This is a genomic window from Providencia sp. wls1914, from assembly GCF_009706645.1.
GTDB classification, from domain to species: Bacteria; Pseudomonadota; Gammaproteobacteria; order Enterobacterales; family Enterobacteriaceae; genus Providencia; species Providencia zhijiangensis.
Genome location: NZ_WLUN01000015.1, coordinates 173,014 through 230,684, shown reverse-complemented (window position 1 = coordinate 230,684; position 57,671 = coordinate 173,014). Strand labels below are relative to the sequence as shown.

55 protein-coding genes, 1 other RNA gene and 7 pseudogenes (2 of these 63 only partly in view) are annotated in these 57,671 nt (G+C 43.5%); 31 read left to right on the top strand and 32 right to left on the bottom strand.

Features of this window, described 5'->3' with window-relative positions; all coding sequences use genetic code 11:
- On the bottom strand, positions 1-812 hold the 5' portion of the coding sequence (gene acuI / locus GKR74_RS10140; RefSeq protein ID WP_154603469.1) for an acrylyl-CoA reductase (NADPH). 169 nt of this gene lie to the left of the window's left edge; the window shows 812 of its 981 coding nt (coding positions 1-812); it begins with the start codon at positions 810-812; its stop codon lies off the left edge, out of view.
- A 614-nt stretch (positions 813-1,426) separates the two neighbouring features.
- On the opposite strand from acuI, the gene GKR74_RS10135 reads away from it, so the two are divergent.
- The 11 genes and pseudogenes from GKR74_RS10135 (at position 1,427) to GKR74_RS10085 (ending at position 13,840) form a co-directional block, all read left to right on the top strand.
- Positions 1,427-2,470, top strand: a complete 1,044-nt coding sequence (locus tag GKR74_RS10135; protein WP_006662897.1) for a rod shape-determining protein — start codon at positions 1,427-1,429, stop codon at positions 2,468-2,470.
- 86 nt (positions 2,471-2,556) lie between these two features.
- Positions 2,557-3,534 carry a rod shape-determining protein MreC gene (mreC, locus tag GKR74_RS10130; RefSeq protein WP_154603468.1) on the top strand — a complete coding sequence of 326 codons (978 nt, stop codon included), beginning with the start codon at positions 2,557-2,559 and terminating at the stop codon, positions 3,532-3,534.
- 48 nt (positions 3,535-3,582) lie between these two features.
- Positions 3,583-4,071, top strand: coding sequence for a rod shape-determining protein MreD (mreD, locus tag GKR74_RS10125; RefSeq protein ID WP_154603467.1), 489 nt, complete (start codon positions 3,583-3,585; stop codon positions 4,069-4,071).
- A gap of 36 nt (positions 4,072-4,107) precedes the next feature.
- A pseudogene (locus GKR74_RS10120) lies at positions 4,108-4,710 on the top strand (Maf family protein).
- Positions 4,692-6,161 (top strand): ribonuclease G, encoded by a 1,470-nt coding sequence (rng, locus tag GKR74_RS10115; RefSeq protein ID WP_154603465.1) that lies wholly within the window; start codon positions 4,692-4,694, stop codon positions 6,159-6,161. The pseudogene GKR74_RS10120 and the gene rng overlap by 19 nt, the downstream one beginning before the upstream one ends.
- 23 nt (positions 6,162-6,184) lie before the next feature.
- Positions 6,185-9,982, top strand: coding sequence for an AsmA2 domain-containing protein YhdP (yhdP, locus tag GKR74_RS10110; protein WP_336431320.1), 3,798 nt, complete (start codon positions 6,185-6,187; stop codon positions 9,980-9,982).
- Complete coding sequence (nit1, locus tag GKR74_RS10105) at positions 9,982-10,821, top strand: deaminated glutathione amidase (protein ID WP_154603463.1); 840 nt, start codon at positions 9,982-9,984, stop codon at positions 10,819-10,821. Before yhdP ends, nit1 begins: the two co-directional genes overlap by 1 nt.
- A 20-nt stretch (positions 10,822-10,841) precedes the next feature.
- Positions 10,842-12,287, top strand: coding sequence for a metalloprotease TldD (gene tldD, locus GKR74_RS10100; RefSeq protein ID WP_154603462.1), 1,446 nt, complete (start codon positions 10,842-10,844; stop codon positions 12,285-12,287).
- Positions 12,288-12,380: 93 nt separating this feature from the next.
- Entirely contained in the window at positions 12,381-12,893 is a 513-nt protein-coding gene (locus tag GKR74_RS10095; RefSeq protein ID WP_154603461.1) for a ribonuclease domain-containing protein, read from the top strand.
- Between the two features lie 12 nt (positions 12,894-12,905).
- Entirely contained in the window at positions 12,906-13,214 is a 309-nt protein-coding gene (locus GKR74_RS10090) for a barstar family protein (protein ID WP_154603460.1), read from the top strand.
- 62 nt (positions 13,215-13,276) lie between these two features.
- Positions 13,277-13,840: an RBBP9/YdeN family alpha/beta hydrolase gene (locus GKR74_RS10085; protein ID WP_181477569.1), complete on the top strand. Its 564-nt coding sequence runs from the start codon at positions 13,277-13,279 to the stop codon at positions 13,838-13,840.
- Positions 13,841-13,910: 70 nt separating this feature from the next.
- Here the strand turns inward: GKR74_RS10085 and GKR74_RS10080 are convergent, their stop codons facing one another.
- The 3 genes from GKR74_RS10080 to yjgA form a co-directional block, all read right to left on the bottom strand.
- Entirely contained in the window at positions 13,911-14,231 is a 321-nt protein-coding gene (locus GKR74_RS10080; protein ID WP_154603459.1) for a low molecular weight protein tyrosine phosphatase family protein, read from the bottom strand.
- A complete protein-coding gene (locus tag GKR74_RS18185; protein ID WP_154603458.1) occupies positions 14,228-14,461 on the bottom strand; it encodes a hypothetical protein in 234 nt (77 codons plus the stop codon). The genes GKR74_RS10080 and GKR74_RS18185 overlap by 4 nt, the downstream gene beginning before the upstream one ends.
- A 156-nt stretch (positions 14,462-14,617) precedes the next feature.
- Positions 14,618-15,163, bottom strand: coding sequence for a ribosome biogenesis factor YjgA (gene yjgA / locus GKR74_RS10070; RefSeq protein WP_154603457.1), 546 nt, complete (start codon positions 15,161-15,163; stop codon positions 14,618-14,620).
- A 183-nt stretch (positions 15,164-15,346) separates the two neighbouring features.
- On the opposite strand from yjgA, the gene pmbA reads away from it, so the two are divergent.
- Positions 15,347-16,687 (top strand): metalloprotease PmbA, encoded by a 1,341-nt coding sequence (gene pmbA / locus GKR74_RS10065; RefSeq protein ID WP_154603456.1) that lies wholly within the window; start codon positions 15,347-15,349, stop codon positions 16,685-16,687.
- Between the two features lie 134 nt (positions 16,688-16,821).
- Here pmbA and rnk read toward each other — a convergent pair whose 3' ends face one another.
- The 11 genes and pseudogenes from rnk to kdsD all read right to left on the bottom strand — a co-directional run bounded on the left by rnk (position 16,822) and on the right by kdsD (position 24,587).
- Positions 16,822-17,232: a nucleoside diphosphate kinase regulator gene (gene rnk / locus GKR74_RS10060; RefSeq protein ID WP_006659086.1), complete on the bottom strand. Its 411-nt coding sequence runs from the start codon at positions 17,230-17,232 to the stop codon at positions 16,822-16,824.
- Between the two features lie 199 nt (positions 17,233-17,431).
- Positions 17,432-17,704 (bottom strand): PTS phosphocarrier protein NPr, encoded by a 273-nt coding sequence (npr, locus tag GKR74_RS10055; RefSeq protein WP_036956105.1) that lies wholly within the window; start codon positions 17,702-17,704, stop codon positions 17,432-17,434.
- Between the two features lie 2 nt (positions 17,705-17,706).
- Positions 17,707-18,555: pseudogene (rapZ, locus tag GKR74_RS10050) on the bottom strand (RNase adapter RapZ); the annotation flags it as partial.
- A 180-nt stretch (positions 18,556-18,735) separates the two neighbouring features.
- Positions 18,736-19,203, bottom strand: a complete 468-nt coding sequence (ptsN, locus tag GKR74_RS10045; protein WP_154603455.1) for a PTS IIA-like nitrogen regulatory protein PtsN — start codon at positions 19,201-19,203, stop codon at positions 18,736-18,738.
- Positions 19,204-19,306: 103 nt separating this feature from the next.
- Positions 19,307-19,594, bottom strand: a complete 288-nt coding sequence (hpf, locus tag GKR74_RS10040; RefSeq protein ID WP_006659090.1) for a ribosome hibernation promoting factor — start codon at positions 19,592-19,594, stop codon at positions 19,307-19,309.
- A gap of 23 nt (positions 19,595-19,617) precedes the next feature.
- Positions 19,618-21,063: an RNA polymerase factor sigma-54 gene (rpoN, locus tag GKR74_RS10035; RefSeq protein ID WP_154603454.1), complete on the bottom strand. Its 1,446-nt coding sequence runs from the start codon at positions 21,061-21,063 to the stop codon at positions 19,618-19,620.
- 84 nt (positions 21,064-21,147) lie between these two features.
- The gene (gene lptB / locus GKR74_RS10030) at positions 21,148-21,873 is read right to left on the bottom strand and encodes an LPS export ABC transporter ATP-binding protein (protein WP_036956110.1); all 726 of its coding nucleotides are present in this window, start codon (positions 21,871-21,873) and stop codon (positions 21,148-21,150) included.
- Between the two features lie 5 nt (positions 21,874-21,878).
- Positions 21,879-22,436 (bottom strand): lipopolysaccharide ABC transporter substrate-binding protein LptA, encoded by a 558-nt coding sequence (lptA, locus tag GKR74_RS10025; RefSeq protein WP_154603453.1) that lies wholly within the window; start codon positions 22,434-22,436, stop codon positions 21,879-21,881.
- Positions 22,420-23,013 (bottom strand): LPS export ABC transporter periplasmic protein LptC, encoded by a 594-nt coding sequence (lptC, locus tag GKR74_RS10020; RefSeq protein WP_154603452.1) that lies wholly within the window; start codon positions 23,011-23,013, stop codon positions 22,420-22,422. The genes lptA and lptC overlap by 17 nt, the downstream gene beginning before the upstream one ends.
- Before the next feature lie 16 nt (positions 23,014-23,029).
- Positions 23,030-23,590, bottom strand: coding sequence for a 3-deoxy-manno-octulosonate-8-phosphatase KdsC (gene kdsC, locus GKR74_RS10015; RefSeq protein ID WP_036956113.1), 561 nt, complete (start codon positions 23,588-23,590; stop codon positions 23,030-23,032).
- 28 nt (positions 23,591-23,618) lie between these two features.
- On the bottom strand, positions 23,619-24,587 hold the full coding sequence (kdsD, locus tag GKR74_RS10010; RefSeq protein ID WP_269749695.1) for an arabinose-5-phosphate isomerase KdsD: 969 nt from the start codon (positions 24,585-24,587) through the stop codon (positions 23,619-23,621).
- Between the two features lie 400 nt (positions 24,588-24,987).
- On the opposite strand from kdsD, the gene mlaF reads away from it, so the two are divergent.
- From mlaF to murA, 7 genes are all read left to right on the top strand, one after another.
- Positions 24,988-25,791: a phospholipid ABC transporter ATP-binding protein MlaF gene (gene mlaF, locus GKR74_RS10005; protein ID WP_006659099.1), complete on the top strand. Its 804-nt coding sequence runs from the start codon at positions 24,988-24,990 to the stop codon at positions 25,789-25,791.
- 6 nt (positions 25,792-25,797) lie between these two features.
- The gene (gene mlaE, locus GKR74_RS10000; protein WP_036956115.1) at positions 25,798-26,580 is read left to right on the top strand and encodes a lipid asymmetry maintenance ABC transporter permease subunit MlaE; all 783 of its coding nucleotides are present in this window, start codon (positions 25,798-25,800) and stop codon (positions 26,578-26,580) included.
- Positions 26,581-26,583: 3 nt separating this feature from the next.
- Positions 26,584-27,141, top strand: coding sequence for an outer membrane lipid asymmetry maintenance protein MlaD (mlaD, locus tag GKR74_RS09995; protein WP_154603450.1), 558 nt, complete (start codon positions 26,584-26,586; stop codon positions 27,139-27,141).
- Positions 27,142-27,176: 35 nt separating this feature from the next.
- On the top strand, positions 27,177-27,806 hold the full coding sequence (gene mlaC / locus GKR74_RS09990; protein ID WP_154603449.1) for a phospholipid-binding protein MlaC: 630 nt from the start codon (positions 27,177-27,179) through the stop codon (positions 27,804-27,806).
- Position 27,807: 1 nt separating this feature from the next.
- A complete protein-coding gene (gene mlaB / locus GKR74_RS09985) occupies positions 27,808-28,098 on the top strand; it encodes a lipid asymmetry maintenance protein MlaB (protein ID WP_154603448.1) in 291 nt (96 codons plus the stop codon).
- A 137-nt stretch (positions 28,099-28,235) separates the two neighbouring features.
- Positions 28,236-28,490, top strand: a complete 255-nt coding sequence (ibaG, locus tag GKR74_RS09980; protein ID WP_036956119.1) for a BolA family iron metabolism protein IbaG — start codon at positions 28,236-28,238, stop codon at positions 28,488-28,490.
- A 54-nt stretch (positions 28,491-28,544) separates the two neighbouring features.
- Positions 28,545-29,807, top strand: coding sequence for a UDP-N-acetylglucosamine 1-carboxyvinyltransferase (gene murA, locus GKR74_RS09975; RefSeq protein WP_154603447.1), 1,263 nt, complete (start codon positions 28,545-28,547; stop codon positions 29,805-29,807).
- 129 nt (positions 29,808-29,936) lie between these two features.
- On the opposite strand, the gene degS is transcribed toward murA, so the two are convergent.
- From degS to zapG, 3 genes are all read right to left on the bottom strand, one after another.
- Complete coding sequence (gene degS / locus GKR74_RS09970; protein WP_154603446.1) at positions 29,937-31,001, bottom strand: outer membrane-stress sensor serine endopeptidase DegS; 1,065 nt, start codon at positions 30,999-31,001, stop codon at positions 29,937-29,939.
- Between the two features lie 130 nt (positions 31,002-31,131).
- On the bottom strand, positions 31,132-32,526 hold the full coding sequence (locus tag GKR74_RS09965; protein ID WP_195848764.1) for a Do family serine endopeptidase: 1,395 nt from the start codon (positions 32,524-32,526) through the stop codon (positions 31,132-31,134).
- A 322-nt stretch (positions 32,527-32,848) separates the two neighbouring features.
- Entirely contained in the window at positions 32,849-33,247 is a 399-nt protein-coding gene (zapG, locus tag GKR74_RS09960; protein WP_036956122.1) for a Z-ring associated protein ZapG, read from the bottom strand.
- A 249-nt stretch (positions 33,248-33,496) separates the two neighbouring features.
- Between zapG and zapE the strand changes: the two genes are divergently transcribed.
- From zapE to sspB, 5 genes are all read left to right on the top strand, one after another.
- On the top strand, positions 33,497-34,627 hold the full coding sequence (gene zapE, locus GKR74_RS09955) for a cell division protein ZapE (RefSeq protein ID WP_154603444.1): 1,131 nt from the start codon (positions 33,497-33,499) through the stop codon (positions 34,625-34,627).
- Positions 34,628-34,942: 315 nt separating this feature from the next.
- Positions 34,943-35,371 (top strand): 50S ribosomal protein L13, encoded by a 429-nt coding sequence (rplM, locus tag GKR74_RS09950; protein WP_006659112.1) that lies wholly within the window; start codon positions 34,943-34,945, stop codon positions 35,369-35,371.
- Between the two features lie 14 nt (positions 35,372-35,385).
- Positions 35,386-35,778: a 30S ribosomal protein S9 gene (rpsI, locus tag GKR74_RS09945; RefSeq protein ID WP_004258235.1), complete on the top strand. Its 393-nt coding sequence runs from the start codon at positions 35,386-35,388 to the stop codon at positions 35,776-35,778.
- Between the two features lie 501 nt (positions 35,779-36,279).
- Positions 36,280-36,921, top strand: a complete 642-nt coding sequence (sspA, locus tag GKR74_RS09940; RefSeq protein WP_154603443.1) for a stringent starvation protein SspA — start codon at positions 36,280-36,282, stop codon at positions 36,919-36,921.
- 5 nt (positions 36,922-36,926) lie between these two features.
- Positions 36,927-37,421 carry a ClpXP protease specificity-enhancing factor gene (gene sspB, locus GKR74_RS09935; protein WP_154603442.1) on the top strand — a complete coding sequence of 165 codons (495 nt, stop codon included), beginning with the start codon at positions 36,927-36,929 and terminating at the stop codon, positions 37,419-37,421.
- A gap of 65 nt (positions 37,422-37,486) precedes the next feature.
- Here the strand turns inward: sspB and GKR74_RS09930 are convergent, their stop codons facing one another.
- Positions 37,487-38,863 carry an FAD-dependent oxidoreductase gene (locus GKR74_RS09930; RefSeq protein WP_154603441.1) on the bottom strand — a complete coding sequence of 459 codons (1,377 nt, stop codon included), beginning with the start codon at positions 38,861-38,863 and terminating at the stop codon, positions 37,487-37,489.
- A gap of 225 nt (positions 38,864-39,088) precedes the next feature.
- Here GKR74_RS09930 and arcB point away from each other — a divergent pair, with 225 nt between their 5' ends.
- The 3 genes from arcB to mtgA all read left to right on the top strand — a co-directional run bounded on the left by arcB (position 39,089) and on the right by mtgA (position 43,046).
- On the top strand, positions 39,089-41,434 hold the full coding sequence (arcB, locus tag GKR74_RS09925; RefSeq protein WP_154603440.1) for an aerobic respiration two-component sensor histidine kinase ArcB: 2,346 nt from the start codon (positions 39,089-39,091) through the stop codon (positions 41,432-41,434).
- 230 nt (positions 41,435-41,664) lie between these two features.
- A complete protein-coding gene (gene elbB, locus GKR74_RS09920; RefSeq protein ID WP_154603439.1) occupies positions 41,665-42,315 on the top strand; it encodes an isoprenoid biosynthesis glyoxalase ElbB in 651 nt (216 codons plus the stop codon).
- Positions 42,316-42,323: 8 nt separating this feature from the next.
- The gene (gene mtgA, locus GKR74_RS09915) at positions 42,324-43,046 is read left to right on the top strand and encodes a monofunctional biosynthetic peptidoglycan transglycosylase (protein ID WP_154603438.1); all 723 of its coding nucleotides are present in this window, start codon (positions 42,324-42,326) and stop codon (positions 43,044-43,046) included.
- Between the two features lie 57 nt (positions 43,047-43,103).
- Here mtgA and dolP read toward each other — a convergent pair.
- The 4 genes and pseudogenes from dolP to GKR74_RS09895 all read right to left on the bottom strand — a co-directional run bounded on the left by dolP (position 43,104) and on the right by GKR74_RS09895 (position 46,400).
- Positions 43,104-43,685, bottom strand: a pseudogene (dolP, locus tag GKR74_RS09910) (division/outer membrane stress-associated lipid-binding lipoprotein).
- A gap of 9 nt (positions 43,686-43,694) precedes the next feature.
- Positions 43,695-44,285, bottom strand: coding sequence for a DnaA initiator-associating protein DiaA (diaA, locus tag GKR74_RS09905; RefSeq protein ID WP_006659121.1), 591 nt, complete (start codon positions 44,283-44,285; stop codon positions 43,695-43,697).
- Complete coding sequence (locus GKR74_RS09900) at positions 44,286-44,672, bottom strand: YraN family protein (protein ID WP_154603437.1); 387 nt, start codon at positions 44,670-44,672, stop codon at positions 44,286-44,288.
- 48 nt (positions 44,673-44,720) lie between these two features.
- Positions 44,721-46,400 (bottom strand): penicillin-binding protein activator, encoded by a 1,680-nt coding sequence (locus tag GKR74_RS09895; RefSeq protein WP_154603436.1) that lies wholly within the window; start codon positions 46,398-46,400, stop codon positions 44,721-44,723.
- 61 nt (positions 46,401-46,461) lie between these two features.
- Between GKR74_RS09895 and rsmI the strand changes: the two are divergent.
- Together rsmI and rnpB are read left to right on the top strand one after the other, a co-directional pair.
- Positions 46,462-47,409: pseudogene (rsmI, locus tag GKR74_RS09890) on the top strand (16S rRNA (cytidine(1402)-2'-O)-methyltransferase).
- Positions 47,410-47,417: 8 nt separating this feature from the next.
- Positions 47,418-47,791: RNase P RNA component class A (rnpB, locus tag GKR74_RS09885), an RNA gene on the top strand.
- Between the two features lie 179 nt (positions 47,792-47,970).
- Here the strand turns inward: rnpB and GKR74_RS09880 are convergent.
- Positions 47,971-48,885 (bottom strand): hypothetical protein, encoded by a 915-nt coding sequence (locus tag GKR74_RS09880; protein ID WP_154603435.1) that lies wholly within the window; start codon positions 48,883-48,885, stop codon positions 47,971-47,973.
- A 77-nt stretch (positions 48,886-48,962) separates the two neighbouring features.
- A complete protein-coding gene (locus GKR74_RS09875) occupies positions 48,963-49,709 on the bottom strand; it encodes a hypothetical protein (RefSeq protein WP_154603434.1) in 747 nt (248 codons plus the stop codon).
- A gap of 490 nt (positions 49,710-50,199) precedes the next feature.
- Between GKR74_RS09875 and GKR74_RS09870 the strand changes: the two genes are divergently transcribed.
- The gene (locus tag GKR74_RS09870) at positions 50,200-51,102 is read left to right on the top strand and encodes a hypothetical protein (RefSeq protein ID WP_154603433.1); all 903 of its coding nucleotides are present in this window, start codon (positions 50,200-50,202) and stop codon (positions 51,100-51,102) included.
- 495 nt (positions 51,103-51,597) lie between these two features.
- Positions 51,598-52,686, top strand: a pseudogene (locus GKR74_RS09865) (4Fe-4S binding protein).
- Between the two features lie 85 nt (positions 52,687-52,771).
- Here GKR74_RS09865 and dagF read toward each other — a convergent pair.
- The 7 genes and pseudogenes from dagF to GKR74_RS09830 form a co-directional block, all read right to left on the bottom strand.
- Positions 52,772-53,542 (bottom strand): annotated as a pseudogene (dagF, locus tag GKR74_RS09860) (2-dehydro-3-deoxy-phosphogluconate aldolase).
- 1 nt (position 53,543) lies between these two features.
- The gene (locus GKR74_RS09855; protein WP_154603430.1) at positions 53,544-54,656 is read right to left on the bottom strand and encodes a DgaE family pyridoxal phosphate-dependent ammonia lyase; all 1,113 of its coding nucleotides are present in this window, start codon (positions 54,654-54,656) and stop codon (positions 53,544-53,546) included.
- Positions 54,613-55,779, bottom strand: a pseudogene (locus GKR74_RS09850) (amidohydrolase/deacetylase family metallohydrolase). The gene GKR74_RS09855 and the pseudogene GKR74_RS09850 overlap by 44 nt, the downstream one beginning before the upstream one ends.
- Before the next feature lie 52 nt (positions 55,780-55,831).
- A complete protein-coding gene (locus GKR74_RS09845) occupies positions 55,832-56,482 on the bottom strand; it encodes a DUF4310 family protein (protein WP_036956154.1) in 651 nt (216 codons plus the stop codon).
- Between the two features lie 2 nt (positions 56,483-56,484).
- Positions 56,485-57,276: a DUF4311 domain-containing protein gene (locus GKR74_RS09840; RefSeq protein ID WP_004258184.1), complete on the bottom strand. Its 792-nt coding sequence runs from the start codon at positions 57,274-57,276 to the stop codon at positions 56,485-56,487.
- Positions 57,277-57,302: 26 nt separating this feature from the next.
- A complete protein-coding gene (locus tag GKR74_RS09835; RefSeq protein ID WP_006659132.1) occupies positions 57,303-57,599 on the bottom strand; it encodes a DUF4312 family protein in 297 nt (98 codons plus the stop codon).
- Positions 57,599-57,671: the 3' end of an SFCGS family glycine-rich protein gene (locus GKR74_RS09830; protein ID WP_036956157.1), read on the bottom strand. The gene runs 293 nt beyond the window's last position; only the last 73 of its 366 coding nucleotides appear in the window; its start codon lies beyond the right edge, outside the window; it ends in the stop codon at positions 57,599-57,601. The genes GKR74_RS09835 and GKR74_RS09830 overlap by 1 nt, the downstream gene beginning before the upstream one ends.

The window sequence follows — 57,671 nt, the reverse complement described above, 5'->3', positions numbered from 1 at the left end:
TAGTAAACAGAATCGACCCCTTGTAGACGGATATTACGCAAAATAAATGGCATGACGGTTGTTGGCAGTGAGAACCCGCCAGCCAGTCCGCAGGCCGCAACCGCACCATTATAATTCACTTGCGCCAAGATATTGGCCAGCACGTCACCACCAACCGTGTCGATAGCGCCAGCCCAGCGTTGTTTATCAAGCGGTTTGGCTGGATGAGTAAACTCGCTGCGAGGTAGCACGCTTTTCGCGCCAATTTTCAGTAAATAATCGTGATTTTCTGCGCGACCTGAAATCGCCACAACGTGATAGCCTAATAAAGAAAGTAATTGGGTGGCGACACTACCGACACCGCCACTGGCACCACTTACTACAATTTCGCCACTTTCAGGGGTGATCCCCGCATCTTCAAGGGCATTTACGCATAACATGGCGGTAAATCCTGCGGTGCCGATGGTCATGGCATGCTTCAGTGATAATGCTTCAGGAAGAGGGGTTAAATAATCTGCGGGGACTTTTGCTTGTGTGGCGAGTCCACCCCAATGTGTTTCGCCAACTCCCCATCCTGTTAATAGTACGTGTTGGCCAATATGAAAGCGGGGATCTTCACTGTGATGAACGATGCCTGAGAAGTCAATTCCGGGCACCATTGGATATTGACGGACAACGCCTGCTTTTCCATTAATAGCTAGCGCATCTTTATAGTTAATTGTCGACCAATGAATATCGACGATGACATCGCCAGCGGGTAATGACTCAGTAGGTACATTGAGGATTTCTGGGACGATTTTATCGTCTTGTTGCTGTAGAACGAGCGCTTTCATGATCCACCCCTAATTTTATGATTAAATAAGTGTTTTTTTTAATTTACACACAGGTAAAATCGTTTTCATTGACGCCAGAATGGTATTCACGCTATTACTTATGTAATTAATTTGTAAAAATGCATTTTTTTCTGGCATAACTAGGCTTTTATCATGCAAAATGTCCTACTCTGACTAATACATCAGCGTGTCGACATGGTTATGGCTTAATTTTAAGTTGATAATAGAATTAGGTGAATTTAAGTTCACTTATTTTGTTGTTAAAAAGCTAGATGTATAGCAATAATTAAAATATAAAAATTTTATTTGAACTTGTAGACATAATCGCTTGTCACACTGGGAAGAACGCAAAGATGGAGTATATAACAACCAGAGGTTGTCTGTTTATTGTGCGCGAATGATGAGTTATTTTCGATGCATATGAATTAAGGGCAATTTTCGAGGTTTTTATCTGCTTCGTTTTGTTATAGAAGCATGTACGATTTTAGTATGTGAAAATAGATGAATTAACCATATTTATGAAGTGATTGATTTACGCCTTGAGGCAGCTTCAAGTGGTTGGTAGAGTAGACGGGTTTTTATTCGTCCCCAGCTTGCAGGATAATCCTTTCGTTATGTTTAAAAAATTTCGTGGCATGTTTTCTAATGACCTGTCAATTGACTTGGGTACGGCCAATACCCTCATTTATGTCAAAGGACAAGGCGTCAAATTAAATGAACCCTCTGTAGTTGCAATTCGTCAGGATCGCGCAGGCTCGCCAAAAAGCGTGGCAGCGGTTGGTGGCGAAGCGAAACAGATGCTGGGGCGTACACCGGGTAACATTTCTGCAATTCGACCAATGAAAGATGGCGTGATTGCTGACTTTTTCTTAACTGAAAAAATGTTACAACACTTTATCAAGCAAGTTCATAGCAACAGCTTCCTGCGTCCAAGCCCTCGTGTTTTAGTCTGTGTACCTGTTGGTGCAACTCAAGTTGAGCGTAAAGCTATCCGTGAATCTGCATTAAGTGCAGGTGCCCGCGAAGTATTCTTAATTGAAGAGCCAATGGCAGCGGCAATCGGTGCTGGTTTACCTGTTTCTGAAGCGACAGGTTCTATGGTTGTCGATATCGGTGGTGGTACCACTGAAGTGGCTGTTATCTCCCTGAACGGGGTGGTTTACTCTTCTTCTGTTCGCATTGGTGGTGACCGTTTTGACGAGTCAATCATCAACTATGTGCGTCGTAATTATGGTTCCTTAATTGGTGAAGCAACGGCTGAGCGTATCAAACACGGTATCGGTTCTGCTTTCCCAACTGATGAAGTTTATGAAATTGAAGTTCGCGGTCGTAACTTGGCGGAAGGTGTGCCACGCGGATTCAAAATGAACTCCAACGAAATTTTAGAAGCATTACAAGAGCCACTGACCGGTATCGTAAGTGCGGTAATGTTAGCGTTAGAACAGTGCCCACCAGAATTAGCGTCTGATATCTCAGAGCGCGGTATGGTATTAACGGGTGGTGGTGCTCTTCTGCGTAATTTAGATCGTTTATTAATGGAAGAGACTGGCATTCCGGTCATCGTTGCTGAAGATCCTTTAACCTGCGTGGCTCGTGGCGGCGGTAAAGCGTTAGAGATGATTGACATGCACGGCGGTGACCTGTTTAGCGAAGACTAAATCACGCCATAAGCAACTGGAGTTTTTAGCTTCAGTTGCTTTGACTATTTTTTTATTCTCCGACCATTAGCGAAACTTAGCCATACATGAAGCCAATTTTTAGGCGAGGTCCTTCCCTACAGTTACGCATTTTTATTGCAGTGATAATTGCATTGGTGCTGGTGGTGATTGACCATCGATTTGAGCCTTTCAATAAAATCCGTAATTATTTAGACACGGCGGTTAGCCCATTCTATTTTTTAGCTAACGGACCACGCCAATTCCTCGATAATATCTCTGACACCCTTTCAACGCGGGATCAACTCCAGTTTGAGAATAAAGCCCTGCGCCAAGAGCTATTATTAAAAAAAGCGGATAACTTGCTGCTTGAGCAACTCAAACAAGAAAATGCCCGTTTACGTGAATTGTTAGGTTCCCCATTACGCCAAGATGAACACATGATGGTGACGCAAGTCATTTCAGGTGCGAATACGCCTTATCGTGACCAAGTCGTGATCGATAAAGGCAGTAATGACGGTGTTTATGAAGGTCAGCCAGTTATCAGTGATAAAGGTGTGGTAGGCCAGGTCGTTGGTACCAGTAATTTTAATAGCCGCGTTTTATTAATTTGCGATACTGCCCATGCATTACCTGTGCAAGTCTTACGTAATGATATCCGTGTTATTGCTGCGGGTTCAGGTTGTGCGGATGATCTGCAATTAGAGCCACTTCCTGGAAATACGGATATTCGTGTTGGTGATGTGTTAGTGACTTCGGGGTTAGGTGGACGATTCCCTGAAGGGTATCCTGTCGCGGTTGTTTCAGCAGTGAAACATGATACTCAACGTGCCTATACCATTATTTCTGCAAGACCAAGCGCTGAGTTACAACGTCTACGTTATTTACTCCTGCTGTGGGGCAATGAAAGTGATCCGAAAACCCCATTACAGCCATCCGATGTTTACCGTGCTGCAAATGAGCGTTTAATGAAAGTGTTGCCGCAGGTGTTACCAACGCCGAGCGAAATTCAAGGGCCACCATTACCGCCGTCCATGCAACCTGCACAGCCTCAACCTCAACCATAAGATAGAGTGAGGGAAACGGTATGATGAAAGGATGGAGAGGAAATCATAATGGATGAGTATCGCGGCAATGGGCGCATCATTATCTGGCTATCTTTTTTTATTGCACTGATTTTGCAGGTAATGCCTTGGCCTGAACAATTGGCATTTTACCGACCATCGTGGTTACTGCTCATTTTAATATACTGGGTAATGGCATTACCGCATCGCGTCAGTGTGGGCACCAGCTTTATCTTAGGAATTATTGTCGATTCTATTCAAGGATCAGCGCTGGGCGTACATGCGCTCTCCTTCAGCATCATTTGTTATCTCGTGGCATACAAGCATCAGCTTTTACGTAACATGGCACTGTGGCAGCAAGCTTTGATTATTGTTGCATTAACGGTGGTGCAAGACCTTGCCGTTTTCTGGGGTGAATTTCTTTCATCACAAGTCTTATTCCACCCGCAAGTATTCTGGAATAGTTTGGTGAATGGTATTCTGTGGCCATGGTTATTTTTACTGTTACGAAAAATTCGCCGTCAATTTTCAGTATGTTAAGATTGTGGCCGTTGATGATAACTGGAATGACAATTTATGAGCTTAATTTATCTTGCATCAGGTTCACCGAGACGACGTGAATTAGTCCAACTGCTAGGTTATTCCTTTGAAATCTTGCGTCCCGAAGTGGAAGAAAAATGGCAAGAAGGGGAATCGCCTCAGGTGTATGTACAGCGCTTGGCTCGAGATAAATCCCGTGCAGGTGTAGCAATTGCCCCTGCGGATCATCCTGTTTTGGGTGCAGACACTATTGTGGTTCTTGACGGTAAAATATTAGAAAAACCGCGAGATGCGGCCGATGCTCAGCAAATCCTCAGTGACCTTTCCGGTAAAACACATCAGGTAATGACCGCCATTGCCGTATCAAACTCCCATGAGACGTTAACCTCATTGATTACGACAGATGTGACATTCCGCGAGTTATCTTTGCTGGAAATACAGGATTATATACAATCTGGCGAGCCAATGGATAAAGCCGGTGCTTACGGTATCCAAGGTCTCGGTGGACGTTTTATTCGATGCATTAATGGCAGCTATCATGCCGTGGTGGGCTTACCATTGGTCGAAACAGAAGAATTAATACAACGATTTTTAGCGTTAGGTGATGGGAAGGGGAATTCATGACTACGGAACTATTAGTAAACGTAACACCATCTGAAACGCGCGTAGCTTATATTGATGGTGGGATCTTACAAGAAATACATGTTGAAAGAGAGGCGAAAAGAGGGCTAGTAGGGAATATCTACAAAGGTCGTGTGAGCCGCGTTTTACCCGGTATGCAGGCGGCCTTTGTTGATATTGGTCTGGACAAAGCAGCCTTTTTACACGCCTCAGACATTATGCCTCACACTGAATGCATTGCAGGTGATGAGCAGAAAAACTTTCATGTCAGAGATATCGCTGAGTTGGTAAAGCAAGGGCAAGATTTAATTGTCCAAGTGGTTAAAGACCCACTAGGCACCAAAGGCGCAAGGCTCACCACAGACATTACACTGCCTTCTCGTTACTTGGTTTTCATGCCGGGGGCTTCCCATGTTGGCGTGTCTCAGCGTATTGATAGTGAAGAAGAAAGAGAGCGTTTAAAAGAGTGCGTCGCACAATATTGCGATGAAAACGGCGGGTTTATCATTCGTACTGCCGCAGAAGGTGTGGCTGAAGATGACGTCAAACAAGATGCCGCATTTTTAAAACGCTTATGGGCGAAAGTGATTGAACGTAAAAAACGTAATGTCACGCGCACTAAAATTTACGGTGAGCTTTCACTGGCATACCGCATTATTCGCGATTTTGCAGGCGCATCCCTCGACCGTATTCGTGTGGATTCTCGTTTAACCTACACGCAGTTGGAAGAGTTTATTGCGGAATATGTGCCGGAAATGACGGCGAAGCTTGAGCTTTACCAAGGCAATCAACCTATTTTTGACTTGTTCGATGTGGAAAATGAAATTCAACGTGCGATGGACAGAAAGGTTGAATTGAAGTCGGGCGGGTATCTGATCATTGACCAAACTGAAGCGATGACCACCATCGATATCAACACGGGCGCATTTGTTGGTCACCGTAATTTAGAAGAAACTATCTTTAATACCAACGTTGAAGCGACTCAAGCCATTGCGCGCCAATTACGATTAAGAAATCTCGGTGGTATTATTATCATCGACTTTATCGATATGTCTGATGTTGAACATCGCCGCCGTGTGTTAGCCTCACTTGAACAAGCTTTAAGTAAAGATAAGGTAAAAACCACCATTAATGGGTTCTCTCAACTAGGATTAGTTGAGATGACACGTAAAAGAACCCGTGAAAGTTTGGAGCATGTGCTGTGTGATACCTGCCCAACTTGCCAAGGTCGTGGTACGGTGAAATCAGTTGAAACTGTGTGCTATGAAATTTTGCGTGAAATCGTGAGAGTTCACCGCACAATCGATGCTGATAGATTCTTAGTTTACGCATCAAAAGCGGTAGTGGATGTGTTGACTGGAGATGAATCTCACGCATTAGCGGAAGTTGAAATCTTTGTAGGGAAACAAGTTAAAGTGCAGATTGAGCCGTTATATAGCCAAGAACGCTTTGATGTTGTCATGATGTAGCATTCTGCTTGAAGGAGAAACTGGTGAAACGACTGCCACGTATCGTACTCGTGACAACCGCTGCTGTATTGTTGCTGTGTGCGTTGGTACTCACCAGTTTGCGTTTTCTATTACCCAATATCGATAATTATCGCAAAGAAATTATCACTTACGTTGAAAGTCACAGTGATATCTCACTAGATATTGGTCAGATTGAAGGAGCTTGGCGCTATTATGGCCCCGAGCTTATCATCTCCGATGTTGCTATCAAAAACCCAATCACCGATATACAAGTCAACAAAGTCACCATCGAATTAGATATTTGGAATTCGCTATTATCTTTGCGTTGGCGTTTTCGTGATTTGACGTTTTATCAACTGAATGTGGATTATAAAGTCCCACTTAGTTTTGATGGGACGGAAGATGAAACGACGAACTATGATGGCGTGGATGACCTGTTTTTAAGGCAGTTTGACCATTTTATTTTAAAAGATAGCCAAGTGACATTTTTGACGCCATCAGACCAAAAGATGACGTTACTGCTGCCAGAACTTTCATGGCTTAACCAAGATGCCCGTCACCGCGCCCAAGGTTTCGTTAGCCTTGAAACGCTAAATAAGCAAAATAGTTATCTGCAAGTGAAGCTGGATGTGTCGGATAAAAATGGCGTACTCAGTGACGGCATGTTCTATTTGCAGGCCGATAACATTGATATGCAGCCTTGGCTCAGCAAGTGGCTACGCGATAATACGGGGTTACGGGACGCCAACTTCAGTTTATCATCGTGGATCACCCTCAAGAATAATCGTATAGATAATGGTCTGATCCAGCTACGCCAAGGTGAAGCGAACTGGGGGGAAGAGCCTCTCACGCAAAATCTTCAAGTGAATGATTTACTGGTGCGAATGAAGCGCCAAGGCAACGGTTGGCTGTTTAATATTCCTGAGCTAGATACTCTGAAAACCAATGAATACATCTGGCCGCAAGGGAGTGTCTCCGTTCTGTATTTGCCTTCATCGGCAAAATATCAAAATAAAGATCACTGGCGCATTCGTGCTAAAAATATTGAGCTAGAACGTTTAAGTGAAGTGTTGCCGACATTCTCGTTTATTACGCCAGAATTAGTGCAAGATTGGCAGCATCGTCAGCCGACGGGATTAGTCTCGGAATTTGCCCTCGATCTAACGCAAGACACTGAAGATCATACGCAAATCAGCATGGATTGGCAGGATGTTAGCTGGAAAAAATGGAAAGAGCTTCCTTCTGTAAACCATTTCTCCGGGGTACTTATTGGCGGAGCTCAACAAGGCGTTCTCTCATTTTCGCTTAAAGATAGTATCGTGGATTATCGCGATGAGTTTAAAGCACCTTTTGAGATTAGTAACGCCAGCGGCAAATTAAACTGGATCAATAACAGCAGCGAATTCAAATTGTGGAGTTCTGGTGTGAATTTGCAAGCTAAGGCCGTCAAAGCCAATGGTGATTTTAGCTACGCAAAAGCGAAACAGCATGATATTGCCGATTTGGCTATTTTAGCGGGGATCAGCACCGATGATGCAGGAGAAGCTTGGCGCTATTTCCCGCAAAAACTCATGGGGCAGGAGCTCGCGGATTATCTGACCAAAGCGATTATTGCCGGACATGTAGAAAATGCGACGTTGGTATATAAAGGTGACCCCGCTCATTACCCTTACTATAAAAATGATGGGCAGTTCCAAGTGTATGTGCCGCTGCGTGATGGTACATTCGAATACGATGACCAATGGCCTGCATTATTGGATTTAAACCTCGATTTAGACTTTAGCCGTGCAAGTTTAGCGATGCATACGGACTCGGTGAAATTAGGGGATGCAACGGCAGAAAATCTCGATGCGGTGATCCATGATTACTTCGATGAAATGTTATATATCGATGCGGGAGTGAGTGGAACGGGCAAACAGATCCAACAATATTTCACCCATACACCACTCAAACATTCCCTTGGCGACACGCTGGATGAGCTACAAATCGATGGTACCGTAACCGGTAAGCTTAATCTCGCTATTCCATTATCGGCTGGAAAAGACGTTGTCGCGAAAGGGCAAGTTAATCTTAATAAAAATGATGTGTTTGTACGCCCAATCGATAGCACATTGCACGGATTGACAGGCAGCTTCAAGTTTACCAATGGGGATTTAGTCAGTGATAACATCACGGGGCAATGGTTAGAACAGCCAGTTTCTTTGGATTTCACGACGTCTACACGGCCGAAAGATTATTTGGTGGATATTAACCTTGGTGGAAATTGGGAGCTGAATAAAGTTCCTATGCTGCCAAGTGATATCAAAGGGAAAGTCTCTGGTGTGAGTGATTGGAAAAGCCAAATTCATATCACGTTACCAGAATCATCCAAGCAAGCGACAGGCTTACAGATTGAGATTACGGCTGGATTAAATAAGCTAAAAAGCCAGTTACCTGCGCTGAATACTGAACTACTGCAACAGCTTGGCAAGATGAATGTTCAAGCGAAAGGCACGACGGAGCAATTAACGGTAGGTGGTGATATTGGTCAACGCCTTGGTTTTAACTCTCAGTGGTCGCTCACCAGCTCGCCATTGAAACTACAGAAAGCGCACATTGCCCCATGGAATAATCAGGTTCCTGCGTTACCAAACAGCTCGACCATCTTGGTGGATTTACCTGCCGTAGAAGATGTCAATTGGGAGAAATTAGCGAGTGGCTTTTTATCGTCTTCAGCCAGTGAGCATGTGGGGCAAATTGGCTACCCAGATACCCTTGAAGTTAAAGCGCCATCCGTTTATTTGGCGGGACAGCGTTGGAAAGATTTGAGCTTCTCTTACGATTTATACCGTGATGAACAACAAATCAACGTAGAAAGCGCAAACCTAAAAGGACAGCTACAGATTTGGAAGCAGCAGCCATGGGCGTTGAATATTGAGTATCTGTATTACAATCCTGAAGGCTCGCTAGTTTCAAGTGAAAAGACCACGTCATCGGAAGTATTCAACTTTAGCCAGTGGCCTAAAGTGAATATCCATTGCGCCGAATGTTGGGTGAGTGGGCAAAAACTTGGCGAAATCACGGCGAAAGTCACGCCGGTGGGACAGCACACCTTAAAATTAACCGCAGGTTCACTGAAAAATAGTGCTAGTGAGTTAAAGCTGGATGCTCTATGGCGCAGTAATGATGGTAATAAGACGGAGATTGCAGGCTCGCTTACCGGCGAGGCGTTCGATGAAACCGCTGCATATTTTGGTGTCTTGGTGCCGATCATCGACTCCCCATATTCGATTGAATTTGATCTGAATTGGGCGCAGGTTCCTTGGGAACCGGATGTCGCCACACTGAATGGGAAAATGTCAGCAAAATTAGGGAAAGGTGCGATTGCCCATATGGGAGGGGGTCGTGCTGGACAGTTACTACGTTTAGTTAGTTTTGATGCATTATTGCGCAAACTTCAGTTAGATTTCCGGGATACGTTCAGTAATGACTTTGACTTTGATTCGATTAAAGGCAATGCGGTCATCAATCAAGGTATTCTAACCTCGAAGGATCTTTATATTGATGGATTAGTCGCGGATATTGCCTTGAATGGCGATATTGACCTGGTTAAGCGTCAAATTAATGCTGAAGCGGTCATTACCCCTGAAATTTCTGCTACAGTAGGTGTAGCCACCGCATTTGTGATTAACCCGTTTGCGGGCGCGGCAGTATTTGCGGCATCGAAAGTCCTTGGTCCGTTGTGGAGTAAAATTTCGGTTATTCGCTATCGCGTAAGCGGTAGTCTGGATGAACCTAAAATTGATGAAGTACTACGTCAGCTTAAGGAGACTCAAGAGTAATGAAAACGGGTAATGTTGCACTTTTGCAGTTATGTAGTGGTAAGAATACAAAACACAACTTGGCACAGATAGAGCAGCAAATTAAACAGTTGCCTGATACCGTGCAGTTAGTTCTTACTCCTGAAAATGCATTGCTATTTGCTGATGCTGCAACCTATCGTAAACAGGCTGAAACAGAAGGTCGTGGCCCATTACAAGACGCTATCCGCGCGATGGCTATCCGTTACAATGTGTGGATCCTGATTGGGTCAATGCCATTGATTAGCCGTGAAGATCCTGAACGTATTACCAGCAGTAGCTTACTGTTTGATGCGAAAGGAAATATCACTGCGCGTTACGATAAAATTCATATGTTTGATGTGAATATCGAAGATGAACAAGGCGAGTATAACGAATCGGTTATTTATCAACGTGGTGAGCACCTCACTGTGGTGGATACACCAGTAGGTCGCTTAGGTTTGACCATTTGTTATGATTTACGTTTCCCTGGTTTATTTCAGGCTTTACGTGAACAAGGCGCAGAGATTATTTCCGTCCCTGCGGCGTTTACTCGTTATACTGGACAAGCTCACTGGGAGCCACTGTTAAGAGCCCGTGCGATAGAAAATCAGTGCTATGTTTTAGCACCAGCGCAAGTTGGGGTGCATGGTACGCGTCGTACATGGGGACACACTCTCGCCGTAGATGGCTGGGGTAAAGTGATGAAAAAGAATGTGGATGCTGTTTCTGCGTTGGTTGTGAATGTCCAGCCAGACAGCTTAAAAGTGATGCGTGAACAGATCCGAGTGGTGAAACATAACCGCTTTAGACCACAATTAACATCATTGATTAAAAAATAAACTAAATAAGAGTAACGAATATGAGTTTAGCTTCTGTCAGCGAACATTTGCTGGCTGCCAACGGTCTTGGTCAAGATAATCTGTATGATATTTTAGGGCTGCTATCTGAGCGCCGTGTTGATTATGGGGATCTGTTTTTTCAGTCTAGCTACCATGAATCATGGGTTTTAGAAGACCGAATTATTAAAGATGGCTCCTACAATATTGACCAAGGTGTTGGGGTTCGAGCGATTACGGGTGAAAAAACAGGTTTTGCCTATGCAGACCAAATTTCACTACTGGCACTTACCCAAAGTGCCACAGCTGCCCGTAGTATCGTCACTGAACAAGGCGCTGGAAAGTCGCAGATTTTAACCAACGTAGACTACAAAAAACTCTATTCTGAAGCGGATCCTTTGCGTAGCTTACCGCGTGAGCAGAAAATTGAATTGCTGCATCGCGTTGACCAAGTGGCGCGCGCTGAAGATCCTCGCGTGATTGAAGTGAATGCCAGCTTAACTGGTGTGTACGAACAAGTGTTAGTTGCTGCAACCGATGGCACATTAGCGGCAGATATTCGCCCTTTGGTACGTTTATCGGTGAGTGTACTGGTGGAACATGATGGCAAACGTGAACGCGGAGCAAGCGGTGGCGGCGGTCGTTATGGTTATGAATATTTCCTCGAAATCCATCAAGGGCAAGTAGTCGCGGAGCAGTATGCCCGTGAAGCGGTACGCATGGCGTTAGTGAATTTATCGGCAGTTGCCGCTCCCGCAGGCATGATGCCTGTAGTATTAGGTGCCGGTTGGCCGGGAGTTCTGCTCCACGAAGCGGTGGGCCATGGTTTAGAAGGTGACTTTAACCGTCGTGGTACCTCCGTTTTCTCAGGAAAAATGGGCGAACAAGTCGCATCTTCCCTGTGTACGGTGGTGGATGATGGAACCATTGCGGGGCGTCGCGGTTCATTAGCCATTGATGATGAAGGGGTTCCGGGCCAATACAATGTGTTGATTGAGAATGGAATTCTACGTAATTACATTCAAGATAAGCATAATGCGCGTTTAATGGGTGTGGCGCCAACTGGGAATGCGCGTCGTGAATCTTACGCTCATTTACCAATGCCTCGCATGACAAATACTTATATGTTAGCGGGTGAGTCAACACCGGAAGAGATTATTGCCAGTGTTGAAAAAGGGTTGTATGCACCGAATTTTGGTGGTGGTCAGGTGGATATCACATCGGGTAAATTTGTGTTTTCAACCTCTGAAGCTTACTTAATTGAAAATGGTAAAATTACCTCACCAGTGAAAGGCGCGACCTTAATTGGTTCTGGTGTTGAAGCTATGCAGCAGATTTCCATGGTAGGTAATGACCTTGCGCTGGATAAAGGCGTGGGCGTTTGTGGTAAAGAAGGGCAAAGCGTGCCAGTGGGTGTGGGGCAACCAACACTGAAACTCGATAAAATGACCGTGGGTGGCACCGCGTAATCACACGTTAAGATAGTCTTTTATTTATTCGCCCTAGTTACGAATGTGACTGGGGCGATTATTTATCTGCACAGTAAAAATAATTGAGGCGTTATGAATAAACGTATTATTTCCTTAGTGTTAATGGCAATTTTGATTGCGATTAGCCTGTACTTTAAAGGTGGTGAGCAGGGCGCACCGGAACCATCTTCTGGTACATCATCAACCACGCAAACTATATCAAGTACACCGCCTTCCCGCGAAGCGATAACTCCGCATGAAACGCCAAAAACTATTGACCAACTGACCGCTCAGAACAATGTGGTCAGTTTTATGGAAAAATATCAAAAGCTTCCGGCATTTTATATGACGAAAAAACAGGCAAGAGAAGCGGGTTGGGATGCTAAAAAAGGGAATTTATGTGAAGTTTTACCCGGTAGAGCCATCGGTGGCGACCGCTTTTCTAACCGTGAAAAAGGTTTACCTATTGCACAGGGGCGTCAGTGGTTTGAAGCTGATATAAATTATCGTTGTGGGCACCGTGGTGCAGACCGTCTACTCTATTCCTCTGACGGGATGATCTTCGTCAGTACAGACCATTATAAAACGTTCCAACAAGTTAAATAATTGGGGGCAGCGATGAGCAAGACCGTCGTTTTTGATTTTCGTGAAATAGATAGCCTTGAGGCATTTTATCAGCAATTTCAGCAAAAATTCTCGCTTCCTAAATGGTTTGGACATAATCTCGATGGGTTATGGGATGTGATTACTGGGGAAATAGAGTTACCCGTGACGCTGATTTTTAGCCATTTAAAGGCTGCCCAGCGTACGCAATTTTCATCGGTGATTGAATTGATGAATGAAGCAGAAGAAGAGCTGGATGAAGCATTTATTTTTCTTATAGATATCACGAATAATGATAATGAAGCTTCTCAAACCCCATGCTAAATTTGCGCAATGACTCTGCGTTTAGCCATATTTTTATGGCAATTAATATTGAGGGCGATTAAGTGGACGGTAAAAAAGTTGTCATTGTTCATGGTTATACAGCATCACCGAATGATAATTGGTTTAACTGGTTAAAAGATGAATTAGAAGCGGTAGGGGCGACGGTTGATGTGCCTGCATTACCGGAATCCAACTCTCCTGATCCGCAAAAATGGCAGCAATGTTTACTTGATGCCAATATTCAGTTTGATGAAAATACTATTTTAGTTGGGCACAGTTTAGGGTGTATTACGGCATTACGTTTTCTGGAAAATAATGCGCCGGAAGGGGCTAAAATTGGTGGCTATGTGCTGGTTTCTGGGTTTGACCGCTCGCTGGATTCGTTGTCTGAGTTGACTGATCATACTCAGTTTTCATTGGATTATAATAAATTGATTGGCATAACAGATAAGCGAGCTTCGATTATCTCTTCCAATGATTGGGTCGTGGATCCTGATGCTTCAATTGAGTTAGCAAAAGCATTAAAAACCTCTGTCACGATGGTAGAAAGTGCGGGACATTTTCTTGATAGAGAAGGCTATACTCGACTTCCTGCGTTACTCAATCTTTTACGATTTTGGTATTAAAATATTCCCCCTTATGTTTGAACTAGCTTGAGTTTTACCGCATAGGGGGATGTGAATATTTTGAATTTACTTACTTTAGATAACTCGGTACAGAGGATTCAAATAGTTGAATCAGCTCAGGATCCATATATAGGTAGTCATCGGGAATATCCAATACATGGATGGGTTTATATTCGAGCAAACGTGAAAAGTCGGCCATCAGCCGATTTTTGTGTTTCTGCTCCATCACAAAAATAACATCCGCCCAGCGAATGAGATCGACATTGATGGGGCGTTTGGCATTACGGCTAGTTCCCGCTGAACGGGTGACCCAGCGCGGGTGATTGCGCCAGATCTGTTCAGCGGTAGGGCTACGCCATTGATTTCGACTGCAGATGAATAAAAGGTTCATTTGTCATTTTGCATATCTTCAAGGCTACGTCGCGCAAGTAGTGCGTTACTCACTTGAGGATAATCAATGCCTAGTTGTGCGGCACGAGCCAATTTTTCACTTCGAAGGTACAAATGCTTCCAGTTTTTTTCTGGAGTAAAACATTGGATTTCTTGTGAATTTAAATTGTCGCGTGATTTATTAATACGATCTTTGGCTCGACGCCAAGCTCTATTTCGGGTGTTATCCATATTTGCCTCATTAATTTATCGTGGTTCAGCAGCCGCGATAATACGGGTCAAAATATGACGTTGAAGATGATAGTGCGATTTGGTATCGCAAGCAACAATGCGGTGGGTTTTTAAGAATACTCCCCTAAACCACTGTGGGTATAGGGGAATCGATGATTAGTTGCTATCAGAAAGCTCTTTCAGATATTGGAAAATCTGGCGGAATGCTTTTGGTGGCTTATTTCCATCACGCTCTTTCTTCGCATTACGGACTAATGCACGCAGTTGCTGGCGATCAGTTTGTGGGAACAGCGCAACGACTTCTTCAATGACTTCATCGCCATCAGCCAATAAACGGTTACGTAAATCTTCCAGCTTGTGCATAATGACAACTTGCTGGTTATGGCGGTTTTTCAGCTTATCGAGGGCGTCAGTGATTGGTTCAACCTCACGGGAACGTAGCAGTTTACCAATAAGCTGCAATTGACGACGACGGCCTTCACGCTTAATTTTTTGCGCTAATTCGATAGCCTCAAGTAATTGAGTGTCTAATGGGATGCGCTCAAGCTCGCTTTTACTTAAATCAACAAGTTCAGCCCCCAGTTTTTTGAGGATCTCGGCATCGCGTTTAATTTCGCTTTTGCTGACCCAAATAATCTCATCGTCCTCATCATCTTGGGGCGCTGGGATATCATCCAGCCAATCTTCAGGCTGTTTGGCCATAGGGATTTTCCTTTTTACTAAACGCCGCCGTGTAATTACGAGTAATTAGCATGATTTACGGCGTTGTGAGTGTTAACATTTATAGATTAACTCTATTGTAACTGGGAAAACCCCCTTATGACTACCTGACAATGACGAGTCTAGGTAGAAAATCACTTTTCCCCTCTTTATTGGACAAAATGCATGAGTGTTACTGAACAAGTTGCCGAACAACGTAAACAATTAGAACAAGCCGTCGCCCACGCATTGGAATTCGCCAAAAGCCGTTGTGATGGCGCTGAAGTTGCAGTCAATAAAAGCACTGGCATTAGCGTGAGCACTCGCCAAGGTGACGTGGAGAATGTGGAATTTAACAGTGATGGGGCGCTCGGGATCACGGTTTACCATAAACAACGCAAAGGTAGTGCATCTTCAACGGATTTAAGCGAAGAAGCCATTGAGCGTACAGTTCAAGCCGCGATTGATATTGCGAATTATACCTCTGAAGACCCATGCGCAGGTCCTGCTGAAAAATCATTACTGGCATTCGATGCACCGGATTTAAACTTGTTCCAAGCTACAGAGCTTTCCCCCGAGGAAGCCATTAAGCTGGCCTCGATTGCGGAAATGACCGCATTAAATGCAGATTCACGCATTGTGAATACGGAAGGCGGTAGCTTCAATGGGCACTATGGTATCCGTGTCTTTGGTAACTCTCTTGGCTTATTAAAGAGTTACAGTTCTAGCCGTTATTCGATGTCGAGCTGCGTAATCGCCGAGCAAAATGGCGAAATGGAGCGCGATTATGCGTATACCATCGCACGCAGCATGCAGGCATTGAAATCCCCTGAGTGGGTAGGGCAAGAGTGTGCTCGTCGTACATTATCTCGCTTATCGCCGCGTAAATTGCCAACCATGAAAGCCCCAGTGATTTTTGCCTCAGAAGTGGCGACGGGGTTATTTGGTCATTTAGTCGGTGCTATCAGCGGCAGCAGCATTTATCGTAAATCATCATTCTTAATGGATAGCCTTGGCAAACAAATTTTACCAAGTTGGTTAACTATCAATGAGCAGCCACATTTAATGGGCGGATTAGCCTCATCCCCATTTGACAGTGAAGGTGTGCGTACCACTGAGCGCAATATTGTGGAAAATGGCGTTCTGCAAACCTGGCTGATGACCAGTTATTCTGCGCGTAAACTGGGTCTGCAAAGCACGGGTCATGCGGGGGGGATCCATAACTGGCGCATTGAGGGACAAGGCTTATCATTTGACGCTTTGTTGAAGCAAATGGGTACTGGCTTAGTGGTCACTGAGCTGATGGGACAGGGTGTGAGTGGAATTACGGGGGATTATTCCCGTGGTGCATCCGGTTTTTGGGTAGAAAATGGCGAAATTCAGTATCCGGTGAGCGAAATTACTATTGCGGGTAATTTAAAGGATATGTGGATGAATATGGTGACTATTGCCGATGATATCGAAACGCGCAGTAATATTCAGTGTGGCTCTGTGTTGATCCCTGAAATGAGTATTGCAGGGCAGTAAGTTATCATTGTTCAATAAGCGCTAAATAGCAAAAAGGCACTCAATGAGTGCCTGAATACCGCCTGAAGACTAACGACAGTTTCTTGATGGAAACTTTTTTCGGCTAGTCTTCTTTCTCTTGTTGAGCATCGCCACTAGCGATGGAACTCGCCAGCCGCTTCAGGTTGATAAACAATCTCTAACACACGAACACGGGTTTCTACGCCGTTTGGCAGTGCCCAGCTAATTTCGTCGTTAACATGCAAACCTAATAACGCTGCACCGATTGGCGCCATTACGGACAGTTGTTCTGCACTATCTTTAAGAGAGGCAGGGTAAACCAATGTGCGTGTGCGCTCTTCGTTACTGATTAAATCTAAGAAACGAACAGTACTGTTCATCGTGACCACATCCGCAGGGATCTCTTGTGGAGAGACGATATCTGCGCGGTCTAATTCGTCGTTTAGTGCTTCAGCAACAGGCGTACCCGCATAAGCGGCTTGCTCCATCAGGGCATCTAAGCGTTCTGCATCTAAATCATTGATAATAATTGTTGGCTTTGTCATACCACACTCCAATAGGGACGTACAAAGCAAACACCCCCCACCCAGAAGGCAGGGGGTGTTTGCTAGAAAATAGATTATGTAAAATATTAGGCGCTATAGGCGTTAAAGGGAAGAGATCGGGATCACGAACTCGGTGCCTATGCGTGTAAAACCGTGTATATCGCTCTGTTCGCTAAGATGTAAGACGCAATGAGTTGGGCTACTCTTCGTCAAATCCACTTTCAAACAGTTTAATGATTGCGGATAACGCCAAATCTTCATCGGGTCCGCTAACCTCGATATCAATTTTACTGCCTTGTTCCGAGTCTAACATCAACATCGCAATAACGCTATCCGCCTCGGCCTCAATTTGACTGTCATTTTTTAAAATGACTCTAGAGTTAAATTGTTTAACTAAATCATAGAGAAGCATTGCTGGTCTGGCATGCATACCAAGACGGTTTTTCAGCGTAATCGTCGCTTTGACGGTCATTGCTTGCGTTTTTCCAACGTTCTGTGGCGTGACTGGACGTTTTTCCCACGGGAGCGGAAATAATCAGCCAGCTGTTCTGCCACATACACCGAACGGTGTTTTCCTCCCGTACAGCCGATGGCGACGGTGAGATAGCTGCGGTTATTGGTTTCTAACATTGGCAACCATAACTCTAAGTAACTGCGAGTCTGGTAAATGAAGTTATGAACCTCTGTGTGTCTGTCCAAGAAGGCCGCAACAGGACGATCTAAACCGGTCATTGGACGCAGTTTAGGATCCCAGTGTGGGTTTGGTAAAAAGCGCACATCGAAAACGTAGTCAGCATCAATAGGGATGCCGTGTTTGAAACCGAAGGACTCAAACACCATCGTCAGTTCACGCTCGCGTTTGCCCATTAAGCGAGTTCTGAGCATTTCCGCTAATTCGTGCACTGACATTTCTGAGGTATCAATGACCAAGTCAGCGCGGGAGCGCAGCGGCTCTAATAGCTCGTTTTCTTCATCGATGGCACTTTCTAAGGACAAGTTTTTACTTGAAAGCGGGTGTAATCGACGGGTATCACTATAACGGCGAATTAATGTGTTGCGATCCGCATCCAGAAATAGCAGTTGTGGTGAGAAGGTTGATGGCAGTTTATCAATCGCTTCTTCGAACACTTCTGGATTGTCGGGCATATTACGCACGTCAATGCTCACGGCCGCAGAAATATTGCGATCGGCAAGTGAATTAGCTAATTCCGGCAGTAAGACTACCGGAAGGTTATCCACACAATAGAAACCCATATCTTCCAGCGCGCGTAGGGCAACGGATTTTCCCGAACCGGAACGGCCGCTGACAATCATCAGCACCATGAGCTAACTCCCTTCTGTCTCTTAAGGATTTATATCTTAATGATCGATTTCTGACTGATCACACATTTCTAATTGATCAAACACGTCTGACTATTTTGCATTTTGCGGTGTTTTACGATGCCGAATGAAAGAAATCATAACAATATCATTAGGCTGGCATCAACACATATTAGTTATTACTTACTCAATGATGATCTGATATAACTCTTCGTCACTTTGCGCACTGCGTAGACGCTTACAGAATGCTTTATCCGCTAATTTTTTAGCGATAAGAGATAAAGTATGTAAGTGAGTTTTACATTGATCCGATGGAACAAGTAATGCAAAAAGCAGATCAACAGGTTGGTTATCAATCGCATCAAACGCAATGGGCTCTTCTAAATGCAAAAACACGCCAGCGGCGCGTGCACTTTCGCCTTCACTAAGTTTGCCATGAGGGATTGCAATTCCACCACCAATACCCGTGGTACCCACTTTTTCTCTGGTTAGTAACGCTTCAAATACCGTATTTTCCGGTAATCCCAACTCGGCGGCCGCTAACTCACTAATAATTTCTAATGCTCTCTTCTTACTGGTGCAAACTAAATTATTACGTGTGCAACTGGCAGATAAAACATCGCTTAATTGGATTTCTATATCACTATTCATTTTATTATTCACTTAGGACTACAAAACCAGATGATGTATGCCACCATCTGGTTCAGAACATTCATCAGCCAAAGACTAATCAGTCAACGACTGGCTAAATGTATTAGTGTTGTCTCAGTTTTTCTTTATGTTTGGTTAATTGGCGTGACAGCTTATCAAGGAGTAAATCAAGTGCCGCGTACATATCGTCGTCTTCCGCTGATGCGTGAAGTTCTGCGCCGTTGAGTTGCAGGGTGGCTTCAGCAATTTGCTGAACTTTTTCCACTTTCAGAACAACTTGGATACTGTTAATACGATCAAACAATTGCTCTAATTTTTTGAGTTTTTTCTCAACCGTTTCGCGCAATGCCGGTGTAACTTCAATATTGTGTCCAGTAATCTGAAATTCCATACAATCTTCCTTATATTATTGGGTTAAACCAACTGTTTACGTTGATTTGATGGCGGAATAGATAATGACTCACGATACTTAGCAACAGTTCGACGAGCAACTTGTATACCTTGCTCTGCCAGCATACTCGTCAATTTACTGTCACTCAATGGTTTTGCTGGGTTTTCCGCAGCAACCAGCTTCTTCACCAGTGCACGAATCGCAGTGGAGGAGGCTTCTCCTCCGGTGTCCGTACTGACGTGACTGGAGAAAAAATACTTCAATTCAAAAATGCCTCGTGGACTATGCAGGAATTTTTGGGTTGTCACACGGGAGATAGTCGATTCATGCATGTCCACCTGATAGGCAATGTCTGCCAAAATCATCGGTTTCATATACTCTTCGCCTAACTCAAAAAATTCTTGTTGTTGCTCAACAATACAGGTCGCCACTTTCAGTAATGTTTCATGGCGGCTTTCTAAGCTTTTAATCAGCCATTTCGCATCCTGCAAGTGACTGCGAATATATTGCGTGTCACTTTCGCTGGCTGAATTATTTGCCATTGAAGCATAATGATTATTGATGCTTAACTTAGGGATGCTATCTGTATTTAACTCAACTTGCCAGTGTCCACCGACTTTTTTCACCAGCACATCGGGAATAACATATTCCGATTCACCCGTATTGATTGACTGCCCTGGCTTGGGATTCAGCGTAAGGATCAGGTCAATTGCTGTTTTCAGCGCATCTTCTTTTAAACGGGTCAGTTTACTCAGTTGACGAAAGTCACGATTTGCCAGTAAATCAATATGATTGCTAATAATCAGTCTAGCTTCTTGCAGGCCAATTGTCTCTTTGGGGTATAAAGAGAGCTGGATCAGTAAACACTCTTTGAGATCCTGCGCCGCCACCCCTAATGGGTCGAAATGCTGAATGCGTTTTAAAACGGCAACCACTTCTTCTAAAGTGATATCGGGGTCATCAATCCCTTCGTGGATCTCACTGATTGAACTTGTGAGATAGCCTGAATCATCAATCGAATCGATAATCGAGGTTGCAATCGCGCGGTCGGTATCGGTAAACGGGGTGAGATCCGCTTGCCAGATTAGATAATCTTGCAGTGTTTGGGTGGTTTCCCCTTGGTAAACAGGAAGTTCATCGAAGCTATAGTCGTTGCTCGTTCCTGACGGGGTGCCTGCCGTATAGATTTCATCCCAATCAGCATCTAGCGGAAGCTCATCGGGCATATCTGCTTTTTCGAGGGCATCTTTAGTATCGATTTCGCTGCTGTCAGTGTCGTTGCTTAGACTATCTAAATTTTCTTGCTCAGAGGATGATTCTTCTTGTTCGAGCAGAGGGTTGGTTTCAAGGGCGAGTTGAATTTCTTGTTGAAGCTCAAGTGTGGATAATTGCAACAGGCGGATGGCCTGTTGCAATTGAGGCGTCATTGCAAGTTGTTGACTGATTCTGAGCTGCAAACTTTGCTTCATGAATGTGCTTTATTCTCCATTACCACTTACACAACCAATGCCATGACAACCAACAAGGCAAAACTACAGTCTACAATTTACAAACTACAGTCTAAAGCCTTCACCCAAATAAACGCGTTTCACTTGCTCGTTTTCAAGGATCATCTCTGGCGAGCCGTGAGCAATCAAGTGCCCTTGACTAACAATGTAAGCACGTTCGCAAACATCGAGAGTTTCACGGACGTTATGGTCAGTGATTAATACGCCAAGCCCATAGTCACGCAAGTGTTGGATGATTTTTTTGATATCCAAAACGGAAATCGGGTCAACCCCAGCAAACGGCTCATCTAACAGGATAAATTTTGGATTAGCAGCGAGGGCGCGTGCAATTTCCACACGACGACGCTCACCACCAGACAGTGACTGGCCTACGCTATCACGCAAGTGAGTAATACTGAACTCTTCCATCAGCTCTTCAGCGCGCTCTTTGCGCTGTTCTGAGGTTAAGTCTGGGCGAATTTCTAACACCGCCATCAGGTTGTCATACACACTGAGACGGCGGAAAATAGACGCTTCTTGAGGAAGGTAGCCAATGCCACGACGAGCGCGCTCATGCAGAGGCAGTAAGCTAATATCTTCCCCATCAATTAAAATTTTACCAGCATCCCGCTGAACAATGCCGACTACCATATAAAAAGTGGTCGTTTTACCCGCACCGTTAGGGCCTAAGAGACCAACGATTTCCCCTGATTTCACTTCAAGGCTGACGTCAGTGACTACGCTGCGTTTTTTATAGGATTTCGCCAGATTCTCTGCGGTTAGTGTTGCCATAACAATTATTTACTCTTACTTGTTGATGAACCCTGCGCTGCTGGGCCTTTCTCTTGTAACTGGGCTGGTAATAAGACAGTCGTTACGCGCTTGCCTTTATCACTGAACGCTTCCATTTTTTGCGTTGGAACGACGTAAGTAATCTTATCGCCTTTGATATTGCTATCGAGCTGTTCAAGGTAGGCATCACCAGTTAATGTAACCAGCTGCTGATCAACTTCATAACGTGCTTTGGATGCGTGACCTTTAATTGGTTTGCCATCGTCTTGTAACTGGAAGAAAGTCACTGGCGTACCAAATGCTTCAATGACGATTTTATCGGAATCGCTGCTTGGACGTGTCACAACAACTTTGTTGGCACGAATATCAATGGAACCTTGTTTGATAACAACGTCATCAGTAAATGTGGTGATATTTTTTTCTAAATCAAGAGATTGCTTAACCGAGTTAATGGTCATCGGCTGTTGAGTATCTGTTTTCAGTGCCATTGCCGGCAGGCTAAGAGCCAAAATTGCACTTGCAACAGCCCCTTGAATAAAACTTTTCTTAGTTACTTGATTCATTGTGTTGCTCTTTTGGTTGTAACTCATAGTGAGTTTTAACATCTTCAATTAATTCAGCGGTTCTTGTACGAAGGTTCCCCTTCATTTTTAAGCCCGTTGAATTTAGCCCGTGTCCGATAATGGTAACTTTATCGTCAGATGAAACATCTTGTGTGACTAGATTGACCACCGCATTATCTGTGGTAATACGCTGGATTTGAGGCTCTGGGGTCAAACTGTCAACTTGAACATCGCTATACAGATAGAGCACGCGTTCTTTGGTTAATCTTGCTTTAATGGATTTCACCGTCCAAGTCGGCGTACCCGCATCGTTATAAGTGGTTAATACCGGATTGGTAAACCATGTGATTTTTCCATCGGTATAATTATCAACTTTGCTCGCGGCGAGTTTATAGGCTAAATCGCCCGCAGGATTATAGACGAAAGTTACCGAATCATCAGTTTGATAATTAGGTTTCCCATCATTGATTTCTGTTGTTAATGGTTTGGAGTCGTCGTAAACCGAAAAGTTCCAACCAATTAGCCCCAGTACAATGAGGGATAAAACAATGATTAACCACTTTTTTGCGTTGCTCATGAATGATATCTGTTCTTTAAATCGACAAGCCTTTAGCTTCTTCCAGTTTATTTTGGGATAACAGAATAAGGTCGCAGAGTTCACGTACTGCACCTTTTCCGCCACCAATATGCGTTACATAGTCTGCTTTAGGTAATAACAATGGGTGTGCATCAGCCACCGCAACAGATAACCCAACTTTTGCCATCACAGGCCAGTCAATGAGGTCATCACCAATGTAAGCCGTTTGCTCTTCTGTTAGTTGTAGTTTATCTAACAGTTCGCGATACGCCAAAAGCTTATCGCTTTGTCCTTGGTAAAGATATGTAATACCTAACGTTTGGGCTCTGTCTTCCAGCAATTTAGCTTTGCGCCCGGTGATAATAGCGACTTCAATTCCTGAGGTTAATAGGCAGCGAATGCCATACCCATCGCGGACATTAAAGGCTTTTAATTCTTCGCCGTTATTCCCCATGTAAATTAAACCGTCGGACATCACGCCATCGACATCACAGATAAGCAGTTTAATTTTGGTCGCTTTTTCTATCACAGAATTCGCTACAGACCCATAGCAAGTATTCTGATAATTAGGGTTCATTCTATTTCCTTTATGTATACTTTTCGACTTATACCACACCCGCTTGCAGTAGGTCGTGCATATGGAGAACACCCACTAATTGGTCGCCATCTGCCACTAATAACGACGTGACATGGCGAGATTGCATCAGGTTCAGCGCTTCAACCGCTAGCATGCCCGGTGCGACTCGAATACCGCCCGGCGTCATTAAATCGGCGATTTTGGCATTGTTGAGGTCGATGCCCATATCAAAAATGCGGCGTAAATCTCCATCCGTGAAAATCCCTTGAATATTCATGTCGTCATCACAAATGACGGTCATACCCAGTTTTTTACGGGTTATTTCCACAAGGGCTTCCCGTAACGTGGCACTTTTCGGAATATGAGGGACATCGTCACCGGTACTCATTAAATCACGAACTAAGAGTAAAAGTTTGCGCCCAAGTGCGCCCCCGGGATGAGACAGCGCAAAATCATCTGCTGTGAAGCCGCGGGCGGTTAACAATGCAATGGCTAACGCATCTCCCATCACTAATGTTGCTGTGGTACTTGTTGTTGGTGCCAAACCAAGCGGGCAGGCTTCTTGCGGTACTTTTATGCATAAGTGTATATCTGCATATTTGCCCATATTGCTGTCTGGATTATTGGTCATGCAGATCAGTGGGACTTTGATACGCTTTAATACGGGCAGTAGGGCTAAAATTTCCCCCGATTCACCCGAATTCGAAATCGCTAATACAACGTCTTTATTGGAGATCATCCCTAAATCGCCATGGCTGGCTTCTCCGGGGTGCACGAAAAATGAAGGCGTTCCTGTGCTGGCAAGCGTCGCCGCAATTTTCCGTCCAATATGCCCTGATTTCCCCATTCCCATAACGACCACTTTTCCCTGACAAGAAAAGATTTGCTGACAAGCAAGGTCAAAGTCATGATTAATATATTGTTCTAGGTTTTTCAGACCTTCGCGTTCGATATGGAGAACTTCTTTACCTACTTTCTGAAAATCGATATTTGACATGTCTAATTCCATGGATGTTTTCGGGTGAATCAAAAGTGTCGGTTGGTTCAAAGTTTCGGTTAGATCAAAAAAGAGAAATCGGATTGTATAACGAATACTTAGTATCAGTAAGTATTTTGTCTCTAAGCTTTTATGAATGTCATGGTTATTATGAATGTGATAGTTATGAGTCTCTATTAGCGATTTGAGCTCAAAAGCGCCTTTTAGGGTTTAACCGCACCGATGCCCAAAAAAAATTTTTTTAATTCTCTTAACCTTATGGTTGGATATATAAATTTCTAAGAGCTATCTTCTATTAATTAGGTAAAATATTAGTTAATACTATTTGGTTTATGTTTCTGTAAAACCCTGAATTTATTTAGGTAGAATCATAGTTTGACCTATAACGAGCTATTAAACGATGCAAGCACAGACAGAGAACTTAATCGAAGTCAAAAACATGTCATTTACACGGGGAAATAGGAAAATATTTGAAAATATTAACCTAACTGTGCCTCGTGGTAAAATTACTGCGATTATGGGGCCTTCAGGGATTGGTAAAACTACATTACTCAGACTGATTGGCGGACAACTGCGCCCAGAAGAAGGAGAAATCTGGTTTGATGGCGATAATATTCCTGCGCTGTCTCGTTCTAAGTTATACCAATCGCGTAAAAAAATGAGCATGTTATTCCAATCCGGTGCCTTGTTTACCGATATGGACGTTTTTAATAATGTAGCTTTCCCTTTGCGTGAGCACACAAATTTACCGGAGTCATTGATTCATACGACGGTGATGATGAAATTAGAGGCGGTGGGGTTACGCGGAGCCGCAAAATTAATGCCATCAGAACTTTCAGGGGGAATGGCACGCCGTGCGGCGTTAGCAAGGGCTATCGCTCTGGATCCTGACCTGATTATGTTTGATGAGCCTTTCGTGGGGCAAGACCCAATCACGATGGGCGTTTTGGTCAAACTGATTGATGAACTCAACCAAGCGTTAGGGGTGACCTGCGTAGTGGTTTCCCATGACGTTCCAGAAGTGCTAAGTATTGCCGATAAAGCGTATATTGTGGCGCAGCAACATGTTATCGCGAAAGGAACTGGGGAAGAGTTACGCGAAAACCAAGATCCGCGCGTCAGACAGTTTATGGATGGTATTGCCGATGGTCCTGTGCCATTCCGCTTTCCGGCCAATGACTATTCGGCTGATTTATTAGGGTAAATGAACATGATAATTAAGGCGATTGCTGCCTTCGGACGTCGATGGATTGAAACATTTGCGGCTTTTGGTCGAGCAGGCTACTTATTATTTGGTGCACTATTTGGCAAACCTGAGTTTGGCAAACAGTGGCCACTGTTAGTTAAACAGCTTTATTCGGTAGGGGTTCAGTCTCTACTTATCGTGGCGGTGTCTGGTCTGTTTATCGGCATGGTGCTCGGTTTGCAAGGTTATTTGGTACTGACGACGTTCAGTGCAGAAGCTAGCCTTGGCATGATGGTCGCGCTTTCTCTATTGCGTGAACTGGGGCCAGTGGTCACTGCGCTGTTGTTTGCGGGACGAGCAGGCTCGGCATTAACTGCAGAAATTGGTTTGATGAAAGCCACTGAGCAGATTTCGAGTTTAGAGATGATGGCGGTGGATCCTCTGCGCCGTGTTGTCGCCCCAAGATTTTGGGCTGGATTCATTAGCATGCCGCTGTTATCACTGATTTTTGTCGCCGTCGGTATTATTGGTGGGGCCATTGTCGGTGTGGATTGGAAAGGGATTGACCCAGGTTTCTTCTGGTCATCCATGCAGTCCTCTGTCGAGTGGCGACTCGATTTAGTGAACTGTTTTATCAAAAGTTTAGTCTTTGCAATTACAGTAACGTGGATTGCACTATTTAATGGTTATGATGCGATTCCAACCTCGGAAGGAATTAGCCGTGCAACGACGAAAACTGTTGTGCATGCATCATTATCGGTTCTAGGGTTAGATTTCGTACTGACAGCACTGATGTTTGGGAACTAAGTCATGCAAAGTAAAAAAAGTGAAATATGGGTGGGTTGTTTTATGTTGCTGGCGATCGCCGCAATTGTGTTCCTCTGCTTAAAAGTAGCGGATTTACAATCGATTGGTAGTCAGTCAACTTACCGAGTTTCCGCCTCTTTTGAAAACGTGGGTGGCTTAAAAGTTGGCTCTCCAATCAAAGTCGGTGGCGTTGTCGTGGGACGGGTTGCGAATATTTCTTTAGATAAAAAGAACTATATTCCTGACGTTCAAATCGATTTGCTCAGTGAATATGACAATATTCCTGATTCCAGCTCGCTATCAATTCGGACTTCAGGCCTGCTTGGTGAACAGTATATCGCCATGAATATCGGTCCTTATGACGAAGATATGGGGATTGCGATGTTAAAAGATGGCGGTCGTTTAGAAGACACCAAACCGGCTATGGTGCTGGAAGATTTAATCGGTCAATTCTTGTATAAGAGTGGTGATAGCCAAGGTACTGAAGCAGCCGCACCTGCAGCACCGGCATCCGCGCCAGAGACTCATGTGGCAGCACCGTCAGAGCCTGTTGCTCACTAAGTTGTAATTCCCTGTGAACTTAAAAGGAATGAATTATGTTTAAACGTTTAATAATGATAGCTATGTTAGTGGTTGCGCCATTTGCGATGGCGATTGACCAAACTAACCCGTATAAGCTTATGGAAGAAGCCGCAGCGAAAACCTTCGATCGCTTAAAAGCGGAACAACCTCAAATCAAACAAAACCCAGATTACTTACGTACTATCGTGCGTGAAGAGTTACTGCCATATGTGCAAATTAAGTATGCGGGTGCGTTGGTATTAGGCACTTACTATAAAGATGCCACTCCAGCGCAGCGCGATGCCTATTTTAAAGCATTTGAGTCCTATCTTGAGCAAGTTTATGGCCAAGCGCTGGCGATGTATCACGGTCAAACGTACACCATCGCTCCTGAACAGCCGATTGGTGACAAGAATATTGTCGCTATCCGAGTGACCATCAATGACACTAATGGCCGCCCTCCAGTACGTTTGGATTTCCAATGGCGTAAAAACAGTAAAACAGGTTACTGGCAGGCGTATGACATGATTGCTGAAGGCGTTAGCATGATCACCACCAAGCAAAATGAGTGGGGTGATATTCTGCGTAAGCAAGGTATTGATGGATTGACAGCTCAATTACAACGTAGTGCTCAGGTGCCGATTACGTTAGAAGAGAGCAAGTAAGATGAGTAGTTTGTTATCTTGGACGAAAAATAACAAAACATTGGCGTTTTCCGGTATTTTAAATCGCGATTCTCTGGTTGAATTTTGGGATAAGCGCCAAGCCTTGTTGACCCAAGTTGAGCAAATTGATGTTTCTGATTTAACCCATGTGGATTCTACCGGACTCGCCATGCTAGTGCGTCTGAAAGGGGAGTATCAATCCCAGCAACGTCATTTTGGTCTTGTTGGTGTGAGCGATAATCTCAATACCTTGATGGAATTGTACGGGGTAAAGCCTCTGCTGATGGATTAAGTCAAGTTATGTAAAAAATAGCGCTTCTGAGTGTTTTTATACGCCAGAAGCGTTTTCTTTAGTTTAAGTGTTAAGCTGAATCCTTTAGGATAGATGGCTATATTTATTATCATAATTAATTACAAAATTGAGTCATTATGGATACCAACGAAATTAAACAAGTCTTAATGGAAAAGCTGTCACTGGATGAAGTGATAGTGAATGGCGATGGCAGTCATTTTCAAGTTATCGCTGTTGGCAGCCTTTTTGACGGCATGAGCCGTGTTAAACAGCAGCAAGCAGTCTATGCGCCGCTAATGGAATATATTGCGGACAACCGAATTCATGCGCTTTCAATTAAAGCTTATACCCCAGCGCAGTGGGAGCGTGATCGTAAGCTGAGCGGCCTATAAGTTTGAATATGTAAGCGGACAGTTTGTAAAAATCTGACACACGAGAATACCAGAATGGATAAATTTTTAGTTAAAGGGCCAACCCGCTTAGAGGGTGAAGTCTCTATTTCAGGCGCTAAAAACGCCGCACTGCCAATCCTGTTCGCTGCTTTACTGGCTGAAAAGCCAGTTGAATTACAGAATGTCCCTAAGCTGAAAGACATCGACACCACAATTAAGTTACTGAGCCAACTTGGCGTCAAAATCGAGCGTAATGGTTCGATTTTTGTTGATGCTAGCAATGTGACTGAATATTGTGCGCCGTATGATCTGGTGAAAACCATGCGTGCCTCTATTTGGGCATTAGCGCCGCTGGTTGCACGTTTTGGTCACGGTGAAGTTTCTCTACCAGGTGGTTGTGCCATTGGTGCTCGTCCAGTGGATTTACATATCAGCGGTTTAGAAAAACTAGGCGCGAAAATTGTCCTTGAAGATGGTTATGTTAAGGCTACGGTGAATGGGCGTCTGAAGGGCGCTGACATCGTGATGGACAAAGTGAGCGTGGGTGCCACTATCAGCATCATGACTGCCGCAGCGCTTGCTGAAGGAACAACCTCCATCGAGAACGCCGCTCGTGAACCCGAAATTGAAGATACCGCTAATTTCTTAAATGCGTTAGGTGCGAAAATCACTGGTGCAGGAACTGACCGTATTGTCATTGAAGGTGTGGCTCGCTTAGGTGGCGGTGTGTATCGCGTTCTGCCAGACCGTATTGAAACAGGCACATTCTTAATCGCGGCTGCGGTTTCTCGCGGTAAAGTGGTTTGCCGTAATGCACGTCTAGATACGCTGGATGCGGTGCTGGCAAAATTACGAGAAGCTGGGGCTGATGTTCAAACGGGTGAAGATTGGATTAGTCTAGATATGCACGGTAAACGTCCAAAGGCGGTTACATTGCGTACTGCTCCACATCCTGGTTTCCCTACTGATATGCAAGCACAATTTAGCTTATTAAACCTGGTGGCTGAAGGTACGGGTGTTATCACTGAAACTATTTTCGAAAACCGTTTTATGCATATTCCAGAGTTAATTCGTATGGGTGCTCATGCGGATATCGAAAGTAATACAGTCGTGTGCCATGGCGTTGAAAAACTGACTGGTGCGCAAGTGATGGCAACAGATTTACGTGCTTCCGCAAGCTTAGTGATTGCTGGTTGTATCGCGGGTGGAACAACGACAGTTGACCGTATCTATCATATCGATCGTGGATATGAAAATATCGAAGCGAAATTAAATGCGTTAGGCGCTAATATTCAACGCGTTAAATCTGAAGACTAATTCCAGATTGCGTTGATATCATCGCAAAAGCGAAATTTCAAAAAAAACAAAAAGGTTGTTCTTCATGGGAACAACCTTTTTTTTCGGACTTATTTTGAGTGGAAGATTTGACTGGGCGGAATTGAGGATTTAGTTCGCTTGCCCTTCAGGAAGTTCTTCAATCACGATATCGATGTTTTGCACATTACCATCACGTAAAATTTGAACGGGGATTTTTGTACCGGGGCGAATTTCGGCAACATAATCCATCGTTTCTGCGGCAGAAACGGCAGGTTTTCCATCTAAGGATAAAATAATATCTCCTTGCTCAATGCCTGATTTTGCAGCGGGCCCATTGGCTGAGACTTGGAAAATCCTTAATCCTTGAATTTGATTGATATTATTTGTATTTGTGCGAATTTGCGGTAACTCACGAGCCGTAATGCCGATGTAGCCTCGAACAACACGACCATCACGGATCAATTTTTCCATGATTTTGGTTGCTAGAGCCGTAGGGATAGCAAAACTCAGCCCTTCAGAACTCACGCCTTGCCCTGCACTGAATGAAAGGGTGTTTATACCAACCAATTCCCCTTCAGTATTGATGAGGGCACCACCGGAGTTACCGGAGTTAATCGAGGCATCGGTTTGTAGGAAATTTTGGCGGCGTGTGGAGCTTAACCCGACACGACCTGTCGCGCTGATAATTCCTTGGGTGACTGTTTGTCCAAGGTTATAAGGGTTTCCAATGGCTAAAACGACATCTCCAACATGGGTGATGCGCTTGGTATTAATGGGGATAACGGGGAGATTTTCAGCGTCTATCTTTAAGACGGCGAGGTCGGTGAGAGGGTCTGAGCCGACTAAAAGCGCATCGAAAATGGCACCATCTTGTAAAGCAACAAGGATTTGATCTGGGTTATCCACCACATGTTTGTTGGTCACTATGTAGCCATTAGCGCTTAATATCACCCCTGATCCAAGAGATTGTAATTCCCGACCCGATTGGGAAAAACTCCCTTTAGAGCTGCTATAGACATACACCACCGCAGGCGCGGCACGGCGTACGGCCTTGTTATAGCTTACAGGCTCGCTATTGGTTTTCCCATACAGTAAATCAGCCAGTCCCTGTGGGCGCAATGAGGGGACAGCCACAATAATGATTGAGGCAGTGACCAATCCAAGCAGGACAGACACAAGCAGCTTTTTGACCATGTTAAAGGTTACCAAGTTCGCTATGATGGAAATGACAGACAGAGAGATGCTTGAGCATAACATAAAAAAACGGGTACAGCAGAGTGATACTGTACCCGTTTTATTGATTTATGTGCGGTAACTTAATGAATTAGTTTTTCATTAATAAGTAGAGTGTTTCACCGCCACGCAGCACTTTCATCGCTAATACTGGCGGTTTGCTATCGATGATTTTGCGGAATTGGTCGATACTTTCTACGCGAGTGTCATTCACGCCAAAGATTAGGTCGCCTTTCGCTAAACCAACCGCAGCAGCCGGAGACTTAGGTGCTACGCTGTCAACTTGTACCCCTTTGGTATTGCTAACAACCGCATTGGAAATGGTGGCGCCTAATAAGGATTCACTCAGTTTTTCCGCGTTGGTCGCTGAACCTTCATCGCTTTCTAGCACCACTTTCACTTCCATTGGTTTGCCTGAACGGATCAGGCCAAGGGTGATTTCTTTACCTAACTGGCTTGTACCAATTTTCGCTCTTAATTCCGCGAAGCTATTAATACGTTTACCATCTACAGACACTAAAACGTCACCCGATTTGATGCCCGCTTTTGCCGCTGATGATTTTGGAATGACTTCACTGACGAAGGCACCACGTTGTGCATCGATATTGAAGGCTTTAGCGATATCAGAGTTCATCTCTGTGCCTTTAATACCTAAAATTCCGCGTTTAACTTCACCGTGTTTAATCAGCTGCTCGCTCAGGCTTTTCGCCATATTGCTTGGGATAGCAAAGCCGATACCAATATTTCCGCCACCAGGCGCTAAAATTGCGGTGTTAATCCCAATCAGCTCACCGTTTAAGTTAACCAGCGCACCACCGGAGTTACCACGGTTGATTGAGGCATCGGTCTGGATAAAGTTTTCTAAGCCTTCCAGATTTAATCCGCTACGACCTAACGCAGAAATAATCCCGGATGTGGCAGTTTGTCCTAAACCGAATGGGTTACCCACGGCAACGGCAAAATCACCAACACGTAGTTTGTCGGAGTCTGCAATAGAAACCGCGGTGAGGTTTTTGATATCTTTCGCATTGCTGATTTTTAATAGAGCAATGTCAGTTTGTGGATCTTTACCAATCAGTTTGACGTCAATTTCGCGACCGTCATTCAGCTGAATTTGGATTTTATCAGCACCATCAATAACGTGATTGTTGGTTAAAACATAACCTTGTGTCGCATCAATGATGACACCAGAACCTAAACCTTCAAATGGGCGCACGCTTTGTTGTTGTGTAGGTGCATTTGGACCAAAGAAGAATTTCAGTTCTTCAGGAATCTGTTGATTTTGTACACGGGTGCCTGAAACATGGATATTCACGACGGCAGGCAGCACTTTTTCCAGCATTGGCGCTAAACTTGGCATGTTTTGGCTTTGTGCGGTTGCTGGTAATGTGGCCGGTAATGCGGCGCTGCTGATTGCTGGGATCGTGGACAGGGTTAAACCTAAACTCATTGCAACTGCTGTCAGAAAGAAATTTTTTCTTTTCATCATTCCGTAGATTCTCTCAATAGAAAATATCAGCTCATATGAATGGCACCCATTAACGGTACCCTAAGGTCATATAAGCGGAGGTATTTTGGGGTATCAAATAATATTTTACTGATGACTATGACCACGGATTATGCGGAAAAGTTCCCTATGCCGATAGTACTTATCCACAATTTTACATCCATTTACATGATGTTTAGGTGAAACGCTAACTTCTATACAGTAGCTAAACTAACTATAAGATTTTATTCGGAATTGGAATGATACGGCGGGGTAAATAACACCACCAGTAACAGGCGCTACTGGTGGCATAATCAAAAAATTACTTCTCTTTTTCATCGAGAGGGCGGAACAGCCCTGAAGCACCTTCAGAGTAATCTCTAGGTGGCATTTTAACCGGTGCTTGGTCATTATCGGCTTCAGATTCAGTCAAACGATAATGGAATGGGTTATCTTGCATATCCGGCATTAACTCGGAAGAGCTTTGCGCCATGTGTTGATACAGTTGGCGATAGTCGCGTGCCATTTTATCCAATAACTCTGCACTGCGAGCAAAATGGCTAACGAGTTCTTTACGATACTCTTCCAGCTCAGTGCTTTTTTTGTCTAATTCAGCCTGTGCTGTTTTTTGTTGACGAAGTTTTGGATTGCCATAACGCACAACCAATGCGCCGATGATAAAGCCAACAACTAATCCTATTAGTGCATACTCCCAAGTCATGCTAACTCCTTCGTTTACTTCAATCAAAATTCACAGAAAATGGTCGCCAAAATTTAGCTCGATTACCCTAACTATACCTGCTAATAGCAAATCTGTTAATGCTAAAGAGTGGAATAATAAAGCGAAATTCCTTACTCTATGCCGAATAGTTAATCGAAAGTTAAATGCTAACAGAATCTGGTTATAATAAAGGCAGTGTATATCATATAACGGTAAAAAAAACCGAAAATTTTAAGGATCACTGAGTTGATGTCACCGATGACCCCTACTATGCGTTACCAACAAGCTCTTGAACAAGGCAATTACCAGCCTGACGACGTACAAAAACAAACCGTAGAGCGATTAGACAAGATTTATCAGCAACTTTGCAGTGCTACGCCTTGCATCCCAAATGAAAAAACAAACGGTCTAAAACAGCGCTTTGGACGCTTGTTAGGGAAATCATCCACAAAAACCTGCGAGCCAGTTCAGGGGTTATATATGTGGGGGGGCGTAGGTCGCGGTAAAACGTGGTTGATGGACATGTTCTACGACAGTTTACCGGGCGAGCGCAAATTGCGTTTACACTTTCATCGCTTTATGAAGAAAGTGCAGGAAGACTTAATGGCGCTGCAAGGACAGGAAAATCCGCTCGACATTATTGCTGATGAATTCAAAAAACAGACAGATATTTTGTGTTTCGATGAGTTTTTTGTCTCGGACATTACCGACGCGATGATTCTAGGAACCCTATTAGAAGGGCTCTTTGCGCGGGGTATCACGTTAGTCGCGACATCCAACATTATTCCTGACAACCTTTATCGCAACGGTTTGCAACGCGCTCGCTTTTTGCCTGCTATCGAACAGATAAAAAAATATTGCGATGTAATGAATGTGGATGCGGGGATTGACTATCGCTTGCGTACTCTGACTCAAGCTCATCTATTTTTATCGCCAATTAATGAACAAAATCGCCATCATTTAGATGAAGTGTTTGTAAAACTGGCGGGTAAAGAAGGGCAGCAAAATCCTGTATTAGAAGTTAACCACCGGAAAATGCAGGCAATTCGTTCCGCTGAAGGGGTATTGGCAATCAACTTTAAGGTTTTGTGTGAAGAGCCTCGCAGCCAAAACGACTATATCTACCTCTCAAATTGTTATCATACGGTATTGCTGTATGACGTTCCTGTAATGGGAATGAAGGATGAAAATCCGGCCAGACGTTTTCTCGCACTTATTGATGAGTTCTATGAACGTAAGGTAAAATTGATGATCAATGCACAGGTGCCGATGGATTCACTTTATCAAGGGCAACTTTTGGCGTTTGAATATCAGCGCTGCCTTTCTCGCTTGCAAGAAATGCAAAGTGAAGAATATTTGAAAATCCCGCATTTATCATAGAAGCCAAAGAGGAAATGAGTCTCAAGGACGTCGTTTCCTCTCCAGATTTATGCGCGCTTTTTGAACATGCGGTACTAATTGTTTATTTGAACGTAAAAAAAATGCATTTGGGGTCGATTTTTGTTGCTGACTTCTCTATAATCTTGCGACCCCACGTTACGGCGTTGTTTTTTATTTCCCAAAAAATAACGCATTAATGCCAGCTAGGCTGCTCGAAGGGGTGGGTTTGCTGGACAATGAGTCGCGTGAACCTCGCTATATTTTACGAACATGAGTGTTCACACAACGTGTAACTTCAATATTGGGTAAGTTTTAATGAAAACTTTTACAGCTAAACCAGAGACCGTAAAACGCGACTGGTATGTTGTTGATGCAGATGGCAAAACTTTAGGCCGTCTTGCAACTGAAATTGCTAGCCGTCTGCGCGGTAAGCATAAAGCGGAATATACTCCGCACGTGGATACTGGTGATTACATCATCGTTCTGAATGCAGAAAAAATTGCTGTTACCGGCAAAAAACGCGAAGACAAAATCTACTATCGCCACACTGGCCATATTGGTGGAATCAAGCAAGCAACTTTCGAAGAGATGATTGCTCGTAGTCCTGAGCGTGTGCTTGAAATCGCGGTTAAAGGCATGTTGCCAAAAGGACCTCTGGGTCGTGCAATGTACCGTAAACTGAAAGTTTACGCAGGTAATGAGCACAACCACGCGGCACAACAACCGCAAGTTCTTGACATTTAATCGGGATTATAGCAATGGCTGAAAATCAATACTACGGCACTGGTCGCCGCAAAAGCTCATCTGCTCGTGTCTTTATTAAGCCGGGTAGCGGTAACATCACAATCAATCAACGTACACTGGAACAATACTTTGGTCGCGAAACTGCGCGCATGGTAGTTCGTCAGCCGTTAGAACTGGTTGAAATGTTAGAAAAACTGGACCTGTACATCACTGTTAAAGGTGGTGGTATCTCTGGTCAGGCAGGCGCAATCCGTCACGGTATTACACGTGCACTGATGGCTTATGACGAGACTCTTCGTTCTGATCTGCGTAAAGCTGGTTTCGTTACCCGTGATGCGCGTTCTGTTGAACGTAAGAAAGTGGGTCTGCGTAAAGCACGTCGTCGTCCACAGTTCTCCAAACGTTAATTTATTGCCTTCTGGGCATAAAATTGATGAAAAAGCCCGTCTTTATGGCGGGTTTTTTATTGCCTAAAATAAATCAAATATTGAGCCATCATGATTTAATTAAAATAAAGACAGGCAGAAAATATTATTCTATTATTCCACTCTCATTTTGCGTCATATCTCAAATACAGTAAAAATATAACTCATTAACCATGGAGTTGGCTTTAAGGTTTTAATTTTTAATTATCAAAAACCAAAAGCTGATAATGCTGATTTTAATGTGGATATTCTCCTCTAATAAAATTAACTGATGATTTTCTCTAGGTTAGCCCCCTAAGCTGTACAAAATCTGTTAGACTATGCCCCAGTTTTTTATTTGATTATTTCTCGCTTCCATGAAGCGAGAGGGTTGTGCTGACTTTCAAAATGGATCTTGAAGGTTAAGTACATGGGATTTTAAAAATGGAAATAATGAATTAATCCTTATTTAAGGATCATTATTTTTATCATTTGGAGGTTTTAATGGCTGTTGCTCCTAATAAACGTTCGGTAATGACATTGTTTTCAGGCCCTACTGATATTTTTAGCCATCAAGTACGCATCGTACTCGCTGAAAAAGGTGTTAGTGTTGAGATTGAACATGTCGAGCCTGGTCACCTGCCTCAAGACCTTATTGATCTTAACCCGTATCAAAGCGTACCAACGCTGGTGGATCGCGATCTGACTCTGTATGACCCACATATCATCATGGAATACCTTGATGAGCGCTTCCCTCATCCACCATTAATGCCAGTTTATCCCGTTGCACGTGGTATTAGCCGTCAGCTGATGCACCGTATCCAAAAAGACTGGTATTCACTGATGACAAAAATCGAGAAAGGAACTGCACAAGAAGCTGAAAGTGCGCGTCGTCAATTAGCTGAAGAGCTGATCGCAGTCTCTCCGACATTTGAACACATGCAATACTTTATGAGTGATGAATTCAGCTTAGCCGATTGCTATTTAGCACCGCTGTTATGGCGCTTACCTGTGTTAGGGATCGAATTAAAGCCTGCAATCAGCAAACATTTACAGATGTACATGCAGCGTGTATTTGAACGCGATTCATTTTTAGCATCATTAACTGAATTAGAGCGTGAAATGCGCCAGTCAGCACGAGGCTAAGTCGGATGATGGAAATGGCACCAATGACACCACGTCGCCCTTATCTGCTGCGCGCCCACTATGAGTGGTTGCTGGATAACGATATGACTCCGCATTTGGTGGTTGATGTCACTCTTCCCATGGTGAATGTTCCAATGGAATTTGCGCGTGATGGGCAAATTGTTTTAAATGTTGCTCCACGTGCAGTTGGTAACTTTGAAATTACCAACGAAGAAGTGCGGTTTAATGCGAGATTCGGTGGTGTACCTCGTCAGGTTTATGTACCAATGGCGGCTATCATGGCGGTATATGCGCGTGAAAATGGCGCTGGTATGATGTTTGAACCGGAAGCAGCTTATGATGAGCACTTTGATGGGGAAGAGAACACAACTGATGAAGCACTGTCTGACAACATCGTATTGGTTCATGATGAAGCCACTCAAACTGAAGAGCCTTCATTCCCAGATGATGAGCCACCAAGACCACCGAAAGGTCGTCCAGCGTTACGGGTTGTGAAATAAACACAAATCGTGGCAATGAAGATTGATATAGTCAATGCTGAAAAGAGGAAGAAATTCCTCTTTTTTTATACCTGAAGAAAACTCATTATTCCTTCTGCGGCTCCACGCCCTTCGGCAATTGCTGTTACCACTAAATCAGAACCGTGTACCACATCCCCCCCTGCAAAAATTTTAGGGTGTGAAGTCTGGTAAGCATAATGATGATGACGAGGGGCAATTATTCTACCGCTCGTATCGCGCTGTATGGAATGTGTGCTAATCCACGGCATATCGTCAGATTCAAAACCAAACGCAATAATGACCACATCAGCAGAGTGTGTAATTTCTTCCAATTTAGTGGAATTCGATAGTGTGCTGGTGAAATGAACACCGATAAGTTGCCCCTCGGAGTTAGTGTTAACCCCAATGGGTTGTAAGTGAAAATGAAACTGTACGCCTTCCTCTTGGGCGTGTAGGACTTCTCGCGGTGTTGCTGGCATTTCTGAAGAGTCACCTCGATAGACACAACTGACCTGGTTGGCTCCTTGGCGAATAGCGCTACGGACACAATCCATCGCGGTATCTCCAGCGCCCATCACAATCACATTCTTATTTTCCAGTGATACGTAAGGATATCGGGGATCGTCAGCGTAACCTAATAAATGACGTGCATTGCCCACTAAATAAGGAAGTGCTTGATAAACACCTATAACGTCTTCGTTGAGGAGATTGCCTGAAACTGGGTGATGGGTGCCGGTTCCAATAAAAACCGCATCAAATTCATTGAGTAACGTTTCTAACGGGATATGTTGCCCAATCTCGGTGTTGAGTTTGAAGATAATCCCCATTTCTTCAAAAATGCGTCGACGATGCTGCATTATTGACTTTTCTAACTTAAAGGCAGGTATACCAAAAGTGAGTAACCCGCCGATTTCAGGATGTTTATCAAACACCGTTGCTTGAACGCCGTGGCGAGCCAACACATCGGCACAGGAAAGACCTGCGGGGCCCGCACCGATAATCGCGACTCGTTTATTGGTTTCCCTAACATGGGAAAGGTCAGGGCGCCAACCTTGTTCAAACGCAGTATCGGTAATATAGCGCTCCAAATGCCCAATCGTGACAGAACCAAAGGTTTCATTCAGGACACAAGCGGCTTCACACAACCGTTCTTGCGGGCAAATTCGACCGCAAATTTCTGGCAAGCTGTTGGTGTGATGACAAAGCTCTGCCGCCTCAAGAATTCGACCTTCTCCAGCTAGTTTTAACCAATTCGGGATAGGGTTATGGAGCGGGCATTTCCACTCACAATAGGGGCTCCCGCAAGATAAGCAACGCTGGGCTTGATGCTGAGCTTCAATGCCGCTCATTGGCTGGTAAATTTCCACAAACTCAATTTTGCGGATCGTCAGCGCTTTTTTTCGAGGTTCAAGACGGGGCGAACCCATATTTGAAGAGGACATAGGCACCTTTCCTGCCAAATTCTTTTACGGGAATGATATAAATTAAAGTTTACTTTGATAGCATTGATATAAATAGTGATTATCGTAATAAAGTTACTAATACGCGGGTGAATATCCCATTGTGACAGACGATTTAATGAGCAGGATCGATATTTCGTATGAAACCCCATCCGAAACAGCCCTGTTTGATATATGATTCAGTGAGAATTTAACTAAGGGGTGGTTATGAAAGTACTTCGCGGTCTTGCACAATACTATGTTGACCTGATGATGAAGCTAGGCTTAGTGCGTTTCTCTTTGCTTCTCGCGTCAGCGTTAGTTGTGCTTGCCATGATAATGCAAATGGCGGTAGCGATTTTTCTTCGAGGACAAGTCGATAGCCTCGATATGGTCGGCTCCATTTTCTTTGGCTTAATTATTACGCCATTAGCAGTTTATTTTCTTTCGGTGGTGGTAGAACAATTAGAAGAATCTCGCCAGCGTTTAACGCGCATGGTTGATAAGCTCGAAGTGATGCGAAAGCGTGATGCGGAACTGAATACTCAGCTTCAAGGCAATATTGAGCAACTTAACTTAGAAATTTTAGAGCGTGAAAAAGCCGAAAGTGCCCATCTTGAGTTGTTAGAGCAACTCAAACAAGAAATGAAATACCGAGAACAGACTCAAATTGAGTTCGAACAGCAATCTGTTTTACTGCGTTCATTCCTCGATGCCTCCCCTGACCTTGTTTATTATCGTAATGAAAACAATGAATTTTCTGGTTGTAACCGTGCAATGGAGCTGCTCACTGGTAAGAGTGAAAAACAGCTAGTCGGTTTAACGCCACTGGACATTTATGATGAAGAAATTGCCGCAAAAGTAATGGAAACGGACGAGAAAGTTTTCAGACACAATGTGGCATTAACCTATGAGCAGTGGCTAGTTTACCCTGACGGGAGAAAAGCCTGTTTTGAGCTGCGAAAAGTGCCATTTTATGACCGCGTAGGGAAACGCCACGGGCTAATGGGGTTCGGGCGTGATATTACCGAGCGTAAGCGCTACCAGGAGGCGTTAGAGAACGCTAGTAGAGAGAAGACCACCTTTATCTCTACTATCAGCCACGAGCTTCGTACGCCGCTTAATGGCATTGTGGGGCTTAGCCGCATTTTACTGGATACCAAGCTTACCAAAGAACAATCGAGCTATTTAAAAACCATTCACGTCAGTGCCGTCACCTTAGGCAATATTTTTAATGATGTAATTGAAATGGACAAAATTGAGCGTCGCAAAGTCCAATTGGATAACCAACCTGTGACATTGCCCGAGTTTGTGAACGATTTAGAAAACTTAAGCGGGCTACTGGTTCAGCCGAAAGGCTTGAAGTTTGTTATGGATGTCGCACACGGTTTACCGAAAACTATTCTGACGGATGGCACGCGTTTACGCCAAATTCTGTGGAACTTAATCGGTAATGCGGTGAAATTCACTCAAAAAGGTGAAGTTAAATTGAGCATCTGGCGTGAAGCGGATGACAAGCTATTTTTCCAAGTCAAAGATAGCGGCATCGGTATTCCTAAAGATGAATTAGATAAAATCTTTGCTATGTATTATCAAGTTCGCGATTCCGCTGGTGGACGTCCTGCAACGGGAACGGGGATTGGGCTTTCTGTATCCCGTAGGTTAGCACAAAGTATGGGGGGCGATATTCGCGTGGAAAGCGATATTGGGCATGGTTCAACATTTACATTGTCGATTATAGCCCCTGAAGTTGAGGCTGAAATCGAAGAGCAGCAACAGCACGAAGATGATTATCCGTTACCAGCGCTCCATATCTTACTAGTAGAAGATATTGAACTAAATGTGGTTGTGGCGTGTTCTGTGCTAGAAAACCTTGGTAACACGGTTGATGTCGCAATGACAGGTAAGGACGCGTTAGAGATGTTCGCACCTGGGGAATACGACTTAGTTCTACTGGATATCCAACTTCCTGATATGACGGGGTTAGATATCTCTAAACAGCTTAAACAACAGTATGATAAGGATGATTTACCACCATTAATCGCCTTGACCGCGAATGTCCTCAAAGATAAGAAAGAGTACTTTGATGCGGGAATGGACGGTGTTCTGAGCAAACCATTATCGGTTCCTGCGCTCACTCAAGTGATTGAGCAATTCTGGGGCGAGAATGCATCTTCAAATGACAAGCATGAGGAGCAAGTGGATATGGCAGAAGTTGATGAGTCAATTTTAGATTGTGAAATGTTAGAGCAATACATTGAATTAGTTGGACCAAAACTAATTTATGACGGTTTAGAAGTATTTGAAAAAATGCTACCGGGCTATTTAGCGATTCTCGATTCCAATATGGTGGCTAAAGATCAGAAGGGAATTGTTGAGGAAGCTCACAAAATTAAAGGTGCCGCGGGTTCAGTGGGACTGAAAAATTTACAGAAACTCGCTCAGCAGATCCAATCCCCTGAATTACCAGCATGGTGGGACAATGTGCAAGAGTGGGTTGATGAGTTAAAACAGGATTGGAAATCAGATATAGAAACATTAAGAAACTGGGTGGATGGCCGCACAAAAAAATAACCCCAACCTAAGTTGGGGTGCGCGAATACTGCGCCAACACCAGGGAAATCATTGATTCGCTTATAATTTTTATCTTAGGCGAATCATTAAAATGCATTTGTCACGACTCAGACGTTATCAAGATACCAAAATTTATCGAACCTGTTACAAGATTCATTAAAATCTGTGATGAAGATTGATGTTTGTCTGCTTTCGCTCTGGGGAGTAATTTACTACAAAAGGACGAAGATATGAAATCAATTGCGGTAATTTTAAGTGGCTGTGGTGTTTTTGATGGAAGCGAGATCCATGAATCAGTATTAACTATGCTTGCTTTAAGTAAAAATAACGCAGAAGTTCACTTTTATGCACCAGATGAATATCAAGCTACTGTAATTAATCATATTAATGGTGAGTTAAAAACAGAAAATCGTAACCAAATGGAAGAATCTGCACGTATTTCTCGTGGGAAAATAGCGCCTTTGTCATCAGCAGATGCCTCTAAGCTAGATGCCCTTATAATTCCTGGTGGTTTTGGTGTGGCAAAAAATTTATGCGATTTTGCGGTAAAAGGAAGCGAATGTGAAATTAATAAACAACTATTAAGTTTAGTACAGGCAATGCACCATCAGAAAAAGCCGCTAGGGCTGATGTGTATTGCTCCTGTCATGCTACCGAAGATGTTAAATACATCAGTGAAATTGACGATTGGCAATGATACTGAAACGATTGCCCAAATTGAAAAGATGGGTGGGCAGCATGTTGTTTGCACGGTTGATAACATTGTGGTTGATGAATATAACAAAGTTGTTACAACACCTGCTTATATGCTGGCTCAATCCATTGCTGAGGCAAATATAGGTATCAATAAGTTGGTTGAGAAAGTATTAGAAATGGCGTAATTAACTCAATGCAAAAGTTTGTTTCTCGCTTGTGGTATTGGTTAAAGAAGATCACACTTTCATTACTTGCCCTCTGGCTAGTGTCGGTTGTGATCTTCAAATTTATCCCTGTTCCCTTTTCTGCAGTGATGGTCGAAAGGCAGCTCTCCGCATGGATAAGCTTTAATTTTTCTTATGTTTCTCATTCGACTTGGGTGAGTGAAAAACAGATTTCTCCCTATCTTTATCTCGCTGTCATTGCTTCTGAAGATCAAAATTTTCCTCATCATTGGGGATTTGATCTTGATGCAATTGAGCGAGCATATAAACATAATTCGAGTAATAAACAGACAGTTAGAGGGGCATCAACAATCTCTCAGCAAACGGTAAAAAACTTATGGTTATGGGATGGAAGAAGCTGGGTAAGAAAAGGGCTTGAGACAGCAATGACACCAATTATGGAGTTGATGTGGTCAAAAACTCGGATCATTACTGTTTATCTTAATATTGCAGAGTTTGGGGAGGGGGTTTTTGGCGTTGAAGAGGCTTCAAATAAATTCTTTAATAAACCTGCCAGCAAGCTTTCCAGGCAGGAAGCTGCGCTTTTAGCGGCTGTTTTACCTAATCCTCATCGATTCCATGTGAAAAATCCATCTTCATATATTTTGAAAAGGCAGGCGTGGATACTTAATCAGATGAGCTTATTAGGAGATAGGAATTATCTGAAAAATAACGGTATAGGTGAGGAATAAGAAAAAAGCCATGAATTTGACTTCATGGCTTGGCTCTTTGTAACAATAGGTTACTAATTATAATCAATTGAGATAAGTAAATGCCGTCGTTACGCGACGAACGCCATCCGTTTCACTGGCAATTTTTGCCGCCGCAGCACCTTCTTGCTGAGTAAGGACTCCTAATAAGAAGACTTCACCATTCTCAGTGATGACTTTAACGCTGCCGGACTTCACTTCGTCACTGGCTAAAATCTTAGATTTTACTTTGGTGGTTAACCAAGTGTCTTTTGACGCGGTACCTAAATCAACAGGCTGACCTTGTCGAACCTCGTTATACACTTTTTCTGTACCATCGACGTTACTGGCGATTTGTTTGGCTTTATCTGCCCATGACATATCGGGAGATTGTCCAGTTAACAAGACATTACCTTTATACGCCGTTGCAATAATACGGGCTTTGCTGGTGATATCTTTGTCTTTGTTAAGTTGACCACTGACTCGGGCTTCTAATGTGCCATCATCAACTTGTTGACCAACAGAACGAGGGTCTGTAGCGCTTTTGGTGGCTACTGCGGCAGTACCCACAACAGCCGCACCAATACAGCCTTGTAAAAGAACCGCGCTAAACACTATGGCAAAAATCGGAAGTAATCGCATTTTGTCTCCTTAGTCGTTCTGATGAGGAAAGAGCGTGTTATCGATAAGGTCACACAGACAATTCACTGTGAGTAAGTGTACCTCTTGAATTCTGACACTATGCTGGGATGGAATGCGAATTTCAACATCCTGTGGCCCTAAAAGACCCGCTAACTCACCACCATCATAGCCAGTAAGTGCGACAATAGTCATATCGCGCGTTACTGCAGCTTCTACGGCTTTAATAATATCGGCACTGTTACCATGGGTTGAGATAGCCATTAATACATCGCCATGCTGGCCTAGCGCTCGAACTTGTTTTGCATAAATTTCAGTTGGTTGCTTGCTTCCTGAAATCGCGGTGAGCACGGTATTATCCGTATTTAGCGCGAGGGCGGGTAAACTTGGGCGCTCGGTTTCAAAACGGTGGATCATGCTCGCCGCAAAACGCTGTGCTGTTGCTGCGGATGCGCCATTGCCACAACACAAAATTTTATTACCATTAAGCAGTGACTGCACCATCATCATAGCAGCACGAGAAATTGCATCGGGCAGGGCTTCTGCTGCGGCAATTTGAGTTTGGATGCTTTCAGTAAAGCAAACTTTTATTCTATCTAGCACTTACTTATATTCCTGTTCACTAAGATTAAATGCGTTTTGAATCCACTGAAATTGCTTGCCGGTGATTGCACAGATATCAAAGCGGCAGGGTGTTGTTTCAAAACTTTCTTGTCGTTGAGCAAGCCAATATTGTGCGGTGGACAATATTTTTCTGCGTTTGTGCCAGTTTACTGATAAAAGTGCGTCTCCGTAATCACTATTCTTGCGAAAACGAACCTCTACGAATACCCAGCCTGATTTATCTCGCATGATCAAATCGATTTCTCCCGCACGATTTCGAACATTGCGTGCGACAAAAGCGAGCCCTTGCTGCTTTAAATAGGAGAGCGCTTGGTTTTCGTAATATCGACCAGTCAACCATTTTAATGACTTTTTAACGGTTTTCATGACATCCTTGTCTGAAAAATAGGCAGCAATAAAGCGACCTCGTTTAATTTATTGCGCAGGCTTTACTTGCCCTTGCTTGAATTGCAGCCACGGCAATTCACGATAAATAACACAGTTATCATGCACACTTAGCGTACCAGATGCACCGTTAACACGGAATTGGTCACTGTGTTGCTGCAAGTTATCGTAGTTATTCGCCAGTGACCATGCATCAATACCCATCGCATACAGGCGGAACAGCGAATAATCGTTATTCACTTTGCCCTGAGCTTGTTTGCGTAAGTTGTTGTTTGCACCAGCAAGTAATGGAACTTCACTGAATTTCACGCCTTCCATTTCGAAACGATAATCCGCATTTGAGTTCCCTTGGTTACTGCGCGAACTGGCATATAAAGCAGGACGCTGGCGGGAACTGATCGCCATATCGATCATCGGTTTGACGAGGGTTAATTCGTCGCGTGTTGCGACGATATAAACCGCATCAACACCGCCACTGGTTGGTGCCATCCCTTGGGTATCGACACTGATCGGGGTACCCGTCATGCGGATCCCTTGACCACGGTTGATTGATTCTTTTAAAGATGCAGTAGAACCGAATGTTTGCATCAGTGCAGTGCCACCGCCTTTTGCTTGCCACTCTTCGGCAAACGCTTTTGCGATGCGATCACCAAATGGGGATGCAGGCACTAACACTAACGGCATCTGCTTACCGTCTAATTTCATTTGGTTAGCGGCATTTTTCGCTTCATCTTCAGGGGATAAAGAGAAATAACATAAATTTGCACGCGGCTGTAATTGATTAGCGTCTAATTCATTCAGTGCCAATACATTGACGGGCGCATTCATTTGAGTAATAGCTTGCACCTCTGATTTCAGTAGAGGCCCAACAATTAAGTTATACCCTTCAGAAGAGGCTTGAGCGACTAATTGAGGGATCGCTTTACCTTGGGTATCAAAGACTTTAACGCTTTGGGTATTAGTTGGAGTTGCATCAATGCGCACGCTGGATGCAGCAACTTCAGAATTGGCATTTTCATTAACCGTCGCAGCCACTTCTTGGTAAATCTGGTCTAGCACATCATTACCGGAGTTTTGTGGCGCAGTCGGTGCTGCGGCAGCTTGAGATGCAGGGCCTGAAGGTAAACCTTTTTGTGCGTCAAGGAAGCCTTGCATGATGGCTTGACCAAAGACTTGGCCTTGCCCGCTCATCGGTAAAAATAGCGCAATACGTGGGTTCGCCCCGACTTTGGTAACGGTTCCTTGAACTAATGCGCTTGGCAGATTTTTGGCGCCTGGATTATGTGGGTAGCGAGTTTTCCAGTCTTCGATGCCAGTACGTAGTGCTTCTGGGTCATCTTTATTATTTTGGTAGATATCCAGAAGGTCGACCCAGCCCAGTAGAATATTTTCGTCAGCTTCGATTCCTTGAATCTGTTCTGGCTTCATCTGTGTTAACATCTGCCACAGAGAATCAATATTCGCCTGATGTTGTGCAGGATCGGTTAGCAGAGGTTCTTGGCTGATAAAAGCACGCAGGACATCCATTGATGGTTTGCCTTGAGCGGCATCGATAACGGACTGGTAATGGCTGGCATCAGAAACGCTAGGCTGCTGGGTTGTTGTCGAGGTTGTCGATGATTCGATTTGGCACCCTGTTAATGCCAACGTGGACAACATCGCAGTGCAGATTAATCTTTTTTTCAAATGCAAAAAAATTGAAGGACGCATACTGTATCCAATGGTGTATTTTTCAATTGCTTAATTTTAAACCGGCTATTCGGATGAAACAATGAATCAACCTAATCAAGCAGTGGTTATGGCATCTACGCTGTACATCGTGCCAACCCCAATTGGTAACATGGGAGATATCACGCAACGCGCGTTAGATGTGCTTAAACATGTTGACCTAATTGCTGCGGAAGACACAAGGCACTCAGGCATTCTCTTACAGAATTTTGCCATCAATGCGCGCATGTTTGCGCTACATGATCATAACGAGCAGCAAAAAGCAGATCAATTAATTAGCAAGCTTCAACAAGGGGATAGTATCGCATTAGTCTCGGATGCAGGTACACCTTTAATTAATGATCCTGGCTATCACTTAGTCAATCGCTGCCGTGAAGCAGGGATCCGCGTTGTCCCATTACCGGGCGCTTGTGCGGCCATCACCGCCTTGTCCGCAGCGGGTTTACCTTCAGACCGTTTCTGTTATGAAGGATTCTTACCTGCAAAAACTAAGGGACGCAAAGATGTTTTGCAATCCTTAGAACAAGAGACTCGAACACTTATTTTCTATGAATCCACTCATCGCTTGTTAGACAGTTTAGCAGACATGGTGGAAGTGTGGGGGCCAGAGCGCCGAGTAGTTTTAGCCCGTGAATTGACCAAAACCTGGGAGTCGATTGAAGGGCGCCCAGTTGGTGAATTACTTGAATGGGTAAAAGAAGACGAAAACCGTCATCGCGGTGAAATGGTACTCATTGTGGAAGGGTATAAGCCACAAACGGATGAATCGGCGATTACGCCAGATGTTATTCGTACGTTGGGTCTACTGCAAAAAGAGTTGCCACCGAAAAAAGCGGCCGCGATCACCGCAGAAATTTATGGTCTGAAGAAAAACCAGCTCTACAAATTAATGCTAGACCAGCAAGACGGCGAGTGATTTTTGTCCAAGTGCCCGTTTTGACGTAATTTGCCTGTCATTGAGTCTGTACAAGCTAGTGCAAAGTGCCTATAATTCGCCGCGGAGTTGGTCAGACAACCGCTGCTTTATCGTAGTCCCTTCGGGAGACGGGTAGAGGGGAGGAAAGTCCGGGCTCCATAGGGCAGGGTGCCAGATAACGTCTGGGAGGCGCGAGCCTACGACAAGTGCAACAGAGAGCAAACCGCCGATGGCCTGTTTACAGGATCAGGTAAGGGTGAAAGGGTGCGGTAAGAGCGCACCGCGCGACTGGCAACAGTTCGTGGCATGGTAAACTCCACCCGGAGCAAGACCAAATAGGGGTTCATATGGTGCGGCCCGCATTGAACTCGGGTAGGTTGCTGGAGCCAGTGCGCAAGTGCTGGCCTAGATGAATGGTTGTCCACGACAGAACCCGGCTTACCGACCAACTCCACAGATAAATAGAAAAGGTCTATAGCGTTCGCTATAGGCCTTTTTTATTATGTATAAAGCCTGATGTTTGACCACTCCATTAGCCCAAGCGAAAAAGCAATAAAATGATTGGCATTGATAATGCAGGATTTAAACCCTGAACAGCGCCAAATGGCGCTGGAGTTGTTATATAAAACTTGATATTTATAAGTCTAAAATATCAGTTAATATATTCATTCTCTCTCTATTTAATTTAATTACGAAATTTCTAATGTTTTTTCTATTTAAGTCATTATGAAAGATATTAATGATCAAGTTTCTTTTACTCTCACTTAATTTATTAAGTAGTTCTTCTATTTTATCTGACTCTTTTAATTTGTATTTTTCAATAATTTTATTCAGGAGCATATCTTTTGACATAAAGCTGACAAAAGGTGAATGTTCAGCTTGAGTATCTGGTATTGATTGGGGGAAAAGGTTTATAGGAGTAAAGTTAGAGGTGGAAAAAAGATTAGAATTACTGCCATTATTTGATGCCGAGGCATTTTTATTTATTCTCTTTAATCTACCATTTTCATTAGATAAGATGTTTATCTTATCATTTTTCAATGCGATTTCCTTTGTTTTCTTTTCTAGTTCATTCTTTAAATTATCAAGCTCTTCTGTCAACTGACCAACTCTGTTCTTTGATATTGTTATACTTTCACGCATTTCTTGAATTTCTTTTTCATCTCCGGCTACAACTCGATCAAAAGCTGTTTTTTCTTTTGCTCTTAATTCACTCAAATTAATTGAATTATTTAATGCTGCTTGCTCCTCTTTATAGATAATATCTTTTTCTTGGTTATTAATATTAACCAAACACTTTTTTAGATATAATCGTAAAGTAGGCATTAACAAAGCATAAAATATCGAAGTGAGAAAAGCATATAGTACAGTGATTTTACTTGAGTTTTCTGTTATATAATGTATTTTAACCAATACACCATAATCACTAAAAAGTGTAAATAATATTATTTTCCAATTAAAGAAAACCCATGAAATTCCAAAAGTAAAAAGAATAGGGTTTTTTACTTTTGATGTAAATTCTTTAGCAAAACTTTTAATTTCATCTCTCATTTTTACACCAATCAATCCATTGTTTTAAAAATATTTAATTAATCTTTTTTATTTTAAATGTATTGTTTTTTAATCTATTAGACCCATCCATTCTGTTTTAATTTTACCTCAAGCCGTTTAGCTTGTGCTTCATATTCATTCCGTATAGCAGTCATCTCATTTAATTTTAGAGAGAGTTCTCTAATTTCTTTATCTTTTGCGGTATTTCCATTCTGCTCTAAATGTTTTGTTAATTTTTCATTCTCAGAAGTTAAGTAATGAATTCTCTCTTGCTGCATTAAAGCTGTTTTTTGTAGCTCATTAATATTATCTATATTAAATTCTTTTTCTTCTTTTAATTCATTGATTTCTCTTGTTAGAGAACCTTCTTTATCTTTAGATACTGTAATTTGCTCTTTCATCTCCTGAATTTCTTTTTCTTTATTTGTTTTTGTATCTTCATAAGCCATATCTTTTTCAGCTCGCAATGATTCACGTTCTTTTTCAAGTTCTAACTCTTTTATTTTTTTACTATGTTCGATTGACATAGATATGTAATCAGAGCTAACCATTGCTTTTTGAAATACAAGGTTTAATGGTTTATTAAGAAATAAGTAAGCAGTTGTAAAAAATACAGGTATAAACCATGAGTTTTTTTCACTAAATGCAACTGACGCAATTTGTACTTTTAGCTGAACTGAATCATTGCCGAAAATTAGAACAAGCAAGGAACTCCAGTTAAATATACACCAAGAGATAACAAATGTAGCCATGACAGGATTTTTAATTCTATCTTTTGCGACCTCAGTTACAGCCTGTACAATTTCTTTTGCTTCTTCTTTCATGTCTGTGATCCATAAAAAATAATTGTCGATTATATATAACTAGTAATTATTTTAAACCTAATGATCTTGTTTCTTTGATACATTTTTACTTTTCAGAAGTTTTTCCCTCGCTTCATCTGCAATTTCTGTAATCATTTCTAGTACTACCTGCATATCACATGCGTTGCATGTTTATAAGCTACCTAGCTTAGCAATCACACTGATGCGCTCAAAGGCTACGACCTCTCGTAAAACATCACTCATATTCAAATACCTCATCTATATACTGTGTATTAATCCAGTATATATAAATAATACTTTTTTGGAGCTCTACACAATTAAATGTTAATAATATTAGTTGGTTACTTTTATTTTTAAAAGATTTTATTAGATTGCCTAAAGCCTAAGCTAACTATTCCATACCCCTAAAGTAAATTTATTTCATATGAAAGAGGTAGTTTAAAATATTTTGATAGATTAGAATTCTGTGCAAATTTTGATAGGGGGTGGTATGAGTCCGTATATTTCAGGTTTTCTGATATTCTTGATTATTTCTCTGTTTCTAGGAGCATTTTTTAGTCTCTTAAATACCGATAAATTAAAGCTAAATGATGAAAGCTTAGAAAAACAGCTATTATTTTGGTTTGCTATTCTATCGCCAATCGTTTTATTTCTTATTGTTGGAGGGTTTGTATGGAAAAATTACATTCCAGATTTAAGTGAGGAAGGTATATCTAAGTTTGCAGAAATTAGTTTTTTTCCTTTAGCTATCTTAGCACTTTCTCCAATATTTGGTGTTATTGTATCTAATATTCATAAATCTATTCAAACAGAAAAACAAATCTTAGTTTCAGAGAGTAAAAATAGATCGGATAGTTTTTACGCTCACTATAAATTTATTACTGAAGAGTTAGAGCGGATCAAATTCAGAATAGAATTCCCTGATGGTGAAATTGTTTTAAAAAATGTTTCTACCCGTTACCTATATAATAGATTTTTTAGGAATGCTAACCATAAAAATGGAGCTCCTGATGAAGCTGATCCTGATGCTAATTGGTTTCTGAGTGATATTTTTCACTCATTTTCTTGCCAGTATATTGATGAAGAACTTTTGGGTGATCTTTCTGCGGGGTATCACAAAATTAGAGCTCAAGTAATGAGGAGTACTTATACCGATTCAGAAGAAAAAATAAAAAGGTTATTTATTTCAGTCTTAAATGAGCTTAATTTTGATTCTACTATATTTGAAAGCAAGTTGAATAAGTTAGAAAATAAGTTGATGATTGAAATATTAGCTAAAATTCAACCATTAATAATGGATATATTTTCTATTGTTGGAATTAAGGATAGCGATTTTCATAAAGAAATGCTCATTGCTTGTAGAATAGCATATTGGGAGTTAAAAAAAGCTTAGGACTAATTCGTTTTTTACGTCCTATCCAGCACCTCCCCAAGTGCGATTTCCGTTTCTGATCCCTAGTCACAATCCTTTGAATATGGCCATTTCCGTGAAACCTCACACTCTGGCCACTTTCTGTGTTAACAACTTCTTTCCATAATGAAATCAACATTGGTTTATCCCTATCAGGGGCAAAAATTATCCCAGTAGGCTTGGCTGCATCCACAATTTTTATAGTCATGGCTCTGTCTTTAACCGTACCAAGAACCTCCGTACAGTTATTGTCAGAATTCTTTGGGGCTGAGTTCTCACCACTAAAAATAGACTCCGCTAGCGCTTCGTTTAACTATTCAGAAAAAACCTCCGTTTACTATCTTTCATTGACATACTTTCTAATCAATACGCCATACCACCGTCAACATCGCAAGGCAGTGATGCAAATCAATACGAGTGCTGGGGACTTAAATACAATAATGGTATTTGAAATGCATGTTAAAGAGATAGGCGGACATGGCAAAGAAACCCTCAGTACGATACCCACGTCGTCCGGGAACCGTTGGCGGAAAACTCCCTTGGAATGATTGGCGCAACGCCTCGACATGGCGGAAAGTCGTGCAAATCACGCTTTTGGCGATCAATATTTATATCGGCATTACCTTCTATTACTGGGTGCGCTATTACGAAACGGGCGGTGCGACGTTCCATCTTCCTCGTCCGGGAGGTATCGAAGGCTGGCTGCCTATAGCGGGGTTAATGAACTTAAAATACACCATTGAAACGGGTGGATTGCCTCCCATCCATGCGGCAGCAATGTTTCTCTTAGTTTCTTTTATTATCATTAGCTTACTGCTGAAAAAATCCTTTTGCTCGTGGCTGTGCCCGATAGGCACAATATCGGAATATATCGGGAAAATAGGGCAGAAACTGTTTCGTTTCCAAATCAACGTACCTAAATGGCTCGATATTCCCTTAAGAGGATTAAAATACCTACTGTTAGCTTTCTTCCTCTATATCTCGCTCTCCATGCCGGCGCAAATGATCCAATACTTTATGATGTCGCCTTATGGGATCATCATCGATGTCAAAATGCTGGATTTCTTTCGCTATATTAGTAGCGCCTCACTCATCACGGTTTCTGTTCTTGTCGTCGCTAGCCTGTTTATTCGTAATGCGTGGTGTCGTTATCTCTGCCCTTATGGTGCATTGCTAGGGATATTTTCTCTATTCTCGCCGGTTAAAATTCGCCGAAATGTCGAAAGCTGCATTGATTGCGGAAAATGTGCCAAAAATTGCCCATCACGCATTCCTGTTGACCAATTAATCAACGTCAGAACGGTTGAATGTACGGGATGCATGACGTGCGTTGAATCTTGTCCAGTGGCGTCAACATTGACTTTCTCATTACAAGCGCCGACTAAAAAACGCCAAATTCCGTTATCGGGAATGATGATGGCCATTTTGACCCTAGGTATTTTATTCGCCACTATCGCGGTTGCGGCTTACCTAGGTGTTTGGGATAGCCCTGTACCGGATAACTACTGGTTTCATATCATACCGAATGCCAAAGGAATAGGTCATTGATTCAAAATTAAAAACTAAAAATGCCCCACGGCACAAAAGTGAGTGGGGCATTGGTTGCTTTGTCATGGTTATGGCGGTAAGTACTTTAACGTCTCGCTAATATTTATTTTCTTATGTGCAGCTTATTACCACATCAATTTACCGCGTTTTTAACCATGTTTAGCAATTGGCGGACATCCTCTGGGCGGGTATCACCAGTAGTTTTGTCGATAATGGAACTGTAAATATGCGGGATGATTTTCTTCACGCCAGCGTCGAGGGCGATTTGCAGGATCTCGGCGAAATTTTCTAAATCAATACCGCCCGTTGGCTCTAAAGAAAAATCAAACTTCGCGCAAGCTTCTGCGATAGCTTTGTATTCCTCAATGTACTTCAAGCCCTGCATATTAAAGAACTTCACAGAATCTGCGCCCATATCTTTGAGCATCATAATGGCGGTTTCAATCGGCACGATACCATCGGGCGCTTGAGCACTTAATGGGCCTGTTGAAATTTTCACCATTCCCACTGTACCCGTTGGGGAAATCAACGCATTCACAAACGTTTCATTCTGACCCAGTAGCGCGCGGCTAATCGGTGCGCCCGTAAACACTTGATTCACATGCTGAGGTTGAACTTCTTTTGAAATCAGAGACACCATGGTGGACTGTTTAGGGTCGCCAGCACCTAAACCGACAGATAACGCATTATCCACTTCCTTGGCGTACGCCTTCATATCCGCAATGGCACTTTCAAGATCAGGGTAATTCTTGGATAACACTCCAACAACCACAAAACTCTCCGCCGCGGCATAAATATCCTTTGCGTTTTGATGGCTCCCTGCTAGGACGTTCAGGCACACACGGCCATGGTAAAAATTTGGTGACAACTTCATGTTAAATTCCTTCTACTAGCGTACGAATTTGCTGCGAAATGACGTCAAGTTGCTCGGTGCTGACGCTGCGAATATCGGCCTCAACCTTACCTTCATTGGCTTTGTACTCACGAAAATAAATCGCGGTATTGCCTTGTTTTAGTTCATCCATTATTTGGTAGGTGGTTTTGCCAATCGCTTTTTCATCGAAACTGATCTCGGCTCTGGCGATATCACGCCCAGCGGCATCCCAAACAATACGGGCTGAAATACCGGCTATCGCATTTAAATCTTTAAGGAATTTATCCATACGGCTAACCATCTGTGCCCCAGTTTCTTTGGTGGCGGTGAGGTACTGCTCGATAGCCAGTGTTAAGCCCAAAATGCCTTCTTTACCCACTTTCATGGCTCGGCCAATACCTTGAGATTGGCGTTTAACCCATTCAACATACTGTTTTTTACCAACAACCAAGCCGCTGGTCGGCCCTTCAATTGCTTTGGCGCCACTGTAAATCACAATGTCGCCACCCGCTTGGTAATAGGCAGTTAAATCTTCTTCCGCCGCCGCATCCACGATCAAGGGAAGCTGGTGGGCATGCGCGACTTTGGCCGCTTCAGCCACGGTTAACATGCTCTTTTGTACCGTATGGTGAGATTTGATGTACAAAATGGCGGCGGTTTGCGGGGTGATTTTTGCCGCTAGCTGCGCAGCGCTACATTCATTCGCAAAACCTGCTTCAACCACTTTACCGCCACCTAACGTGACCATCGTGTCCACGGGGGCACCAAAGTTCACGTTATGTCCTTTTGGCAAAATAATTTCACGAGGAACGGATTTGCTGGAGGAGTGCAAATTAAGCAGCAAATCCTCATCATCTTGCACAATCACCGCCGCCACCGCTTGAGCAATACCTGCAGAGGCACAGGAAACCACAACCGCAGCTTCAACATTGAGCAGTTGAGCGATGTACTCCCCGGTTTTGTTTACTAAGTCTTTAATTTCAAAATAATGGTTCAGCCCATACGCTACGCGCTCGACCACTTCAGGTGTTGGGGTCGAAACGCCTAAAATAGTCATACGACCGGAGGCATTAATAACGTGTTTTAACTGATATTTTTCATAGATTGATTGCATGTTCAGATTCGCCTTGTGCAGGAATAATGTGCTTTCCACCAACGATGGCAGCAACAGGAACAAAACGATGGGTACCGATGCGATGCTCGCCGTCGGCATCCGTCAGCTCGGTTGCCTCTTCTTTGAGGTCAAATAGCGTGATGTCAGCATCAAAGCCTGGTCTTAAATAACCTTTAGCAGGAAGCGACAGTAAATCCGCGGCTTTCTCAGTGACACAGCGTAAAATTTGTTCGGCGCTAAAGCCCATACACAGGAATTTCGTCATCACGAATGCAAGGCTATAAACGGGGCCATTCACACGGTTACGGTGATAGATGTCTGAGCTGATAATGTCTGGATAGGTGCCAATTCGCATGGCTTGCTCTGCGACTTTGAAGCTAAAGCTTTCACCGCCGTGACCCACATCGAGGATCACGCCACGGGCGAGGGCGCGGGCAATAGATGGTTTTAGGTAGCCATCATCCCCTAAAATTTTATTCGGTTTGCCATTAAAACAGTGGGTAATGATGTCCCCACGGGTGAGTAAGTCGGCGACTTCATCAATATTTGGCGGGTTATTTCCAATGTGCACCATTAATGGAAGATGGTGTTTTTTCTGCATTTCTTTAGCTTTAACCAAAGGCGCAATACCATTCTCACCAACTACACTTTTGCTCATACGCGCTTTCATGCCCACCACAAAGCCGGGATGGCGCTCAAGTGCGGCTTGAAAACTCGCATCGTCGATATTGTCCATGTTGGACAGCTCATTCTGAGCAATAATGCCAATGCGTGAAATATTTAGCAGAGAGAAGACATTAGTTTTGGATTGAGTGGTGAGCCGATAAAACCTGTCAATATCATCAGCGCCCACACTGCCCGCATCAACCAGTGAAGTGACACCGCCAGCGGCACCAGCGAGATCAGGTTCATCGAAGTAAATCGGCGACTCGGCAAAACAGTGGGCGTGAGAATCAATCCATCCAGCGCTAACATACAGCTTACCTTCAAGATCAATGATTTTCTCAGCGTGCTGATTGTGGGAAAGCTCAGGACCTGCAGCTTCGATTTTTCCGTCTTTGATTAGAATATCGATGATTGAACCATCGATACGTTTGCCCTGTTTGATTATTAAGGTGTACATAACGTCTCTCTTTGTTACCTCCCCCCAATTGGTATGGGGGGAGGAATGCTAATTAAGCGGCGAGTGGGAAGAAATACCCAAACAACATCGCACCTAAGATAGCGCCCCCGGCGACTGGTTTTTGCCATACATAGAAAATCAGTGAACCAATTAGTGCGCCAATACCAATCGGAATAGACGCGGCCATTGCGGCAAGGATAATCAATGGACCCAAGAAACGACCTGACGTGTTACCTGCGCCCATCATGACGTCCGCACCAAACGTTGAGTTCGCTTGTGCAATGGTAAACTTACGGGCGAACACGATAATTAAGCCGATAAGTACCCCAAGGAATAAGCCAGTGATCAGGGAGATCCAGAAGTTGGTGACTAAAATATCCCAGCCTGCGGCTAAAAAGAGTGCGGGAACGCCTAAACCAATACCGGTTTGCAGTGCGCCACCGATATCTAAAATCCCCACTAATGACCCTTCGATAATCCGCGCAAACAGGAAGCTTGCACCGAAGGCGGCGACGGCACCGTAAACCCCTGTATCTAGCCCAGCACGTAACATAGCGACGAAAGCCACTTCGTTAAATGCGCCGAACCCGTACACGACGTACATATGGGTACCTGCGAAGATCCCTGCAGATAACAGCCCAACAAAGATAGGGAAAGACCATTCCGCGTACCAAAAGTCTTGTTTATTGATTTCAGTTGTCATGATTATTTCCCGCTCAGCAGTCCGTGGACATATTCAAGCCACAGTGGTTTGTCTAAGTTGAAAGAGGTGATCATCTTCAGGTCAAACTCGCGGAAGAAGCCACTGAGAACGAACAGCAGAACAACAGTGATCATCATGGTACGAGTGATACGGTTCCAGCCATTGTCATCCACGCCTTTACCAATCAAGATCCCTAACACTAAACCTGGGATAGCGTTACCCATGATTAATTGGGCGCAACCACCAAATAAGGTTGCCCAGAAACCGGAACGACGACCTGCGTCCATCGCGGCTAACCAGAAAATAACGGGCATCACAGTGTTAACCAGCAAGTTAGCGGCAGGAACCAGCACGTTGATCGCGGTGGTTTGCAGCGCTGCGGGTACTGCGGACGCCGTGGTATTTAAGAAGGCGACCACTAATGCCCCGATAATGGCACAGGCAATCGCCATTTTTTTCGGGTTATGCAGGGTATCTGCCACGCTGCGGTTTTTAGTTAATAGAGCAGCGGCACCCCAGTTAGGGATGATGCGGTGGTCAACGTCTTGGGTGAAGGCACCCGCAGCGACCGATGATGCCCATGCGTTGAAGAAGAATCCTAAACCGAACGAGAAGTGTGATGCGGGGTCGCCCTCACACGCGTTTAACTCACCAAGTGTACGGAATGCACCCATACCTTGAACAGTTGGCGCGTGGAACATACGTGCCGCCCCTGCGCCTAAACCAAAGCCGCAGAGACCGCCGATAATGAGGGACATGCCCAATATTTCTAAGAAAGATGCAGTTTCACTCATGGAATTTACTCCAGACCTGATTGCTTTTATTGTTCTGTAAATGGAATTTCGTTGACAGAAAGTAAGGTAACATCCAGCGAAACGTCGAGAACAACGCGAAAATGTTCACGTTTGCGTGGCAAAAAGAGAAAGAGAAACTTTTCTGTCCGCGAATGAGAGTGAGCACTAACAACCTCAACATCCTTGGGTTCTATCCGCAGAATGATGTCGGTGCTGTTCTTAAGTACGGTTTTTTGAATCGAATTTAAGGCGTCAGCAATCGCTTTTTGCTTTGTGTCGCCTTGCCCTGTCACCCGTACGGTCGTTTCGATAGATTTTTTCATTAAGCGTTGCCGTATTTTTTATTAAAAGCTTTAACTAAGCGCTCGCCTAACTCTTCCTTGTCCATAAAACCG

What these genes read in the sequence shown, in the direction of transcription:
- sspB (WP_154603442.1), top strand. Translation starts at nt 36,927, where the DNA reads ATGATGGAAATGGCACCAATGACACCACGTCGCCCTTATCTGCTGCGC.
- tldD (WP_154603462.1), top strand. Translation starts at nt 10,842, where the DNA reads ATGAGTTTAGCTTCTGTCAGCGAACATTTGCTGGCTGCCAACGGTCTT.
- GKR74_RS10080 (WP_154603459.1), bottom strand. Translation starts at nt 14,231, where the DNA reads ATGAACCTTTTATTCATCTGCAGTCGAAATCAATGGCGTAGCCCTACC.
- murA (WP_154603447.1), top strand. Translation starts at nt 28,545, where the DNA reads ATGGATAAATTTTTAGTTAAAGGGCCAACCCGCTTAGAGGGTGAAGTC.
- rnk (WP_006659086.1), bottom strand. Translation starts at nt 17,232, where the DNA reads ATGACAAAGCCAACAATTATTATCAATGATTTAGATGCAGAACGCTTA.
- lptA (WP_154603453.1), bottom strand. Translation starts at nt 22,436, where the DNA reads ATGAATCAAGTAACTAAGAAAAGTTTTATTCAAGGGGCTGTTGCAAGT.
- mlaB (WP_154603448.1), top strand. Translation starts at nt 27,808, where the DNA reads ATGAGTAGTTTGTTATCTTGGACGAAAAATAACAAAACATTGGCGTTT.
- zapG (WP_036956122.1), bottom strand. Translation starts at nt 33,247, where the DNA reads ATGACTTGGGAGTATGCACTAATAGGATTAGTTGTTGGCTTTATCATC.
- GKR74_RS10135 (WP_006662897.1), top strand. Translation starts at nt 1,427, where the DNA reads ATGTTTAAAAAATTTCGTGGCATGTTTTCTAATGACCTGTCAATTGAC.
- GKR74_RS18185 (WP_154603458.1), bottom strand. Translation starts at nt 14,461, where the DNA reads ATGGATAACACCCGAAATAGAGCTTGGCGTCGAGCCAAAGATCGTATT.
- mlaC (WP_154603449.1), top strand. Translation starts at nt 27,177, where the DNA reads ATGTTTAAACGTTTAATAATGATAGCTATGTTAGTGGTTGCGCCATTT.
- mreD (WP_154603467.1), top strand. Translation starts at nt 3,583, where the DNA reads ATGGATGAGTATCGCGGCAATGGGCGCATCATTATCTGGCTATCTTTT.
- GKR74_RS09870 (WP_154603433.1), top strand. Translation starts at nt 50,200, where the DNA reads ATGAGTCCGTATATTTCAGGTTTTCTGATATTCTTGATTATTTCTCTG.
- elbB (WP_154603439.1), top strand. Translation starts at nt 41,665, where the DNA reads ATGAAATCAATTGCGGTAATTTTAAGTGGCTGTGGTGTTTTTGATGGA.
- rpoN (WP_154603454.1), bottom strand. Translation starts at nt 21,063, where the DNA reads ATGAAGCAAAGTTTGCAGCTCAGAATCAGTCAACAACTTGCAATGACG.
- GKR74_RS09900 (WP_154603437.1), bottom strand. Translation starts at nt 44,672, where the DNA reads ATGAAAACCGTTAAAAAGTCATTAAAATGGTTGACTGGTCGATATTAC.
- GKR74_RS10090 (WP_154603460.1), top strand. Translation starts at nt 12,906, where the DNA reads ATGAGCAAGACCGTCGTTTTTGATTTTCGTGAAATAGATAGCCTTGAG.
- GKR74_RS09835 (WP_006659132.1), bottom strand. Translation starts at nt 57,599, where the DNA reads ATGAAAAAATCTATCGAAACGACCGTACGGGTGACAGGGCAAGGCGAC.
- mlaF (WP_006659099.1), top strand. Translation starts at nt 24,988, where the DNA reads ATGCAAGCACAGACAGAGAACTTAATCGAAGTCAAAAACATGTCATTT.
- arcB (WP_154603440.1), top strand. Translation starts at nt 39,089, where the DNA reads ATGAAAGTACTTCGCGGTCTTGCACAATACTATGTTGACCTGATGATG.
- GKR74_RS09855 (WP_154603430.1), bottom strand. Translation starts at nt 54,656, where the DNA reads ATGCAATCAATCTATGAAAAATATCAGTTAAAACACGTTATTAATGCC.
- pmbA (WP_154603456.1), top strand. Translation starts at nt 15,347, where the DNA reads ATGAGTGTTACTGAACAAGTTGCCGAACAACGTAAACAATTAGAACAA.
- mlaD (WP_154603450.1), top strand. Translation starts at nt 26,584, where the DNA reads ATGCAAAGTAAAAAAAGTGAAATATGGGTGGGTTGTTTTATGTTGCTG.
- mlaE (WP_036956115.1), top strand. Translation starts at nt 25,798, where the DNA reads ATGATAATTAAGGCGATTGCTGCCTTCGGACGTCGATGGATTGAAACA.
- zapE (WP_154603444.1), top strand. Translation starts at nt 33,497, where the DNA reads ATGTCACCGATGACCCCTACTATGCGTTACCAACAAGCTCTTGAACAA.
- mtgA (WP_154603438.1), top strand. Translation starts at nt 42,324, where the DNA reads ATGCAAAAGTTTGTTTCTCGCTTGTGGTATTGGTTAAAGAAGATCACA.
- degS (WP_154603446.1), bottom strand. Translation starts at nt 31,001, where the DNA reads ATGGTCAAAAAGCTGCTTGTGTCTGTCCTGCTTGGATTGGTCACTGCC.
- mreC (WP_154603468.1), top strand. Translation starts at nt 2,557, where the DNA reads ATGAAGCCAATTTTTAGGCGAGGTCCTTCCCTACAGTTACGCATTTTT.
- GKR74_RS09875 (WP_154603434.1), bottom strand. Translation starts at nt 49,709, where the DNA reads ATGAAAGAAGAAGCAAAAGAAATTGTACAGGCTGTAACTGAGGTCGCA.
- kdsC (WP_036956113.1), bottom strand. Translation starts at nt 23,590, where the DNA reads ATGAACCCTAATTATCAGAATACTTGCTATGGGTCTGTAGCGAATTCT.
- hpf (WP_006659090.1), bottom strand. Translation starts at nt 19,594, where the DNA reads ATGGAATTTCAGATTACTGGACACAATATTGAAGTTACACCGGCATTG.
- GKR74_RS09880 (WP_154603435.1), bottom strand. Translation starts at nt 48,885, where the DNA reads ATGAGAGATGAAATTAAAAGTTTTGCTAAAGAATTTACATCAAAAGTA.
- rpsI (WP_004258235.1), top strand. Translation starts at nt 35,386, where the DNA reads ATGGCTGAAAATCAATACTACGGCACTGGTCGCCGCAAAAGCTCATCT.
- GKR74_RS09840 (WP_004258184.1), bottom strand. Translation starts at nt 57,276, where the DNA reads ATGAGTGAAACTGCATCTTTCTTAGAAATATTGGGCATGTCCCTCATT.
- ptsN (WP_154603455.1), bottom strand. Translation starts at nt 19,203, where the DNA reads ATGAATAGTGATATAGAAATCCAATTAAGCGATGTTTTATCTGCCAGT.
- npr (WP_036956105.1), bottom strand. Translation starts at nt 17,704, where the DNA reads ATGACCGTCAAAGCGACGATTACGCTGAAAAACCGTCTTGGTATGCAT.
- nit1 (WP_154603463.1), top strand. Translation starts at nt 9,982, where the DNA reads ATGAAAACGGGTAATGTTGCACTTTTGCAGTTATGTAGTGGTAAGAAT.
- lptB (WP_036956110.1), bottom strand. Translation starts at nt 21,873, where the DNA reads ATGGCAACACTAACCGCAGAGAATCTGGCGAAATCCTATAAAAAACGC.
- GKR74_RS09930 (WP_154603441.1), bottom strand. Translation starts at nt 38,863, where the DNA reads ATGTCCTCTTCAAATATGGGTTCGCCCCGTCTTGAACCTCGAAAAAAA.
- rng (WP_154603465.1), top strand. Translation starts at nt 4,692, where the DNA reads ATGACTACGGAACTATTAGTAAACGTAACACCATCTGAAACGCGCGTA.
- sspA (WP_154603443.1), top strand. Translation starts at nt 36,280, where the DNA reads ATGGCTGTTGCTCCTAATAAACGTTCGGTAATGACATTGTTTTCAGGC.
- lptC (WP_154603452.1), bottom strand. Translation starts at nt 23,013, where the DNA reads ATGAGCAACGCAAAAAAGTGGTTAATCATTGTTTTATCCCTCATTGTA.
- ibaG (WP_036956119.1), top strand. Translation starts at nt 28,236, where the DNA reads ATGGATACCAACGAAATTAAACAAGTCTTAATGGAAAAGCTGTCACTG.
- rplM (WP_006659112.1), top strand. Translation starts at nt 34,943, where the DNA reads ATGAAAACTTTTACAGCTAAACCAGAGACCGTAAAACGCGACTGGTAT.
- GKR74_RS09895 (WP_154603436.1), bottom strand. Translation starts at nt 46,400, where the DNA reads ATGCGTCCTTCAATTTTTTTGCATTTGAAAAAAAGATTAATCTGCACT.
- GKR74_RS09965 (WP_195848764.1), bottom strand. Translation starts at nt 32,526, where the DNA reads ATGAAAAGAAAAAATTTCTTTCTGACAGCAGTTGCAATGAGTTTAGGT.
- GKR74_RS10095 (WP_154603461.1), top strand. Translation starts at nt 12,381, where the DNA reads ATGAATAAACGTATTATTTCCTTAGTGTTAATGGCAATTTTGATTGCG.
- yjgA (WP_154603457.1), bottom strand. Translation starts at nt 15,163, where the DNA reads ATGGCCAAACAGCCTGAAGATTGGCTGGATGATATCCCAGCGCCCCAA.
- kdsD (WP_269749695.1), bottom strand. Translation starts at nt 24,587, where the DNA reads ATGTCAAATATCGATTTTCAGAAAGTAGGTAAAGAAGTTCTCCATATC.
- GKR74_RS09845 (WP_036956154.1), bottom strand. Translation starts at nt 56,482, where the DNA reads ATGACAACTGAAATCAATAAACAAGACTTTTGGTACGCGGAATGGTCT.